Source organism: Pseudomonas phytophila (assembly GCF_025643095.1).
Lineage (GTDB): Bacteria > Pseudomonadota > Gammaproteobacteria > Pseudomonadales > Pseudomonadaceae > Aquipseudomonas > Aquipseudomonas quasicaspiana.
The window spans coordinates 5,152,435-5,209,803 of the sequence record NZ_CP081201.1; the positions used below are offsets into that span (position 1 = coordinate 5,152,435).

The 57,369-nt window shown below is 57.0% G+C and carries 54 protein-coding genes and 1 pseudogene (2 of these 55 cut by a window edge); 38 read left to right on the forward strand and 17 right to left on the reverse strand.

Annotated features, from left to right (window positions below):
• Positions 1-458, reverse strand: partial view of a serine hydrolase domain-containing protein gene (locus K3169_RS23310; protein WP_263268223.1) — the start only. 691 nt of this gene lie to the left of the window's left edge; only the first 458 of its 1,149 coding nucleotides appear in the window; the start codon lies at positions 456-458; the stop codon falls past the left edge of the window.
• A gap of 1,229 nt (positions 459-1,687) precedes the next feature.
• On the reverse strand, positions 1,688-3,832 hold the full coding sequence (dinG, locus tag K3169_RS23315) for an ATP-dependent DNA helicase DinG (RefSeq protein ID WP_027902721.1): 2,145 nt from the start codon (positions 3,830-3,832) through the stop codon (positions 1,688-1,690).
• Positions 3,833-3,962: 130 nt separating this feature from the next.
• Between dinG and K3169_RS23320 the strand changes: the two genes are divergently transcribed.
• Positions 3,963-4,427, forward strand: a complete 465-nt coding sequence (locus K3169_RS23320; RefSeq protein ID WP_027902720.1) for a CopD family protein — start codon at positions 3,963-3,965, stop codon at positions 4,425-4,427.
• Between the two features lie 175 nt (positions 4,428-4,602).
• On the opposite strand, the gene K3169_RS23325 is transcribed toward K3169_RS23320, so the two are convergent.
• From K3169_RS23325 to K3169_RS23335, 3 genes are all read right to left on the reverse strand, one after another.
• Positions 4,603-5,361, reverse strand: coding sequence for a hypothetical protein (locus tag K3169_RS23325; protein WP_027902719.1), 759 nt, complete (start codon positions 5,359-5,361; stop codon positions 4,603-4,605).
• Positions 5,354-5,629 carry a DUF1145 domain-containing protein gene (locus tag K3169_RS23330; protein ID WP_027902718.1) on the reverse strand — a complete coding sequence of 92 codons (276 nt, stop codon included), beginning with the start codon at positions 5,627-5,629 and terminating at the stop codon, positions 5,354-5,356. Before K3169_RS23330 ends, K3169_RS23325 begins: the two co-directional genes overlap by 8 nt.
• A 186-nt stretch (positions 5,630-5,815) precedes the next feature.
• Positions 5,816-6,517, reverse strand: coding sequence for an OmpA family protein (locus K3169_RS23335; protein ID WP_027902717.1), 702 nt, complete (start codon positions 6,515-6,517; stop codon positions 5,816-5,818).
• Positions 6,518-6,783: 266 nt separating this feature from the next.
• On the opposite strand from K3169_RS23335, the gene K3169_RS23340 reads away from it, so the two are divergent.
• Positions 6,784-7,281 carry a DUF6231 family protein gene (locus K3169_RS23340; RefSeq protein WP_027898020.1) on the forward strand — a complete coding sequence of 166 codons (498 nt, stop codon included), beginning with the start codon at positions 6,784-6,786 and terminating at the stop codon, positions 7,279-7,281.
• A gap of 3 nt (positions 7,282-7,284) precedes the next feature.
• The gene (locus K3169_RS23345; protein WP_027898019.1) at positions 7,285-7,758 is read left to right on the forward strand and encodes a YchJ family protein; all 474 of its coding nucleotides are present in this window, start codon (positions 7,285-7,287) and stop codon (positions 7,756-7,758) included.
• A gap of 13 nt (positions 7,759-7,771) precedes the next feature.
• Here K3169_RS23345 and K3169_RS23350 read toward each other — a convergent pair whose 3' ends face one another.
• Positions 7,772-8,284 (reverse strand): hypothetical protein, encoded by a 513-nt coding sequence (locus K3169_RS23350; RefSeq protein ID WP_099270369.1) that lies wholly within the window; start codon positions 8,282-8,284, stop codon positions 7,772-7,774.
• A 101-nt stretch (positions 8,285-8,385) separates the two neighbouring features.
• Between K3169_RS23350 and K3169_RS23355 the strand changes: the two genes are divergently transcribed.
• From K3169_RS23355 to pdeM, 13 genes are all read left to right on the forward strand, one after another.
• Complete coding sequence (locus K3169_RS23355; protein WP_027898017.1) at positions 8,386-8,874, forward strand: LEA type 2 family protein; 489 nt, start codon at positions 8,386-8,388, stop codon at positions 8,872-8,874.
• A 4-nt stretch (positions 8,875-8,878) separates the two neighbouring features.
• The gene (locus tag K3169_RS23360; protein ID WP_095101248.1) at positions 8,879-9,088 is read left to right on the forward strand and encodes an SEC-C metal-binding domain-containing protein; all 210 of its coding nucleotides are present in this window, start codon (positions 8,879-8,881) and stop codon (positions 9,086-9,088) included.
• Between the two features lie 106 nt (positions 9,089-9,194).
• On the forward strand, positions 9,195-9,836 hold the full coding sequence (locus K3169_RS23365; RefSeq protein ID WP_263268233.1) for a glutathione binding-like protein: 642 nt from the start codon (positions 9,195-9,197) through the stop codon (positions 9,834-9,836).
• Between the two features lie 403 nt (positions 9,837-10,239).
• Positions 10,240-12,705, forward strand: a complete 2,466-nt coding sequence (locus K3169_RS23370; RefSeq protein WP_263268234.1) for a penicillin acylase family protein — start codon at positions 10,240-10,242, stop codon at positions 12,703-12,705.
• Between the two features lie 171 nt (positions 12,706-12,876).
• Entirely contained in the window at positions 12,877-13,947 is a 1,071-nt protein-coding gene (locus K3169_RS23375; RefSeq protein ID WP_263268235.1) for a ligase-associated DNA damage response exonuclease, read from the forward strand.
• Entirely contained in the window at positions 13,944-15,659 is a 1,716-nt protein-coding gene (locus K3169_RS23380; RefSeq protein WP_263268237.1) for an ATP-dependent DNA ligase, read from the forward strand. The genes K3169_RS23375 and K3169_RS23380 overlap by 4 nt, the downstream gene beginning before the upstream one ends.
• A 315-nt stretch (positions 15,660-15,974) precedes the next feature.
• On the forward strand, positions 15,975-16,757 hold the full coding sequence (locus tag K3169_RS23385; protein WP_263268238.1) for a transporter substrate-binding domain-containing protein: 783 nt from the start codon (positions 15,975-15,977) through the stop codon (positions 16,755-16,757).
• Positions 16,758-16,842: 85 nt separating this feature from the next.
• Positions 16,843-17,571 carry an ABC transporter permease gene (locus tag K3169_RS23390; RefSeq protein ID WP_027898454.1) on the forward strand — a complete coding sequence of 243 codons (729 nt, stop codon included), beginning with the start codon at positions 16,843-16,845 and terminating at the stop codon, positions 17,569-17,571.
• Positions 17,568-18,278: an ABC transporter permease gene (locus K3169_RS23395; protein ID WP_099270373.1), complete on the forward strand. Its 711-nt coding sequence runs from the start codon at positions 17,568-17,570 to the stop codon at positions 18,276-18,278. The genes K3169_RS23390 and K3169_RS23395 overlap by 4 nt, the downstream gene beginning before the upstream one ends.
• Before the next feature lie 9 nt (positions 18,279-18,287).
• Entirely contained in the window at positions 18,288-19,406 is a 1,119-nt protein-coding gene (locus tag K3169_RS23400) for a succinylglutamate desuccinylase/aspartoacylase family protein (RefSeq protein WP_263268240.1), read from the forward strand.
• Positions 19,407-19,419: 13 nt separating this feature from the next.
• Positions 19,420-20,184: an ABC transporter ATP-binding protein gene (locus K3169_RS23405; protein WP_099270375.1), complete on the forward strand. Its 765-nt coding sequence runs from the start codon at positions 19,420-19,422 to the stop codon at positions 20,182-20,184.
• A gap of 187 nt (positions 20,185-20,371) precedes the next feature.
• The gene (locus tag K3169_RS23410) at positions 20,372-22,861 is read left to right on the forward strand and encodes a ligase-associated DNA damage response DEXH box helicase (RefSeq protein ID WP_263268241.1); all 2,490 of its coding nucleotides are present in this window, start codon (positions 20,372-20,374) and stop codon (positions 22,859-22,861) included.
• The gene (pdeM, locus tag K3169_RS23415; protein ID WP_263268242.1) at positions 22,858-23,514 is read left to right on the forward strand and encodes a ligase-associated DNA damage response endonuclease PdeM; all 657 of its coding nucleotides are present in this window, start codon (positions 22,858-22,860) and stop codon (positions 23,512-23,514) included. The genes K3169_RS23410 and pdeM overlap by 4 nt, the downstream gene beginning before the upstream one ends.
• A 112-nt stretch (positions 23,515-23,626) precedes the next feature.
• Here pdeM and K3169_RS23420 read toward each other — a convergent pair whose 3' ends face one another.
• Entirely contained in the window at positions 23,627-23,842 is a 216-nt protein-coding gene (locus K3169_RS23420; RefSeq protein WP_027898448.1) for a hypothetical protein, read from the reverse strand.
• A gap of 118 nt (positions 23,843-23,960) precedes the next feature.
• The gene (gene dcd, locus K3169_RS23425) at positions 23,961-24,527 is read right to left on the reverse strand and encodes a dCTP deaminase (protein ID WP_027898447.1); all 567 of its coding nucleotides are present in this window, start codon (positions 24,525-24,527) and stop codon (positions 23,961-23,963) included.
• 310 nt (positions 24,528-24,837) lie between these two features.
• Here dcd and K3169_RS23430 point away from each other — a divergent pair, with 310 nt between their 5' ends.
• Positions 24,838-25,047 (forward strand): cold-shock protein, encoded by a 210-nt coding sequence (locus K3169_RS23430; RefSeq protein ID WP_002554837.1) that lies wholly within the window; start codon positions 24,838-24,840, stop codon positions 25,045-25,047.
• Positions 25,048-25,187: 140 nt separating this feature from the next.
• Here K3169_RS23430 and apbC read toward each other — a convergent pair whose 3' ends face one another.
• Positions 25,188-26,282 carry an iron-sulfur cluster carrier protein ApbC gene (gene apbC / locus K3169_RS23435; RefSeq protein WP_263268243.1) on the reverse strand — a complete coding sequence of 365 codons (1,095 nt, stop codon included), beginning with the start codon at positions 26,280-26,282 and terminating at the stop codon, positions 25,188-25,190.
• 292 nt (positions 26,283-26,574) lie between these two features.
• Here apbC and metG point away from each other — a divergent pair, with 292 nt between their 5' ends.
• The 4 genes from metG (at position 26,575) to K3169_RS23455 (ending at position 30,914) form a co-directional block, all read left to right on the forward strand.
• A complete protein-coding gene (gene metG, locus K3169_RS23440) occupies positions 26,575-28,623 on the forward strand; it encodes a methionine--tRNA ligase (RefSeq protein ID WP_122807231.1) in 2,049 nt (682 codons plus the stop codon).
• A gap of 312 nt (positions 28,624-28,935) precedes the next feature.
• A complete protein-coding gene (gene rsxB / locus K3169_RS23445; protein ID WP_231675445.1) occupies positions 28,936-29,991 on the forward strand; it encodes an electron transport complex subunit RsxB in 1,056 nt (351 codons plus the stop codon).
• Positions 29,988-30,626 (forward strand): endonuclease III, encoded by a 639-nt coding sequence (gene nth / locus K3169_RS23450; RefSeq protein ID WP_027898443.1) that lies wholly within the window; start codon positions 29,988-29,990, stop codon positions 30,624-30,626. Before rsxB ends, nth begins: the two co-directional genes overlap by 4 nt.
• A gap of 105 nt (positions 30,627-30,731) precedes the next feature.
• The gene (locus tag K3169_RS23455; protein ID WP_027898442.1) at positions 30,732-30,914 is read left to right on the forward strand and encodes a PA3496 family putative envelope integrity protein; all 183 of its coding nucleotides are present in this window, start codon (positions 30,732-30,734) and stop codon (positions 30,912-30,914) included.
• 121 nt (positions 30,915-31,035) lie between these two features.
• Here K3169_RS23455 and K3169_RS23460 read toward each other — a convergent pair whose 3' ends face one another.
• Positions 31,036-31,662, reverse strand: coding sequence for a response regulator transcription factor (locus tag K3169_RS23460; RefSeq protein ID WP_025261490.1), 627 nt, complete (start codon positions 31,660-31,662; stop codon positions 31,036-31,038).
• Between the two features lie 1,247 nt (positions 31,663-32,909).
• Between K3169_RS23460 and K3169_RS23465 the strand changes: the two genes are divergently transcribed.
• Together K3169_RS23465 and K3169_RS23470 are read left to right on the forward strand one after the other, a co-directional pair.
• Positions 32,910-33,437 (forward strand): hypothetical protein, encoded by a 528-nt coding sequence (locus tag K3169_RS23465; RefSeq protein ID WP_080237908.1) that lies wholly within the window; start codon positions 32,910-32,912, stop codon positions 33,435-33,437.
• A 129-nt stretch (positions 33,438-33,566) separates the two neighbouring features.
• The gene (locus K3169_RS23470) at positions 33,567-33,794 is read left to right on the forward strand and encodes a hypothetical protein (protein ID WP_122394860.1); all 228 of its coding nucleotides are present in this window, start codon (positions 33,567-33,569) and stop codon (positions 33,792-33,794) included.
• 378 nt (positions 33,795-34,172) lie between these two features.
• Here the strand turns inward: K3169_RS23470 and K3169_RS23475 are convergent, their stop codons facing one another.
• Together K3169_RS23475 and K3169_RS23480 are read right to left on the reverse strand one after the other, a co-directional pair.
• A complete protein-coding gene (locus tag K3169_RS23475; RefSeq protein WP_027898440.1) occupies positions 34,173-35,390 on the reverse strand; it encodes an argininosuccinate synthase in 1,218 nt (405 codons plus the stop codon).
• A gap of 132 nt (positions 35,391-35,522) precedes the next feature.
• Complete coding sequence (locus K3169_RS23480) at positions 35,523-36,428, reverse strand: flagellar protein MotY (RefSeq protein ID WP_027898439.1); 906 nt, start codon at positions 36,426-36,428, stop codon at positions 35,523-35,525.
• Positions 36,429-36,574: 146 nt separating this feature from the next.
• Between K3169_RS23480 and pyrC the strand changes: the two genes are divergently transcribed.
• From pyrC to bfr, 4 genes are all read left to right on the forward strand, one after another.
• The gene (pyrC, locus tag K3169_RS23485) at positions 36,575-37,621 is read left to right on the forward strand and encodes a dihydroorotase (RefSeq protein WP_027898438.1); all 1,047 of its coding nucleotides are present in this window, start codon (positions 36,575-36,577) and stop codon (positions 37,619-37,621) included.
• Positions 37,618-38,289 (forward strand): ribonuclease T, encoded by a 672-nt coding sequence (gene rnt, locus K3169_RS23490; RefSeq protein WP_255881104.1) that lies wholly within the window; start codon positions 37,618-37,620, stop codon positions 38,287-38,289. The genes pyrC and rnt overlap by 4 nt, the downstream gene beginning before the upstream one ends.
• 288 nt (positions 38,290-38,577) lie before the next feature.
• Complete coding sequence (locus K3169_RS23495) at positions 38,578-38,796, forward strand: bacterioferritin-associated ferredoxin (RefSeq protein ID WP_032627525.1); 219 nt, start codon at positions 38,578-38,580, stop codon at positions 38,794-38,796.
• A 200-nt stretch (positions 38,797-38,996) separates the two neighbouring features.
• A complete protein-coding gene (gene bfr / locus K3169_RS23500; protein WP_027900754.1) occupies positions 38,997-39,470 on the forward strand; it encodes a bacterioferritin in 474 nt (157 codons plus the stop codon).
• Between the two features lie 379 nt (positions 39,471-39,849).
• On the opposite strand, the gene grxD is transcribed toward bfr, so the two are convergent.
• The 3 genes from grxD to K3169_RS23515 form a co-directional block, all read right to left on the reverse strand.
• Positions 39,850-40,191, reverse strand: a complete 342-nt coding sequence (gene grxD / locus K3169_RS23505; RefSeq protein ID WP_087269113.1) for a Grx4 family monothiol glutaredoxin — start codon at positions 40,189-40,191, stop codon at positions 39,850-39,852.
• Positions 40,192-40,290: 99 nt separating this feature from the next.
• The gene (locus K3169_RS23510; RefSeq protein ID WP_263268249.1) at positions 40,291-42,399 is read right to left on the reverse strand and encodes a molybdopterin oxidoreductase family protein; all 2,109 of its coding nucleotides are present in this window, start codon (positions 42,397-42,399) and stop codon (positions 40,291-40,293) included.
• Between the two features lie 135 nt (positions 42,400-42,534).
• Positions 42,535-42,825: a hypothetical protein gene (locus K3169_RS23515; protein ID WP_027900758.1), complete on the reverse strand. Its 291-nt coding sequence runs from the start codon at positions 42,823-42,825 to the stop codon at positions 42,535-42,537.
• A 447-nt stretch (positions 42,826-43,272) separates the two neighbouring features.
• Between K3169_RS23515 and argF the strand changes: the two genes are divergently transcribed.
• Positions 43,273-44,193 carry an ornithine carbamoyltransferase gene (gene argF, locus K3169_RS23520; protein ID WP_027900759.1) on the forward strand — a complete coding sequence of 307 codons (921 nt, stop codon included), beginning with the start codon at positions 43,273-43,275 and terminating at the stop codon, positions 44,191-44,193.
• The gene (locus K3169_RS23525) at positions 44,190-45,263 is read left to right on the forward strand and encodes an ABC transporter ATP-binding protein (RefSeq protein WP_231675441.1); all 1,074 of its coding nucleotides are present in this window, start codon (positions 44,190-44,192) and stop codon (positions 45,261-45,263) included. Before argF ends, K3169_RS23525 begins: the two co-directional genes overlap by 4 nt.
• Here K3169_RS23525 and K3169_RS23530 read toward each other — a convergent pair.
• A complete protein-coding gene (locus K3169_RS23530; RefSeq protein WP_263268253.1) occupies positions 45,260-46,048 on the reverse strand; it encodes a PhzF family phenazine biosynthesis protein in 789 nt (262 codons plus the stop codon). The genes K3169_RS23525 and K3169_RS23530 overlap by 4 nt on opposite strands.
• Positions 46,049-46,286: 238 nt before the next feature.
• Positions 46,287-46,757 (reverse strand): Cys-tRNA(Pro) deacylase, encoded by a 471-nt coding sequence (ybaK, locus tag K3169_RS23535; RefSeq protein ID WP_099270590.1) that lies wholly within the window; start codon positions 46,755-46,757, stop codon positions 46,287-46,289.
• A 356-nt stretch (positions 46,758-47,113) separates the two neighbouring features.
• Here ybaK and K3169_RS23540 point away from each other — a divergent pair, with 356 nt between their 5' ends.
• From K3169_RS23540 to K3169_RS23580, 9 genes and pseudogenes are all read left to right on the forward strand, one after another.
• Entirely contained in the window at positions 47,114-47,980 is an 867-nt protein-coding gene (locus K3169_RS23540) for an MIP/aquaporin family protein (RefSeq protein WP_099270388.1), read from the forward strand.
• A gap of 49 nt (positions 47,981-48,029) precedes the next feature.
• Entirely contained in the window at positions 48,030-49,535 is a 1,506-nt protein-coding gene (gene glpK / locus K3169_RS23545; RefSeq protein ID WP_027900764.1) for a glycerol kinase GlpK, read from the forward strand.
• Positions 49,536-49,651: 116 nt separating this feature from the next.
• Positions 49,652-50,407 carry a DeoR/GlpR family transcriptional regulator gene (locus K3169_RS23550; protein WP_027900765.1) on the forward strand — a complete coding sequence of 252 codons (756 nt, stop codon included), beginning with the start codon at positions 49,652-49,654 and terminating at the stop codon, positions 50,405-50,407.
• Positions 50,408-50,727: 320 nt separating this feature from the next.
• Positions 50,728-52,263: pseudogene (gene glpD, locus K3169_RS23555) on the forward strand (glycerol-3-phosphate dehydrogenase); the annotation flags it as partial.
• A gap of 450 nt (positions 52,264-52,713) precedes the next feature.
• On the forward strand, positions 52,714-53,628 hold the full coding sequence (locus K3169_RS23560) for a glutamate/aspartate ABC transporter substrate-binding protein (protein WP_099270390.1): 915 nt from the start codon (positions 52,714-52,716) through the stop codon (positions 53,626-53,628).
• A gap of 98 nt (positions 53,629-53,726) precedes the next feature.
• A complete protein-coding gene (locus K3169_RS23565) occupies positions 53,727-54,473 on the forward strand; it encodes an amino acid ABC transporter permease (RefSeq protein ID WP_122703942.1) in 747 nt (248 codons plus the stop codon).
• On the forward strand, positions 54,473-55,144 hold the full coding sequence (locus K3169_RS23570; protein WP_164581605.1) for an amino acid ABC transporter permease: 672 nt from the start codon (positions 54,473-54,475) through the stop codon (positions 55,142-55,144). The genes K3169_RS23565 and K3169_RS23570 overlap by 1 nt, the downstream gene beginning before the upstream one ends.
• Entirely contained in the window at positions 55,141-55,875 is a 735-nt protein-coding gene (locus K3169_RS23575) for an amino acid ABC transporter ATP-binding protein (protein WP_099270392.1), read from the forward strand. Before K3169_RS23570 ends, K3169_RS23575 begins: the two co-directional genes overlap by 4 nt.
• A 65-nt stretch (positions 55,876-55,940) precedes the next feature.
• A protein-coding gene (locus tag K3169_RS23580; protein ID WP_263268258.1) for a sensor histidine kinase crosses the window boundary here: on the forward strand, positions 55,941-57,369 show its 5' portion. Its footprint extends 458 nt past the window's final position; only the first 1,429 of its 1,887 coding nucleotides appear in the window; it begins with the start codon at positions 55,941-55,943; its stop codon lies beyond the right edge, outside the window.

The window sequence follows — 57,369 nt, forward strand, 5'->3', positions numbered from 1 at the left end:
CCTTGACCGGGCGTCCACCAAGGCTCTTCTGCGGCCAGCGCTTCGGTCATCGCGGCCCAGTCATAAAGTGCTTCAGCGGGGAGCATTTCGCGCAGAGCAGGAAGACCGGCCTGATGACACAACAATTGGCGCAGGGTAACTGCGCCCTTGCCTGCCTCTGCGAATTCAGGCCACAGGCGGGAAACAGGCTCGTCGAGCTTCAGCTTGCCTTCACCGACCAGTTGCAGGGCAGTGACGGCGGCGAAGGTTTTGGTGCAGGAAAACAGGTTGGCGATGGTATCGGTGTGCCAGGCCTCGGCCCCGTCCTTGTCGGCCGTGCCAGCCCAGACGTCAATGACGGTTTCACCGCCAATTTGAATGCACAGCGCTGCGCCGCGCTCCTGGGTATCGTCGAAGAGCGCCGCAAACGCTTCGCGCACTGCCTCGAACTTAAGCTCGAAATGACCCTGAATCTGCACCCGCTGGCTCCTGAATTGGCTGATGAAAAAGTGGCGTGCATTGTTTCAGCGATTGAGGTGTTTGTGAACAGACGCGGATCACCACCCAAGGACTTGATGGCCCCCTGACCGGTAGGAGCGAACTTGTTCGCGAAGCGTTGGCACAAACGACAAACAAGCATCGCCTGCCAAACCGCCTCGCGAACAAGTTCGCTCCTACCAGGGGTTGCGCCCTTCAGGAGTGATCAAAAAATCGCGAACAGACGCGGATCACCACCCAAGGACTTGATGGCCCTGACCGGTAGGAGCGAACTTGTTCGCGAAGCGTTGGCACAAACGACAAACAAGCATCGCCTGCCAAACCGCCTCGCGAACAAGTTCGCTCCTACCAGGGGTTGCGCCCTTCAGGAGTGATCAAAAAATCGCGAACAGACGCGGATCACCACCCAAGGACTTGATGGCCCTGACCGGTAGGAGCGAACTTGTTCGCGAAGCGTTGGCACAAACGACAAACAGGCAGCGCCTGCCAAACAGCCTCGCGAACAAGTTCGCTCCTACCAGGGGTTGCGCCCTTCAGGAGTGATCAAAAAGTCGCGAGCAGACGCGGGTCACCACCCAAGGACTTGATGGCCCTGACCGGTAGGAGCGAACTTGTTCGCGAAGCGTTGGCACAAACGACAAACAAGCATCGCCTGCCAAACCGCCTCGCGAACAAGTTCGCTCCTACCAGGGGTTGCGCCCTTCAGGAGTGATCAAAAAAGTCGCGAGCAGACGCGGGTCACCACCCAAGGACTTGATGGCCCCTGACCGGTAGGAGCGAACTTGTTCGCGAAGCGTTGGCACAAACGACAAACAGGCAGCGCCTGCCAAACAGCATCGCGAACAAGTTCGCTCCTACCAGGGGTTGCGCCCTTCAGGAGTGATCAAAAAATCGCGAACAGACGCGGTTCACCACCCAAGGACTTGATGGCCCTGACCGGTAGGAGCGAACTTGTTCGCGAAGCGTTGGCACAAACGACAAACAAGCATCGCCTGCCAAACAGCATCGCGAACAAGTTCGCTCCTACCAGGGGTTGCGCCCTTCAGGAGTGATCAAAAAGTCGCGAGCAGACGCGGGTCACCACCCAAGGACTTGATGGCCCTGACCGGTAGGAGCGAACTTGTTCGCGAAGCGTTGGCACAAACGACAAACAGGCAGCGCCTGCCAAACAGCATCGCGAACAAGTTCGCTCCTACCGGGTTTGCATCCTTCAGGAAATTTCGCGCCTGAACGGCGGCAGCGCATTCAGGATCGCCTTGCCGTAACGCTGGGTTACCACTCGCCGATCCAGCAGCGTGATGGTTCCGCGGTCCTCCTCGGTACGCAGCAAGCGACCGCAAGCCTGCACCAGCCGCAATGAAGCATCCGGCACGGCAATTTCCATGAACGGGTTGCCACCCCGCGCCTCGATCCACTCGGCCAGAGCCGCCTCGACAGGATCGTCCGGCACGGCAAAAGGAATCTTGGCAATCACCACGTGCTCGCAATACGCGCCCGGCAAATCGACACCTTCGGCGAAGCTTGCCAGCCCGAACAGCACGCTGGAGTCACCACCATCGACCCGGGCCTTGTGTTTGTTGAGCGTCTCCTGCTTGGACAGGTTGCCTTGGATGAACACCTGCTTGCGCCAGTCGCGCTCCAGCCCATCGAAAACGTCCTGCATCTGTTTACGCGATGAGAACAGCACCAGGGTGCCCCGCGAGCCTTCGACCAGCCCCGGCAACTCGCGAATGATCGCAGCGGTGTGCGCCACAGAATCACGTGGGTCGGCTTTCAGATCCGGCACGCGCAACACCCCGGCGTCGGCGTGATGAAACGGACTGGGCACGACCGCCGTCACAGCCACCTTGGGCAGACCGGCACGCATTCGGAAGCGGTCGAACTTGCCCAGGGCAGTCAGCGTCGCGGAGGTCACCAACGCGCCATAAGCAACGTTCCACAGATTGCGACGGAGCATCTCGGCCGCCAGGATCGGGCTGGCGTTGACTTCGATATCAAACAACGCACCGCTGTCGGCCAGGGTCAGCCAGCGCGCCATGGGCGGGCTGTCTTCCGGGTCTTCAGCGGTGAAGGCCGTCCATAATTCCCAGTTGCCATGGGCCCGGGCCAGCAGGCTACCAAACAGCGGATACCATTCTTCGGCCTGATGGCTGGCAATGCCGATATTCACTTCACCATCCATGCCTTCCTTGAGCAGGTCGGCCAGACGGGTGAACAGGTCATCAAGACGGGCAAAGCCTTTCTTCAACTCGATGCCCATTTCACGAATGTGTTCCGGCACCACGCCACCAATAAAACGGTGGCGCGGGCGCTCTCGCCCTTGCATGTCCTCACCGGCGCGGAAATCAGCCAGTTGCTCGCAAGCGCTGAACATGAATTGCTGCTGCGCTTTGATCTCCCGGGCCAGCTCCGGCACCTGCTCGATCAACTTGCCCAGATCGCCCGGCAGCGGATTTTGCGCCAGCAGCTTGGCGAGGTTCTTGGCAGTCTGCTCCAGCCAGTCAGCCGTGGAACGAAGCCGCGTGTAATGTGCGAAATGGCCGATCGCTTTGTCAGGCAAGTGGTGCCCTTCGTCGAACACATACAAAGTGTCACGTGGGTCGGGCAATACCGCACCGCCCCCCAAGGCCAGATCCGCCAGCACCATGTCGTGGTTCGTCACGATCACGTCGACTTTTCCCATACCCTCGCGAGCTTTATAGAAGGCGCATTGTTGAAAGTTCGGACAATGGCGATTTGTGCACTGGCTGTGATCAGTGGTCAGACGCGCCCAATCCTGATCTTCCAGCGCCTGCGGCCAGCTGTCCCTGTCGCCGTCCCATTTATTCCCGGCGAGCTTTTCGATCATGCTCGTGAACAGTTTCTGACTGGCCTCATCGACCTCGATCTTGAAGCCTTCTTCTTCGAAAAGCTGTGCAGTGGCGTTGGTCGCGTCGCCTTCCTGCAACAACATGTCGAGCTTGGACAGGCACATGTAGCGGCCACGCCCCTTGGCCAGCGAGAACGTAAAGTTCAGGCCGCTGTTGCGCATCAGGTCGGGCAGGTCCTTGTGGACGATCTGCTCTTGCAGCGCGACGGTCGCGGTGGCGATCACCAGACGCTTGCCCGCCAGCTTGGCGGTGGGGATTGCCGCGATGGCATAAGCGACAGTCTTGCCAGTACCGGTGCCCGCTTCAACCGCCACGACCGCGGGGTCGCTGGTGCGTCGGCCCTCTTCATCGGTATCGATATCGCCCAGTACTTTGGCGACCTCGGCGATCATCAAACGCTGGCCATAGCGCGGCTTGAGGCTCTTGGCTTCGAGGAAACGCGAGTAGGCGCCCTGAATCTGGGATTTGAGTTCGTTGCTGATCATGGGTTTTGTTGGCTCGGGCGCTACAGGCATCGGTAAAAATTAAAGCGTAAAACGCTGGATATATCTTCAGTAGTTCCAGCAGGCGGCTATCATACCCCGCAAATTCCATCCGCGCAGAACGGAGTACCTGATGACACCCTTTTCCCTCGTCTACACCCTGCATGTTTTGGCCGCGCTGGTCTGGGTTGGCGGCATGTTTTTCGCCTGGATGGTCCTGCGACCAGCGGTCGTCAGCGCATTACAGGGTCCGGCCCGCCTGAAATTGTGGCTGGAAGTGTTTCCGCGATTTTTTGTCTGGGTCTGGGCAGTCGTGGTGGTCTTGCCCATTACCGGGGTCGGCATGATCCAGCTGCAGTTCGTCAGCTTCGAGACCGCGCCGCGCTATGTGCAGGTGATGATGGGGTTATACGTGGTGATGACCGCGCTGTTCATCCGCATTCAGTCACTGCAACTGCCCGAACTGCGGCGTGCGGTTGAAGCCGAACAATGGGCTGAGGGTGCAGCGGCGCTGGGCCGGATTCGACGGTTGGTGGGTATCAACTTGCTGGTCGGCCTCGCGGTCGTGGCGATTGCAGCGGCCCGGCCTGGCTTCTGAATAAACTCCGGAACCTGTAGGAGCGCGCTTGCCCGCGATTCGGTCTGTCAGTCGGTGGATATATCGCCTGTGCTGACGCAATCGCGGGCAAGCGCGCTCCTACGGGTAACGAAGCATTCCAGATCAGATAGCTGTAGTTGGCTCCAACAAGGTCTAGCGGTTGTCGCGCGGGACGTTACAACCGCTGCAACGTCAACGCACCAGCAGGTCCAGCCGCACCCGGCTGACCCGCGTCACCGGCGCGTCCGGCCTTGCCGCCATCCGCCCGATACACGAAGCAACCTTTGGATGCGCCACCTTTACCCGGCTTGCCGCCGGCACCGGCCAAACCACCGGCTCCGCCCTGAACGTCCACCTTGATGCGCTCAACCGGAAAGTCCCGCGGCAGTTCAAGACGCACCTGCGCACCGGCCGCGCCGTCGTGGCCATTGCCGCCGTTATCGCCGTTGTAACCGCGTCCAGCGCTGCCCACTACACACCCCGGCGCTTGACCATTTGCTCCATCCAGGCCGACATATCCCGGCGAACCGGCACCGCCCCGGGCATCGACGAATAGTTCTTCGCCCTGCAAATGCTCGACGCGCAAGTTCAGGTTACGACCCGGTAATGGAGGCTTTTCATAAGTACCCGGTGCGCCGCGAGCAGTAATCTGGCTGCCCGTGCCCAGCTCACCCTGGCGGACCACCAGATTGAGCGCCTGGCTGCTGGGTACAATGGCGATGCGCGCTTCGTGGCCCAACACCAGTTGATCGACTTTCACCTCAGTCAGCCCGGACGGAATCAGCAAGGTGCCGTAATCCGCCACTTCCAGGCGCTCAAGTTGCAACACGCTGGTCTGGCTTGGCAGACGCATCAGTGAATGCGATTCGACAGTGATGGTCTGAGCCATGGCCCAAGGGCTGCAAAAGGCAGCCAGCAAACAAAGCTTACGCATGAGCGGCCTCCTGGGCTTTTTTCGGGAGAGACTTAATGTGGAAGATGCCAAACAGAAGAATACGCAGCCGGTCGCGCCAGGGACGTGGACGTCCGCGCAAGCTGCCATTGAACAGCAACAGCTCAGCGACATGAATCAGCGCCAGAAGGCCGCCCGCAAGCTTGATCAGAGGATCAAACGGCGTCGGCAGCGCCACCATCAAACTGAACAAAACCACCAGCCAGAACGCTGCGGTCAACAGTTTCCCCAATCCCCAAAACACCTTCATTGCCAGAGCCTGTCCGTAATTGTCATGTCTGCAAACGCTTATCGTTGCGAGAAAATTCTGCGCGCACAGTAAACGCCTGCGAGGTGAAATATGCCAGCGCACGACCGAAATTTAATCTGACACGGGTATCGGCTGAATCGGCACTGGCCCGGCACGCATGCCGGGCCAGTGCTTGGAGGTGCTGCGTTAACGGTTGATCTGAATCTCGACACGACGGTTCAGGGAGCGACCACTGGCAGTCGAGTTGTCGGCAACCGGACGCGCTTCGCCGTCACCTTCAACAGAAACAAATGCACTGCGTGGAATCCCGGTACTTACCAGGTAGTCAGTCACCGACATGGCACGTTTCTGGGAGAGCTTCTGGTTGTAAGTGTCACTGCCGACACTGTCGGTGTGACCGCTGACACGCAGTTGTGCGCTGGGTGCTTCGCGTTTCAGACGGGTAGAGATGAGATCGAGCTTGGATTTGTCAGCAGCAGTCAGGCGCGCAGAGTCGAACTCGAACAGCACGTCATTGATGACAATGACCTCCTCCTTGACGACCACCACCTCTTCAACGACTACGGGTGGAGCTGGCGGCGCCAACGGGCAACCGGTCGCGTCTACGGCAACACCTTTTGGTGTATCCGGGCATTTGTCGACGCTGTTTTTCACGCCATCGCCGTCATCGTCGCCATCACCATGAACCCAGCAATACGCGCCAGCCATAATACCCACCGCGCCCCCCAGACCGGCTGATACGGCTGCGCTCTGAAATGCTCCCGCCGCCGCACCCGCCACGCCGCCGCCCAATGCGCAGAGTGGCCAGTCAGTCTTCTGCAGGCCCGCACAACCGGTTAAAACGCTGGTAACCAAAATCAGAGGTAATGCTGTCCGGATTATTCTCATTAGTTTTCTCCCAAGGTTCGGCCCAATCCGCCGCTCATGGAGTAAAGACAGCAAAGTGCCAGCCCGCCACTTTTAGCCTTGTTTTATTGGGGTTTCAGGCCTTCTGGAGCGATATACCTCTCGGTAGGAGCCAACTTGTTGGCGAGGCGGTGTATCAGTCCCACCGCCTCGCCAACAAGTTGGCTCCTACCGAGGCTATGTGAACTCCAGGGCTAGGCCCACGCCTCGCCACAGGCTAGTCTTGCAGGTCATAAAGAGGATTTCTGATGAGCGAAGGCTTTTCCACGCGCACACCGCAACAGGCTCTGGCCGCCCTGCTCGACCTGCAGGCTCCCAAACGTTTGCTGTTGATCGGCGCCGAAGCGTTCCCTGCGTTACAGGCATTTCAGGAAGCCCATCCCGACACTCGACTGGCCCACGCCAAACCGGGCGTTCTGCCGCCCGAACTGGCCGCGCAACGCTTTGACCTGGCCTTGGTGGTCGATTGCCTCGAACACATTACCAAGCGCGAGGGGCTGGAACTGCTCGGCGGCATCCGCAACCTGAACGCCAGCCGCATTGCCGTACTGGCTGACCTGCAAGCCTGCGGCTGGAAAGACACAGACTTCTATTCACTGGCGCTGCAGGCCAGTGAACGCTTCACCCGCGATGAACAGGTGCTGACGCTGTACACCTACGATCTACGCGAATACAAACAAGTACCCGATTGGCTCAACGCACGGTTCTGGGCCAATCCGGAAAACTTCGGCAAATACTGGTGGTGAGCTATGAATAGCGCGATTTGCCCCTGCGGAAGTGGGGATCTGCTGGCAGCCTGTTGCGGACCGTTCCACGCTGGCCAGCCTACGCCTTGCGCGGAAAAACTGATGCGTTCACGTTACAGCGCCTACGTGCTTGGCCTGATTGATTACCTGGTCGACACCACGCTGCCGGTGCAGAAAGCCGGGCTGGATCGCGAGTCGATCAGTCAGTGGAGCCTGCAAAGCACCTGGCTGGGTCTGGAAGTGGAAAGCTCGGAAGTATTCGGCGGTAAACCTGAACATGCTTTCGTCACCTTCACCGCCCGCTGGCATGACGGCAGCGGTGAACACAGCCACCGGGAACGTTCTTCTTTTGTACAGAATCAGGGCCGCTGGTATTTCATCGATCCCAACGCAGGGCTCAAGGCCGGGCGTAACGATGCATGCCCATGCGGCAGTGAACAGAAGTACAAAAAGTGCTGCGCCAGCTACGTGAGTTAAAAGGCTTTGCGCTTCACACGAGCTTCAAGTGTGAAGTGTCCGGAACAGGCCCGGCGTGCGTGTTCGGTAGCTGACCCAGCTCGCTTCCAGTCGGTGCGAGACTGAACTGCGAAAAATCCACGGATGGCGCAGGCGTTGCAGGCTTTTGATCCTGCAGGTCGCTGCCCACCTCGCACACTTCAAGATCAGGAGCATCGACGCCGACAAAGGCCGCCATGTACACATCTCTGGGAGTAACTTCTAGTCGGCCGGGCTGTGCAGATGGCCTGGCAACGGCATCTGTCTCAGCCTTTAGCGTTTGCATTTCCAGAACTTCGACCAGCGCCCCGGCACGCTCCAGGGTCGAGCGATACTTTTCGGCAGCCTCACTGTCGAGATTGTTTTTCAGCACCAGTCGACGCCCACTGAACAGCAACTCCAGCCGTTGTGCGTCGCTTTGAAACAACTTGCCGAGGTTGGCCTGGACCTTGTCCAATTGGGCACCAGGGACCAATTGGCCACTGAATATAATTTCATACAGATTCATTGGTCATACTCTGGGTGCACGTGCGAGAAGTATGCCGCAGCTTCATCAAAAAGGAATGGGCAGTCGCTTTGTCAAACAATGGCTTCACATGGAGCATCCACATGTTTTCACAGGCGCATGTCATACGAGTCCTGGGCGTTGGCCTGTTGCTGTCGCTGCTGAACGGTTGTTCATCCGTACGCGTCAGCGACTATCAGGAGCCTGAGGTACACCTGCTCAAAGTGGAGGTGGTCAAGGCCAGGCTACTGCAGCAGGACTTCAAGTTGCGCTTTCGCGTCGACAACCCGAATGATCGCAGCATGCTGGTGCGCAGCCTGCGCTACAAAATCATGCTCAATGACGTTGTGCTGGCAGAAGGCGAGTCAACCGACTGGTTCGTGGTCGATGCCCAGAGCCGCCGGAATTTCGTGGTGCCGATCCGGACCAACCTCTGGAAGGACTTGAAGCAGATCGCGAAAATGCTGAAAAAAACCGACCAGCCGATCCATTACCGGCTCGAAGGCAAACTCAAGACCGGCTTTTTGTTTCGGCATAACGTGCGTATTGGACGCAACGGCGAGATAATGCCCGGCAATTTTATTCCGGAGTAACCCGATGAACCAGCAAGCCCATGTGCATGGCCCCGATTGCAACCACGATCACGACGACCATGCCCATCACGACCACCAACATGGCCATGTCCATGGTCCGAACTGCGGCCATGCTCATCAGGAGCCGGTGCGTAACGCTTTGAAGGACGTTGGTCGCAACGATCCTTGCCCATGCGGCAGCGACAAGAAATTCAAGAAGTGCCACGGCGCGTAAGCTGACGTGAAACTCGAACGGCCTGCATTGCAGGCCGTTTTCATTTGTGTGGCCGGGCCCTGAGGGAGTAAAACTTGCAGTCCGCGCCATCCAACAGGAGTTTTTGATGATCGACCTGCATTACTGGACCACACCCAACGGCCACAAAGTGTCGATGTTCCTTGAGGAAGCCGGTCTGCCGTACAAGGTCTTCCCGGTCAATATCGGCCAGAACGATCAGTTCAAACCCGAATTCCTGAAAATCTCCCCGAATAACCGTATCCCGGCCATCGTCGATCACGAGCCTGCCGATGGCGGTGAACCGATCAGCCTGTTTGAGTCCGGTGCGATCCTGCTGTATCTGGCAGAAAAGACCGGTCAGTTCATCCCGAAAGACCTGCGCGGAAGGCAAGAAGCGTTGCAGTGGCTGTTCTGGCAAATGGGCGGACTGGGGCCGATGGCGGGTCAGAATCATCACTTCAGGCGCGCCGCCGAAGAAAAGATTCCCTACGCGATCAAGCGCTATGCCGATGAAACCGCGCGGTTGTATGGCGTGCTGGACAGGCGCCTGGCCGATCGCGAGTTCGTCGCAGGCAGTGAATACAGCATCGCCGACATGGCGATCTACCCGTGGATCGCACGGCATACCTGGCAAGAGCTGAACCTGAACGACTTCCCGCACATCAAGCGCTGGTTCGATGCAATCAGTGAGCGCGAGGCGACCCAGCGGGCGTATGCGCTGGTTGATCAGGTGAATCCACAGATCTGAGCCTCGCGAACAAGTTTGCTCTCATCAAAAACAGCAAAATACTGGATTGAAATGCGTTTTCTGTAGGAGCTGCCGAAGGCTGCAAAGCACTTCTCCTGTTACACCGCGATCGCAGCTTTCGGCAGCTCCAGGTCCTATGTTTGCTTCGGCGTCAGCGACGCGGGCGGCTCCTACCGAGCAGAGCCGTCACGCGGTCCAGGTAGGAGGCAACTTGTTGGCAAGACGGTCAACCTGACACTGCCTCGTCCCCCGAGACTCCAAGTCCCGGTTGCTCACACAGCTGCAAATAGCCTCACGAGCTTTGAAAAATCCTGAAATAAACTCCCTCCCCCCGCTTGCGCAGTGCCTGCTCGCTCTCTAACGTAGCGCCTTTTATACGTTAAGCCCCCGCAGGAGTTTCGCCATGGCCTCACCAGCCCGTTCCAACGTTGTAAACCGGTTCGGTGCTGCCGCCGCTACGGTGGGTTTGTTGAGTCTTGCTGGCTGCCAATTGGGCGGGGGCCAAGGCGACTCACTGCTGCCTGCTTCCGGTACCGTTGCGGTCAAAGGCCTGGCTCAGAACGTATCTCTACGGCGAACCAACCTCGGTATGCCGCTGATTGAAAGCAGCACCTTTCACGATGCGCTGTTCACCCTGGGTTACGTGCACGCCAGCGACCGCATCACGCAAATGCTGAGCATGCGCCTGCTGGCCCAGGGTCGGCTGTCGGAAATGGCCGGGCCTGGCGCACTGGATATCGACCGCTTGATGCGCGCAGCGAATCTGAAAAAGAGCGCCAGCGAGCTGTACAACGCGTCCACCCCGCGCCTGCAACGCTTCTTTGAAGTGTATGCCCGTGGCGTCAACGCTTACCTGTTCCGCTACCGTGACAATCTGCCTGCGGATCTGGCCAGCTCTGGCTATCGCCCGGATTACTGGAAGCCCGAGGACTCGGCGCTGATCTTCAGCCTGCTTAACTTCAGCCAGTCGGCAAACCTTCAGGAAGAACTGTCCTCATTGCTGCTGGCGCAAAAAGTCGGCACCGACAAGCTGGCCTGGCTGGTCCCGACCTACCCGGACGAAGAACTGCCGTTCTCCGAAGCCGACAAGCTCAAAGGCCTGAACCTTGGCGGACAGGTGTCAGGCCTGAGCGATCTGAATAAAGTCGCCCAGCAACTGACCGACCTGAACATGCTGGGCATTGCTGCCTCCAGCAACTGGGCGATTGCGCCGCAACGCAGCCGTACCGGCAAAAGCTTGCTGGCCAACGACGTGCAATTGCCTGCCGGGCTGAATTCCGCGTGGAGCTTCGTGCAGATCCGCGCCCCGAAATATCAGGCCGCTGGCGCGACAATCGCCGGTCTGCCACTGATTCTGAGTGGCTTCAACGGCAAGCTCGGCTGGTCCATGGCCTCGGTGATGGGCGACAACCAGGACCTGTTTCTGGAAAAGCTGAAACGTGAGAACAATCGGCTGATGTACCTGGCCGATGGTAAATGGTTGCCCGCAACGGCCCATGAAGAAACCTTCATTATCAAAGGCGGCCGTCCGATTCGTGAAACCGTTTTTGCGACCCGTCACGGCGCGTTGCTCAACAGCAACCCGAGCGAAGGTCAGTTGAACAACAGCCTGGGTCTGGCTCTGCAAACACCAGACTTCAAAGATGACAAGAGCCTGGACGCGTTCTTCGATCTGTCCCGCGCGCCGAACGTCGACAAGGCGTTCGATGCCAGCCGTGAAATCCGCGCCATCGCGCTGAACATGGTCTTTGCCGATGCGTCGAACGTCGCCTGGCAAGTCACCGGCCGCTATCCGAATCGCCGTGAAGGCCTGGGCTTGCTGCCTTCACCGGGCTGGGAAAGCCGTTACGACTGGGATGGCTTCGCTGACGCCATGCTGCACCCTTACGATCAGAATCCGCAGCAGGGCTGGATCGGCACCGCCAACCAGAGGACCTTCCCAAAGGGTTACGGCATGCAACTGTCCAACTCGTGGAAAGCCCCGGAGCGTGCAGAGCGTATTGCCGAACTGGCCAACAGTGGCAAGCAGGACACCCGCAGCGTCATTGCCATGCAATACGACCAGAGCACGACGTTTGCCGCCAAGCTGAGAAAAATGTTCGAAGCACCGGGCATGGTTAAACCACTGAAACAGGCCATCGACGCCTTGCCTGAAGCTGAGCGCAGCAAAGCACGGGAAGCGTTTACCCGACTGATGGCATTCGACGGCAAACTCACGCCAACCTCTGCTGATGCGGCGCTTTATGAGTTGTTCCTGCAGGAAAGCGCCAAGCAGATCTTCCTTGACGAGCTTGGCCCGGAAACCAGTCCGGCGTGGAAAGCGTTGGTGCAGAACGCCAGCCTGTCGTACTCGGCACAAGCCGATCATTTGCTGGGACGCGAAGACAGCCCATATTGGGACGACGCGAAAACCCCGCAGAAAGAAGACAAGCCCGCGATTCTGGCCCGCAGTCTGGCGGCAGCAATCACTGCCGGTGACAGCCTGATGGGCACTGATCGCAAAGCCTGGCAATGGGGCAAGCTGCATCGCTCGACCCTGCAAAGCAGCGACTTCGCCGCCAACAGTTTCAACCGTGGCCCAAGTGCAGCAGGGGGCGACCACAACACGCTGAACATCGCGGCGTATCCATGGGGTCAGCACTTCGACAGCCAGGCAGTGCCGAGCATGCGCATGATCATCGACTTCGGCCAGAGCGAACCGATGCTGAGCCTGATCAACATCGGCCAGTCCGGCAACCCGGCCAGTCCGTATTACACCAACAGTATCGAGCCCTGGTTGAAAGGCCAGTACCAGACAATCCCGCTGCAAACCCAGAACTACGAGCGGGCTTATGGCAGCAAGCGATTGACGCTGGTGCCTGGGAAATAGAATAAACACCTCTGTAGGAGCTGCCGAAGGCTGCGATTGCGATCTTCCTGACACATCGCGATCGCAGCCTTCGGCAGCTCCTACAGGGTTCCACCAATCAGCTTCAGGTTCTTCGAACTTCCTCCCCCGCCCCGCCCTCATAACTAACAAGCCCATCCAGTCGGTTATTCCATGGATCTTGTTATCGCGCGTCCCGAAGGTTTGTATTGCCCGCCCGGAGATTTCTACATCGACCCGTGGCGTCCCGTTGAGCGATCGGTCATTACTCACGCCCACGGCGATCATGCGCGAACCGGCAATGAGCACTATCTGGCCGCCGCCCCCGGCGAAGGCATTCTGCGTTCACGGCTAGGGCAGGACATCAACCTGCAAACCCTGGCATACGGCGAAACCTTGCTGCACCACGGCGTAAAACTGAGCCTGCATCCAGCGGGGCATGTACTGGGTTCCGCGCAGGTACGGCTGGAGTACAAAGGCGAAGTCTGGGTGGCGTCCGGCGATTACAAAGTCGAGCCGGATGGCACCTGCGAGCCGTTCGAGCCGGTGCGTTGCAATACCTTCATCACTGAATCGACGTTCGGCCTGCCGATTTATCGCTGGCAGCCGCAGTCGCAGATCTTCGCTGGCATCAACGACTGGTGGCGCGCCAATGCCGCCGTCGGCAAAGCCAGCGTGTTATTCGCCTATTCCTTCGGCAAGGCGCAACGCATCCTGCACGGTATCGACCCGGAGATTGGGCCGATCCTGGTTCATGGTGCGGTCGAGCCGTTGAACCGGGTTTACCGTGAAGCCGGGGTGCGAATCCCTGAAACCCAGTACGCCGGGGACTTCAAGAAAACCGATCCAGCCTTGCGACAGGCTCTGATACTCGCGCCCCCCTCCGCAGGCGGCAGCACCTGGATGAAGCGCTTTGGCGAGTTCAGTGATGCCTTCGCCAGCGGCTGGATGATGTTGCGCGGCACTCGTAGACGCCGCGGCGTGGACCGAGGTTTTGTGCTCTCCGATCACGCCGACTGGCCGGGCCTGCTATGGGCAATCGAGCAGACGGGGGCCGAGCGAGTCATGGTGACCCACGGTTCAGTGGCCGTGCTGGTGCGTTACCTGCGCGAGTCCGGGCTCGATGCGCAGGGCTTCGTCACCGAATATGGCGATGAGGAAGACTCTGGCGCCGCAGAAACAAAACTAGAAGAAACAAAACCAGAAGACACCAAATCTGAAAAATCAACCGAGGCTTCGGCATGAAGGCCTTCGCCGAGCTTTATTCCCGACTCGACGCCACGACCTCAAGCAACGCCAAGCTGGCCGCCATGCGCGACTACTTCGCGAAAGTGCCGCCGCAGGATGCGGCGTGGGCAGTGTATTTCCTGTCGGGCGGACGCCCACGCCAGCTGGTGCCTACCAAACTGTTGCGCGAACAGGCCATGACCTTGGGCAAGCTGCCGGAGTGGCTGTTCGAAGAAAGCTATCAGGCCGTCGGTGATCTGGCGGAAACCCTGGCGCTGCTGTTACCAGAGGCTGAACACGACTCCGACGAAGGCCTCGCCGTCTGGATGGAGGACAAGCTGCTGCCCCTGCGTGGCCTGCCTCCGGAGGAACTGGCCGAGCGCCTGCCTACATTCTGGAGCCAGTTGGACCGGGTCAGTCTGATGGTCTGCATCAAGCTGATCACTGGCAGCTTCCGGGTAGGCGTCTCAAAACTGTTGGTCACTCGCGCCCTCGCCGCCATGGCTGATATCGACAGCAAACGCGTGGCGCAACGACTGGTGGGTTACACGGATCTGTCGCACCGGCCCAGCGCCGAGGGCTTTCTCAAGCTGATCGCAGCAGAATCGGATGATGAGCACGCCCAGCGTGGCGGTCAGCCTTATCCGTTTTTCCTCGCCCATGCCCTGCAGCAGCCGGTGGATCAGTTCGAAAGTCTGTTGGGGCCAGCGGAAAACTGGCAAGTGGAGTGGAAGTGGGACGGTATTCGCGCACAACTGGTCAAGCGCGAAGGTCGCTTGTGGATCTGGTCTCGCGGTGAAGAACTGGTCACGGACCGTTTCCCTGAGTTGCACAGCCTGGTGCAAAGCCTGCCGGACGGGACCGTCATTGACGGTGAAATAGTCGTTTGGAAGACGCCAGAAACATCAGCCGCTGCTAAAGCGGAGTTCGTCCTAAGCGCCGATTCTCCACCAGATACCACGCAGGCTCAGCCATCGGTCCAGCCCTTCGCGCTCCTGCAGCAACGCATCGGCCGTAAAACGCTGGGCAAGAAAATCCTCGAGGAAGTGCCCGTCGTGGTGCTCGCCTACGACCTGCTGGAATGGCAGGAGCATGACTGGCGCAGCCGCCCGCAACATGAGCGGCGCGCACAACTGGAAAAAGTAATCGAAACCAGCAAAAGTCCGGTGTTATTGCCCTCCCCGGTCATCAATGGCAAAGACTGGCTGGACTTGAGCGTACAGCGTGAAGCCTCTCGCAGCCTGGGCGTTGAAGGCATGATGCTCAAGTCCCGGGACTCTTTATATGGCGTGGGCCGTACCAAGGACATGGGCGTCTGGTGGAAATGGAAAGTCGATCCGTTCAGCGTCGATGCCGTATTGATCTATGCGCAACGCGGCCATGGCAGGCGCGCCAGCCTGTACAGCGACTACACCTTCGCGGTGTGGGACGGCCCGCCTGAATCCAGCCAGCGCACACTGGTGCCCTTCGCCAAAGCCTATTCGGGCCTGACCGACGAAGAAATGCGCAAGGTCGACGCCATTGTGCGCAAGACCACCGTGGAAAAATTCGGGCCGGTCAGCAGTGTGACCCCAAGTCTGGTATTCGAGCTGGGCTTCGAAGGCATCGCCCTGTCAAAGCGTCACAAGAGCGGGATTGCAGTGCGTTTCCCGCGCATGTTGCGCTGGCGGCAGGATAAATCAGTCGCCGAAGCCGATAGTTTGTCGACGTTGCAGGACTTGCTGGGGTAGGATGCCGCCCTTTTTTGGGGCTGCTGAATTTTCGCGCACCTTGTTAGGGCGAAACACCAACCTCTGTAGGAGTGAGCTTGCTCGCGATAGGGTTGCCGGTTAATGCCCAATGCTGCTGGCAAGACGCTATCGCGAGCAAGCTCACTCCTACAGGGAGCGCCCTCGAAGTCAGCAGTCAACATTGCGACAACTCCGTACATTTAAAACGCACGTTCGTATCTTTGGTTCGGAAATTGCTATCTTCTGTGGTCTGGCACCCGCCGGTAGCAAGCCTCGCGTGTTCCCAACGCTCAATTTGGTTTTAAGGACTGAACGATGAAAAAAGCATGGCTGACCCTTTCTGCATTGGCTGTTTGTCTCGCTGCAGGCAATGCAATGGCCAAGGAATACAAGGAACTGCGTTTTGGCGTTGATCCTTCTTATGCACCTTTCGAATCAAAAGCCGCTGACGGCAGCCTGGTAGGCTTCGACATCGACCTGGGCAACGCTATCTGCGCCGAGCTGAAAGTTAAATGCAAATGGGTTGAAAGCGATTTCGACGGCATGATTCCTGGCCTGAAAGCACGTAAATTCGACGGCGTTATCTCGTCGATGACTGTGACTCCGGCCCGTGAGAAGGTTATCGACTTCTCCAACGAACTGTTCTCCGGCCCGACTTCTCTGGTGTTCAAAAAAGGTGCAGGCCTGACGGCTGACCCGGCCAGCCTGAAAGGCAAAACCGTTGGCTATGAGCAAGGCACCATTCAGGAAGCCTATGCCAAAGCCGTACTGGACAAGGCGAGTGTAAAAACCCAGGCCTATGCCAACCAGGATCAGGTTTACGCCGATCTGGTTTCCGGTCGTCTTGATGCGTCCATTCAGGACATGCTGCAAGCTGAACTGGGCTTCCTGAAGTCGCCACAAGGTGCTGATTACGAAGTCAGCAAGCCAATCGACAGCGAATTGCTGCCTTCCAAAACCGCGATCGGTATCGCGAAAGGTAACAAAGAGCTCAAGGCTCTGCTGGATAAAGGTATCAAAGCGTTACACGACGACGGCAAATATGCCGAGATCCAGAAGAAGCACTTCGGCGATCTGAATCTGTATAGCGGTAAATAACACCCCGACGCCCATGGATTTCGGCGATGATCCACCGCCGATTTCCATGGGCGTTTTGTTTTATTGACCGTCAAAGGCTTTACCCATGTTCGATACACTGCTGCAAACTCTCGGACTCTCCTCCTTCAGCCTCAAAGGCTTCGGCCCTCTGCTGCTCGAAGGAACATGGATGACCGTTAAATTATCGCTGCTGTCGCTGTTCGTGAGCATCGTGCTCGGACTGATCGGCGCCAGTGCAAAACTGTCGGGCGCCGCCATTGTGCGGATGCCGGCGCAGCTCTACACCACACTGATCCGTGGCGTTCCCGACCTCGTGTTGATGTTGCTGATCTTCTACAGCCTGCAAACCTGGCTGAGTCAGCTGACCGACGCAATGGAATGGGACTACATCGAAATTGATCCTTTCAGCGCAGGCGTGATTACGCTTGGCTTCATTTACGGCGCGTATTTCACCGAAACCTTCCGTGGCGCGATCCTTTCGGTGCCGCGTGGACAGGTCGAGGCCGCTACCGCCTACGGCCTGAGTCGCGCCCAGCGTTTTCGCTACGTGGTATTCCCGCAGATGATGCGCTTCGCCCTGCCGGGTATCGGCAATAACTGGCAAGTGCTGCTCAAGGCCACTGCGCTGGTGTCGATCATCGGTCTGGCCGATCTGGTCAAGGCCGCCCAGGACGCCGGCAAAAGCACCTACCAACTGTTTTACTTTCTGGTCCTCGCTGCATTGATTTACCTGCTGATCACCAGCGCTTCGAACTTTGCCCTGCGTTGGGCTGAAAGGCGGTATTCCGCAGGCAGCCGGGAGGCTCAACGATGATCGAACTGCTTCAGGAATACTGGCGCCCCTTCCTTTATAGTGACGGCGTGCACATCACCGGCCTCGCCATGACCATGTGGCTGCTCAGCGCCTCCATCGCCATCGGCTTTCTGGTCTCGATCCCGCTGTCCATCGCTCGTGTTTCCAGCAACTTCTGGGTTCGTTGGCCGGTGCAGTTCTACACCTACCTGTTTCGCGGCACGCCTCTCTATATACAGCTGCTGATTTGCTACACCGGTATCTACAGCCTCGAAGCCGTGCGCGCGCAGCCGATTCTCGATTCGTTCTTCCGCGACGCGATGAATTGCACGATCCTGGCGTTCGCCCTTAATACTTGCGCGTACACCACCGAGATTTTCGCCGGCTCGATCCGCAGCATGAACCACGGCGAAGTCGAAGCCGCCAAAGCCTACGGGCTGACCGGCTGGAAGCTTTACGCCTACGTGATCATGCCATCGGCCCTGCGTCGCTCGCTGCCGTTCTACAGCAACGAAGTGATTCTGATGCTGCACTCGACCACGGTAGCCTTCACCGCCACTGTGCCGGACATTCTCAAAGTCGCGCGGGATGCGAACTCGGCAACCTTCATGACGTTCCAGTCGTTCGGTATCGCCGCCATTATTTACCTGTGCGTCACGTTCATTCTGGTCGGTCTGTTCCGTCTTGCAGAACGCCGCTGGCTGGCCTTTCTCGGCCCGACTCACTAGGACCTGCCCATGCGTCATGACACCCACGATCTGCTCGCGCCGGTGCCGGGCACTGCGCGGCAGATCCACAGTTTTCACTACGGTCCGCAAAACGGCGTCTGCAAGGTTTATATCCAGGCCTCGCTGCACGCCGACGAGCTGCCGGGCATGCTGGTCGCCTGGTACCTGAAGCAGAGACTGAGCGAGCTTGAAAATGCCGGTTTACTGCTCGGTGAAATCGTTGTCGTGCCGGTGGCCAATCCTATCGGTCTGGAACAGGTGCTGATGGACGTCCCGCTGGGCCGTTATGAGCTGGAAAGCGGGCAGAACTTCAACCGCTGGTTCATCGATCTCGGCGTACAGGTGGGCGATGAGGTTGAAACACAGCTCACGACTGATCCGCAGCACAACACCCGGTTGATCCGTCGTAGCCTGCGCGCAGCGCTTGAAGCGCAGATCGCATCGACCCAACTGCAATCGCAACGTTTGACCTTGCAGCGCCTGGCCTGCGATGCCGACATGGTGCTGGACCTGCATTGCGACTTCGAATCCGTAGAGCACCTGTACACCACGCCTGAAGCCTGGCCACAGGTGGAAATGCTCTCGCGCTACCTCGGCGCTCAGGCCAGCCTGTTGGCGACTGACTCCGGTGGCCAGTCGTTCGATGAGTGCTTCACGCTGGTCTGGTGGCAATTGCAGCAGCGCTTCGGTGATCGCTTCGCGATTCCCATGGGCAGCTTTTCGGTCACGCTGGAATTGCGTGGTCAGGGCGATGTCAATCACCCGTTGGCCGGTCGTGACTGCCAGGCGCTGATCAACTACCTGATCCATTACGGTGCGATTGGCGGTGACATCTCGGCCGCTCCTGAATTGCTTTACCCGGCCACACCACTGGCGGCGGTTGAACCGGTGGCCACGCCCGTCGGCGGGCTACTGGTGTTTTGCGCCCAACCCGGTGAATACGTCGAGGCGGGCCAGTTGATCGCAGAAATCATCGACCCGATCAGTGACACCGTCACGCCGATCCACACGCTCAATCCCGGCCTGCTCTATGCGCGTTCGTTACGCCGCATGGCCACCGCCGGCATGGTCATCGCTCACGTCGCAGGCACCGAAGCCTACCGTAGCGGCTACCTACTTTCTCCTTGAGGACTTGCTTGTCATGTACAAACTGACCATCGATGGCCTGCATAAAAGCTACGGCGATAACAAAGTACTCAAAGGTGTTTCGCTCAAAGCCAGCAGCGGCGATGTCATCTGCCTGATCGGCGCCAGCGGCTCCGGCAAAAGCACGTTCCTGCGCTGCATCAATTTCCTTGAACAACCGAACGACGGTGCCATGAGCCTGGACGGCAAGCAGGTTCGCATGGTCAGCGACAAGGGCCACATGCGCGTTGCCGACCCGGATGAGCTACAAAGCATCCGCACCCGGCTGGCCATGGTGTTCCAGCATTTCAACCTGTGGGCGCACATGACCGTTCTGGAAAACATCACCATGGCACCCCGCCGGGTGCTGGGCGTTTCCAAAGAAGAAGCCGAAGCCCGCGCCCGCAAATATCTGGACAAGGTCGGCCTGCCGGAACGCGTTGCCGACCAATACCCCGCCTTCCTGTCCGGTGGTCAGCAGCAGCGCGTAGCCATTGCCCGAGCGTTGGCGATGGAACCGGAAATCATGCTGTTCGACGAACCTACCTCGGCGCTCGACCCGGAACTGGTCGGCGAAGTGCTGAAGGTGATTCAGGGGCTGGCTGAAGAAGGCCGGACCATGATCATGGTGACCCACGAAATGAGCTTCGCCCGTAAAGTAGCCAACCAGATCGTGTTCCTGCACCAAGGCCAGATCGAAGAGTCCGGTCACCCTGATGAGGTGTTGGGCAACCCGAAAAGCGAGCGGCTGCAGCAGTTCTTGAGCGGGAATTTGAAGTAAGAAAGCGGCTTGCAAGCCATCCCTGTGGGAGCGAATTCATTCGCGAAGAGGCCGGTACATCCGACGCATATCTGCGGTCTGCAATGCCGTCTTCGCGAATGAATTCGCTCCCACAGGGTATTGCACCAAACTAATACACGCGCTCCGCTGTCTCTGAAATACCCCCTTTCAGAGCACACAGCGGCGCATGAGCAGACCCACCGATTTCGCTCAGCGATGGTTTTCGGAACGCAGCTGGAAGCCCTTTCCCTTTCAAAAAGAGGTCTGGTCGGCCGTTAAGCAGGGGCACTCAGGCCTGCTGCACGCCAGCACCGGCTCGGGTAAGACCTACGCCGTATGGTTCGCCGCGCTCAATCGTTTCGCACAAGCCGTCAAACCGCCAGCCGACGACAAACCCCGCAAGCGCAAACCGCCCGCCACACCGCTCAGCGTGTTGTGGATAACGCCCATGCGCGCACTGGCAGCCGACACTGCCAGAGCGCTCGAAGCTCCCTTGGCAGATCTGGACATCCCCTGGAGTGTCGGCCTGCGAACGGGCGATACCAGCAGCAGCGAACGCGCCAAACAGGGCCGCCGCCTGCCCACCGCGCTGATCACCACGCCCGAAAGCCTCACCTTGTTACAGACCCGAGCTGACGCTCAAAGCACGTTCTCGACCCTGAAAATGGTGGTCGTGGACGAGTGGCACGAACTGATCGGCAACAAGCGCGGCGTGCAGTTGCAACTGGCGCTGGCCCGCTTGCGCCAATGGAATCCGGACCTGATCGTGTGGGGCGTTTCCGCGACGCTTGGCAATCAACAGCACGCGCAGGAAGTGCTGGTCGGCGAAGGCGGCATCAGCGTACAAGGCAAGATCACCAAAGAGCTTCGAGTGGACACCCTGCTGCCACCTTCCATCGAGCGCTTCCCGTGGGCCGGGCATATGGGCTTGCGTATGCTGCCGCAAGTACTGGCGGAAGTGGACAGCAGCGCCAGCTGCCTGGTGTTCACCAACACACGTGCGCAATCAGAGGTCTGGTATCAGGCTCTGCTGGAAGCTCGTCCGGACTGGGCCGGACTGATCGCCCTGCACCACGGCTCACTGGCGCGGGAAGTGCGTGACTGGGTCGAGCGCGCCCTGAAGGAAGGCCACCTCAAAGCAGTGGTGTGCACCTCCAGCCTCGATCTGGGCGTGGATTTTCTTCCCGTCGAGCGTGTGCTGCAAATCGGCTCACCCAAAGGTGTCGCGCGCCTCATGCAACGTGCCGGACGCTCGGGCCATGCACCGGGCCGCCCATCACGCGTGACGCTGGTGCCAACCCATAGCCTGGAGCTGGTTGAGGCCGCTGCGGCTCATGACGCGGTGGCAGCACGGATGATCGAGCCCAGAGAATCACCACACAAACCTCTCGACGTACTGGTTCAGCATCTGGTCAGCATGGCGCTGGGAGGCGGCTTCGATCCTGAAACCCTGTTAAGTGAAGTACGCACGGCCTGGGCATATCGAGAACTGACCGATGACGAATGGCAATGGGCACTGGCCTTCGTCCGTCATGGCGGCCATTCGCTGACCGCCTATCCGGATTACCGACGCGTGGAGCCCGACGAAAATGGCGTCTGGCGGGTGCCGGACGCTCGCCTCGCCAGACGTCACCGCATGAGCATCGGCACCATCGTCAGCGACGCCAGCATCAACGTGAAGTACTGGAAAAAAGGCGGCGGCGGTGGCTCGCTGGGTAGCGTCGAAGAAGGATTCATTGCGCGCCTGAAGCCTGGTGATGGCTTTCTGTTTAGCGGCCGATTGCTGGAGTTGGTACGCGTCGAAAACATGACCGCCTATGTGAAAAAAGCGACCGGCAAAAAAGCCGCTGTTCCTCGCTGGAACGGTGGGCGCATGCCGCTCTCCAGCGAGTTGGCCGCTGCCGTGGTAACAAAGTTCGACGCAGCGGCTCATGGAGAATTCATCAGCCCGGAAATGCAGGCCGTCAAACCCTTGCTGGAAGTCCAGCGGCAGTGGTCCGCCCTGCCTCAGGAAAACACGCTGTTGGCAGAAATCATGAAATCCCGGGAGGGCTGGCACCTGTTTCTCTACCCTTTTGCCGGTCGCCATGTGCATCTGGGGCTGGCGAGCCTGTTGGCCTGGCGATTGAGCCGCCATACACCACTGACGTTTTCCATCGCGGTCAACGATTATGGTTTTGAGCTGCTCAGCGCCACCGAGGTGGATTGGCAGGCAGAACTACGCCCTGAGCTGTTCAGTGAAGAGCATCTGATGAACGACATCATGGCCAGCCTGAACGCGGGCGAACTGGCCCTGAGACGCTTCAGAGAAATCGCCCGCATTGCCGGACTGGTATTCTCCGGCTATCCCGGTGCGCCGAAGAGCAACCGGCAACTACAGGCGTCCAGTGGGCTGTTCTTTGAGGTTTTCAAACAATACGACGCGGGCAATCTGCTGCTGACACAGGCTCAGGAAGAGGTTCTGCGTCAGGAGCTCGATGTCGCGAGACTGGAGCACACCTTGCAACGCATCAACCAACGCATGCTGGACGTCCATCTGATCAAACGCGCTACGCCGATGGCCTTTCCCCTGCTGGTAGAGCGTATGCGCGAAAGCCTAAGCTCGGAAAAGCTCGCAGACCGGATTGCCCGAATGGTGCGCGACCTGGAAAAAGCAGCAGGACCTGACGTCACATGAATCCTCACGTCCCGGTACAACTGGCAGGTGCCGAGCTTTGGTTACTGGCTGAAAAAGCCATTTACTATCCCGAATATCGAGCTTTGCTGATCGCCGATGTGCATTTTGGCAAAGCGGCTGCCTTTCGCGCCCTTGGGCAGCCGGTCCCGCAAGGCACGACCCAAAGCAACTTGCAGCGCCTTGATGACCTGCTGCGGAGCTATCCCTGTGACCGGCTGATATTCCTCGGCGACTTCCTGCATGCGCGGCAATCCCGCACCACGTCCACGCTGGAGGCACTCGGCAATTGGCGATCTCGGCATCCGACGCTGGCAATCACGCTGATCCGTGGCAACCATGATAAGCACGCGGGAGATCCTCCTGCGGACCTGATGATCGAGACCGTGCCGGAACCGCTACTGTTGGGGCCCTTCGCGCTGCAGCATGAACCTCATCCGCACCCGACCCATCACGTGCTGGCAGGACATGTTCATCCGGTTTATCACTTGCAGGGGCGTGGACGTCAGCGCCTGCGGCTGGCGTGCTTCTATCTCAATGAGCGCACGAGCCTGTTGCCCGCGTTCGGAGCATTTACCGGCGGGTACAAGGTAGAGCGTGAGCAGGACAGCAGAATTTACGTGGTGGGAGATGGAGCGGTATGGGCGACTGGCTGAAACGATTCAAGTCTGCACATTTAATCCGGATGCGCGCATGATCCAGAGTGATTTGAAATTCATCAGCAGCACTGCTGGCCAATACATGCGCCAGCAGTGGCAGGGGAATTATTCAGGCAACCGGAGCCGGTGGTGGCTCGTCTGGCAGAGTCGGTTCGCCCGGTTCCGTCGGCTGAGGATAGTCGTTCGGGGTATCCGGGCCTGGTTGCCCTGGTACGCCGCCGACCATGTTGAACTGCGGATAGGCGAGTAACGACAAGGCAAGCAGACCCACATGATTCTCTCGCGGGTCCGCCCCCTGGGCGCTGGCGTTCGACTGTCTCTTCATAAGGTACTCCTGAGCGTTATCCCCTGCTCACGCAGTGTGAGAAGAAGCGATTCAGTCAATAGAGTGCCGATTTGAGGACTAATTCAATTTCGCCAGGCTTAACGGTCACAAATATCAGTTAAGCGCGAGGCAAGGTAACGCCGCGCTGCCCTTGATATTTGCCGCCACGATCCTTGTAAGACACTTCACACTCTTCGTCGGACTCGAGGAACAGCATCTGCGCCACACCCTCGTTGGCGTAGATTTTCGCAGGCAATGTAGTGGTGTTGGAGAACTCCAGGGTCACATGACCTTCCCATTCCGGCTCAAGCGGCGTCACGTTCACGATGATGCCGCAACGCGCATAAGTGCTTTTACCCAGACAGATGGTCAGCACGTTACGTGGAATACGGAAGTATTCGACGGTGCGCGCCAGAGCAAAAGAGTTAGGCGGGATGATGCAAACATCGCTTTTCACGTCGACAAAGCTGCCTTCATCGAAGTTTTTCGGGTCAACGATTGCAGAATTGATGTTGGTGAAAATCTTGAATTCATCTGCACAGCGCACATCGTAGCCATAGCTGGAAACGCCATAAGAGATGAGACGACTGGCGCCTTCGCCACGCATCTGGCGCTCGACGAAGGGCTCGATCATGCCCTGCTCCTGCGCCATGCGGCGAATCCACTTGTCCGATTTGATGCTCATGGCGATGTCCTGATAGCTGGGTGAAAAAACATGTCCGGCATCTTACCGGGCCACGGCTTTGGGTTCAAAGCTTGTAGCAGCCTGCAAGCCAATGCTTTTTCCCATGAATGGAAATAATCCTCAATTGACGGTTGGCATGCTCAAAAAAAAGCGTTAAGGTGGCGTCACTGTGTTGCTTGTGTCACTGAGAATCTCTACACGATGTTGAATTTCGATCCAACCATCTCCAAGAATTTTTCCTGCTCTTTGCACTCAGTCTCGGCCAGGGCACTTCCTGAGTCGCAGTTAACTTTGTCCAAGGAGATACACCATGTCTAATCGCCAAACTGGTACCGTTAAGTGGTTCAACGATGAAAAAGGCTTCGGCTTCATCACTCCACAATCCGGTGACGACCTGTTCGTGCACTTCAAAGCTATCCAATCTGACGGCTTCAAAAGCCTGAAAGAAGGCCAACAGGTCTCTTTCATCGCTACCCGCGGTCAGAAAGGCATGCAAGCTGAAGAAGTTCAAGTTATCTAACTTGTACTTATTCGCTTAAAGAACCCCGCTTCGGCGGGGTTTTTTTATGCCTGTAGAAAATACTTACGGCATTGCCACCGAACCTGTGGGAGCGTAATGACCCCTTCGCGAATGAATTCGCTCCCACAGGTCTGCAGCTTTTAATCGTCGCTAACAGAAATACTCGGCATCGCCGGGCTAGCTGCTTCCTGCAGCACGATCCGGGCACCCACGTGCCGCGCCAGCTCCTGATACACCATCGCAATCTGACTTTCGGGCTCAGCCATCACGGTCGGCTTACCACCATCGGCCTGCTCGCGAATCAGCATCGACAATGGCAACGAAGCCAGCAGTTCGACGTCGTACTGCGAGGCCAACTTCTCGCCACCGCCCTCACCGAACAAATGCTCCGCGTGACCGCAGTTCGAGCAAATGTGTACGGCCATGTTTTCCACGACACCCAGCACTGGAATGTTGACCTTGCGGAACATCTCGACGCCTTTTTTCGCATCGAGCAGCGCCAGATCCTGAGGCGTCGTGACGATCACCGCACCTGCGACCGGGACTTTCTGCGCCAGCGTCAGCTGGATATCACCCGTACCCGGCGGCATATCGATGACCAGGTAATCCAGATCATTCCATGCCGTTTGCGTAATCAACTGCAGCAGTGCACCGGAAACCATCGGGCCGCGCCAGACCATCGGCGTGTTGTCATCGGTCAGAAAGGCCATGGACATCACCTCGACACCATGGGCCTCGATGGGCACGAACCATTTCTGATCCTTGATTTTAGGCCGTGTGCCTTCAGCGATGCCGAACATCACGCCCTGACTCGGACCGTAGATGTCAGCATCCAGAATACCGACCCGCGCGCCTTCGCGAGACAACGCCAATGCCAGATTGGCCGCCGTGGTGGATTTGCCCACGCCGCCTTTGCCGGATGCTACGGCAACAATATTCTTCACATTCGCCAGACCGGGAATCTGCCCTTGAGCCTTGTGCGGCTCGATGACACAGGTGATGTCCACTTTGGCCGAGGTCACCCCCTCCAGACCCTCAATGGCGATTTGCAGCATCTGCGCCCAGCCACTCTTGAACAGACCGGCCGCGTAACCCAGCTCGAGCTGCACACTGACGCACTCGCCGCGGATCTCAATGGCACGCACACACCCGGCGGTCACGGGGTCCTGATTCAAATAAGGATCGGTATATTGGCGAAGAACGGCTTCCACCGCTGCGCGATTAACAGCGCTCATGGGCTACTCCCGAATAAAGACAGACTAAAACAGGCGGCTATCCTAACGCTTCTGCGTGCCACCGGCATGGTTTCGCTGGAATCATCATTCCCGTAGGAGCGCGCTTGCCCGCGATAGCGTGAGACCGGGCGGTAATATTTCGACTGAAATACCGCAATCGCGGGGAAGCGCGCTCCTACAGGCAATGCCCAACGATTAACCACGCACATTCCTACAGTCAGCACAGGATGAAAAAAATCACTCAGACCTTTATAGTGGCCGACCTCCGTTTCACTTCAAGTAGCCGAGCCCCATGTCCGAGCCACGCAAGATCCTCGTTACCAGCGCCCTGCCCTATGCCAATGGTTCGATCCATCTTGGCCATATGCTTGAGTACATCCAGACCGATATGTGGGTGCGCTTCCAGAAGCACCGCGGCAACCAATGCATCTATGTCTGCGCGGACGACGCTCACGGTTCGGCAATCATGCTGCGCGCGGAAAAGGAAGGCATCACCCCGGAACAACTGATCGACAACGTCAAGGCGGAACACAGCGCCGACTTCAGTGATTTCCTGGTGGACTTCGACAATTTCCACTCGACGCACTCGGATGAAAACCGCGAGCTGTCGAGCATGATCTACACCCGTCTGCGCGATGCCGGGCATATCGCTACCCGCTCGATCACCCAGTATTTCGACCCGGAAAAGAAAATGTTCCTGGCCGACCGCTTCATCAAGGGCACCTGCCCGAAATGCGGCACTGAAGATCAGTACGGCGACAACTGCGAAAAGTGCGGTGCGACCTACGCGCCAACCGACCTGAAAGACCCGAAATCGGCGATTTCCGGCGCTACGCCTGTCCTGAAAGACTCGAAGCATTTCTTCTTTGACCTGCCAGCTTTTGACGCCATGCTCAAAAGCTGGACACGCAGCGGCACCCTGCAGGATGCCGTGGCAAACAAGATCGCCGAATGGCTGGATGCCGGCCTGCAGCAGTGGGATATCTCCCGCGATGCGCCTTACTTCGGCTTCGAAATCCCTGACGAGCCGGGCAAATATTTTTACGTGTGGCTGGACGCTCCTGTCGGCTACATGGCCAGCTTCAAGAACCTGTGTGCACGCCGTCCTGATCTGGATTTCGATGCTTTCTGGACCAAGGATTCGACGACCGAGCTGTATCACTTCATCGGCAAGGACATCGTCAACTTCCACGCCCTGTTCTGGCCAGCAATGCTCGAAGGTGCAGGCCTGCGCAAGCCAACCGGTATCAATGTGCACGGCTACCTGACCGTCAACGGTCAAAAGATGTCGAAATCACGCGGTACGTTTATCAAGGCACGCACCTACCTGGATCAGCTGTCACCGGAATACCTGCGCTATTACTACGCAGCCAAACTGGGCAAGGGTGTGGACGACCTCGACCTGAACCTCGACGACTTCGTGCAGAAGGTCAACTCGGACCTGATCGGCAAGGTCGTGAACATTGCCAGTCGTTGCGCGGGCTTCATTCACAAAGGCAATGCCGGTGTGATGGTGGCTGAAAATGCGGCTCCGGAACTGACCGACGCGTTTCTGGCTGCAGCACCTGGTATCGCAGAAGCCTATGAAGCACGCGACTTCGCCAGAGCAATGCGGGAAATCATGGGGCTGGCGGACCGCGCCAACGCCTATATCGCTGACAAGGCTCCCTGGTCGCTGGCCAAACAGGAAGGTAAACAGGATGAAGTACAGGCGGTCTGCGCACTGGGCATCAACCTGTTCCGGCAACTGGTGATTTTCCTCAAACCGGTATTGCCACTGCTGGCTGCCGACGCCGAGAAATTCCTCAACGTTGCGCCACTGACCTGGGATGATCACAAGACGCTGCTGAGCAATCATCAGCTCAACCCGTTCCAGGCCCTGATGAGCCGCATCGACCCGGCCAAGGTTGAAGCCATGACCGCAGCTTCGAAAGAAGACCTGACGGCCAGCGCAACCGATACCGGTGCTGCGCCCGAGGGGAATGGCGAACTCGCCAAGGACCCACTGTCTGCCGAGATCGATTTCGATACCTTTGCAGCTGTGGACCTGCGAGTCGCCCTGATCCTCAAGGCCGAGCATGTTGAAGGGGCAGACAAACTGCTGCGTCTGACTCTGGATATCGGTGATGAACAGCGCAACGTGTTCTCGGGCATCAAAAGTGCCTACCCGAACCCGTCCGAGCTAGAGGGCCGCCTGACCATGATGATCGCCAACCTCAAGCCGCGAAAAATGCGTTTCGGTATTTCGGAAGGCATGGTGATGGCCGCAGGCCCGGGTGGCGAAGAAATCTACTTGCTCAGCCCTGATAGCGGTGCCAAACCAGGTCAACGCATCAAGTAAAGTTGCGAACTGGCCCGATAGCAGCGCCCCGCGCTACTATCGGGTTTTTTGCTTTATCACAGACGCTTGGTCGAACCATATCTCCTTGTGGGAGCGAATTCATTCGCGAAGGCGTCATTCCTGAAGATACAGATACATCGAATGGACCGGCCCCTTCGCGAATGAATTCGCTCCCACAGATTTGTGCTTGCAGGCCAACATAGAATCTCCCACAGAATCTCTGTTCGGCGCACAAACACCTTCAGGACATGCGAACGCCGATCATATCCACCCTTTGCAACACCCATCACACGCTCGCAACCCGGCAAAACCATGAACCTCATTCAAAGCATCGACGCCCTGCTCCCCCAGACCCAATGCGGAAAATGCGGACATCCCGGCTGCAAGCCCTATGCAGAAGGAATAGCCCAAGGCGAAGCAATCAACAAATGTCCGCCGGGTGGCGATGAGACCGTTGCTGCCCTGGCGCAGTTACTCAGCGTTCCAGCGCTGCGCGTCGATCCGGAGCGGGGTTCTGCGCCAGCACAGGTCGCGTTTATTCGGGAGGCCGAATGTATTGGCTGCACCAAGTGCATTCAGGCCTGCCCGGTCGACGCTATCGTCGGCGCGGCAAAGTTCATGCACACCGTGATCGTCGATGAGTGTACCGGCTGCGACCTGTGTATCGCCCCCTGCCCGGTGGATTGTATCGACCTGCTGCCGCTGCCTTCTAACGTCACTCCTATCGTCAGCGGGTATGCCGCGACTATGACTGAGCAACAGAATCGTAGCCAAAAGCGAAACCATGCACGACGTCGCTTCGAGTCCCGCAACGCGCGACTGCGACGCGAAGAAGAGCGTCGGCACGCTGAGCGAGTTGCGCGCGCGCAAAGGGCCGCAGCAGCACCTGCCCCCCCTCGCTCAACCGCGCAATCACCAACTGAGCGCACAGGCGCGCAAAGCGTTGCCGTCGACGACGATGCATTGAAAAAAGCACGCATCAACGTGACGATGAGCAGGGCCCAGCTCAATAAGTCCCTGAAGGCATTCGGTCACCCGCCCATCGCCGAGCAGGCAGCACGTCTGGTTCAATTGCAGCAGGAATACGAAACGGCCGAACAAGCCCTTGAGAGCCTTCAGTCCGCGCAACCCGGCCCAGTCGCAACACCGACTCCGCGGATGGACAACAGCAGCGTCAAACGTGCAAAAATTCAGCTGGCCATGGCCCGCGCGGCATTGAAAAAAGCGCAAGCAACCGAGGCCTCGTCAGAACAGATCGCGAGCCTGACAACTGAGCTTCAACATGCCGAACGCGCCCTTGAGGTCGCAGAGCAGAATCTGTCAGCCAATCCGCAAGCTATCGCCCCCAAGGAAAATCCCGGTTCATGAACGCTGCAAAACGCCTGGAAATCTTTCGTCGCCTTCACGAAGACAACCCGGATCCAAAGACCGAGCTGGCATACACCACGCCATTTGAACTGCTCATTTCTGTGATCCTTTCGGCGCAGGCGACCGATGTCAGCGTGAACAAGGCCACCGCCCGGCTTTATCCTGTCGCCAATACGCCACAGGCAATCTATGAGCTGGGTGTTGAAGGCTTGTCCGAGTACATAAAAACCATCGGCCTCTATAACAGCAAGGCGAAAAACGTTATAGAAACATGCCGAATGATTATGGAGTTGCACGGTGGAGAAGTGCCGCAGACACGCGAAGCACTTGAAGCCCTGCCCGGCGTGGGACGCAAGACAGCCAATGTGGTGCTCAATACTGCATTCCGCCAGATAGCCATGGCGGTAGACACCCACATATTTCGTGTCAGCAATCGTACCGGCATTGCTCCAGGAAAAAATGTGGTTGAGGTAGAAAAGCAACTGATGAAGTTTGTACCCAAGGATTATTTGCTGGACGCCCACCACTGGCTGATCCTGCTTGGCCGCTATGTGTGCCAGGCTCGCAAGCCACGTTGCGGCAGTTGCATGATCGAAGACCTGTGCGATTACAAGCACAAGACCTCGGACGATTGAGCGATAGGGCCTCAAACGACTGATCGATTGAAAAAATCTTTTTTACCCGCTCGCAGATACTCGCTATAAGGTGCGCCAACGACAGCACAAGTCTGGAGTCACCTTATGAGTACTGACAAAGAGCAATTGGACGTAGACGACGACTTCATTGCAGTTGAATCAGATGATGCAGAGCCCGCACCTGTTGAACCTGCCAAGACCAATCTCAGCAAACGGCGCACGATCGACAACATGCTTGAAGAAAGACGCCTGCAAAAGCAACTGGCTGATTACGATTACGATCTTTGATCGCTGCCCCCCGCTTCACCTGCCTATTCAAAGCCTCTCATGTGCGAGAGGCTTTAGCGCTCAGCGCCAAAAGCTGCAGCGCATATCATGATTTCCCTCTGGTAAAAATCACCAGATCTCCTCAGACCAGACCATTACGTTGGGCAAGCTCGATGAGATCGACCAACGAATGAGCATTGAGCTTAAGCAACAGTCGAGTCTTATAGGTACTGACTGTTTTGTTACTCAAAAACATTCCATCTGCAATTTCCTTATTGGTTTTACCTCGCGCCAATTGCTGCAGCACCATCATTTCCCGGCCAGACAGACGATCAACCATGTCAGCTTCGCTGGCGTTGCCCATGCTTGAGCGAACAGTATGCAGGGCCTGGTTGGGGAAATAACTGTAGCCCGATAATACGGCCTTGATGGCACTCAACAGCTCGGTGAGGTCCTGCTGCTTGCAGACATATCCGGCGGCCCCGGCCTGCATGCAGCGCATGGAGAAATGCCCAGGAGCCTGCGAGGTCAGGATCAGCACCTTGAACGGCAGCGTCATGGCAGACAGACGGGCGATGACTTCAAGGCCATCGAGTTTTGGAATGCCTATGTCGAGAATCACGATATCGGGCAAATGCTCACGAGCCAGTTGCAGGGCATCCACTCCATTATCCGTCTCCGCAATAACCTCATAGCCATGGCGCTCCATCAGCATACGAACAGCAAGGCGAATGACGGGATGATCGTCCACGATCAGCACTTTATTCATGGGCAGTCCAATTTTCGCTTTTCGAATTTTCAGAGTGAGCACAATAGCTTAGTCGTTTAGTGCTTTGCATGGCGCGCCCCCCTTGGGACTGACAGCCAAAGACCATTCCCACAATTAGCGCAGAATACTCCTACAAATATCAGTCTAAATGACGCTACATAAGAGGCCATCACAAGTCTGCCTGCGCTGAAAAAGAGAAATTAACTGATTTGTACAAAGTCAAGATAATGGGGCGTGGCTCAACTAATAGAATTATTATGTTCAGGTCAAGCATTTTTCAAATATCCCTTTGGACTAATAAACATGCATTACACCGACCTAGTGGATCTTCAAGCTATCGACATCCGTGACAACAGGTCGAGCACTCAGTCTAGGTAGCTTCAAGCCATCACCAGAAACGGTGCTTTCATATTCCCTTCACACGTCCTCAAATTTTCCGGACCTCACGAGCACAAACACACTGTTACATTTCTGAGACACTGGCCCTGTGCTTCGGCGGCGAGGTTCAATATGTCAGAACACCGCCACATTAAGCGTCACGGTTGTGCCAACAGAATATTTCAGGCCATCAGCCTCTGCGACGTTTAAAAAATACACACTTTGCAGCAGCAATTTTGTAAATATATATATTTTACGAAAATTCCTACTTAGATTTCGGAAACGACTGAGGATTCAAGCAAGAATGGCCTCCTTGCTCATTTAATTGTGCGGTATTCATGCACCGCACAAGCCATAAAATCGGACAACCTCTACCTCATAAGAAATTTCCAAAAATAATGCATGACTTTTCTGACGGAGACCGACCTCAGGCAGCCAACCGGCTGAAAGCTAATACTATATCCCCATGCAAATCCATATACCCTCACCAAAGAGGAAATGTACTACAACACTAACAGACGTTGAAAATCACCATGTAAGAAAATCAATTGCCTTATAAATCAATCCCTCTAGCGAAAGCTTTTTTACTTGCAAATTTTATTACCAGTCGTTACTTTTTCAAGAACCCTTCCACTAATCACAGATAAAACATGCAGGACTACATGAAACCCACTTAACAAATGATGCCAATTTGACCCATCAAAAAAGCGTTGCTTTAAATGGACTCTCCCTCACTAGAGAGCCGAAGGGATTCGGGCAGCACGAACATGCCCCATCCGAACAGCCTCCGCTGACCGCGCCCTGATATGGACCGACGATTCTTTTTTGAATGGGCCCTGTGTACAACCATGTTCAAAAAGGGATATATCATGAACAACAAAATCTCCGGTGCCTGCCCTCAAGAGGCAGACTCTCTGGATCTTGCGGCAGCTGTTGAACACTTTGTAGCCCAGGGCGGCGTTATTGACATCGTCTCGCAAGCTGCACATCAGGCAGCCACACTGGGTACCTCCAGTGCAAAACCAGCACCTGAAATTGCAGCCGTTGATAACCCTGAAAAGTTGCAAACCCTCAAAGCGCTAGTGGCGAAAGGCGCCGGAATTAACGCACTGCAATACTCGCTGAGAATGAACAAGAGAGATATCAAACAACTGGCCGCGGAGCACGGTGTAAAAATCGCATTCAGCCGCCCGGTCAGCGAAACCGGTAGAGCACATCGGTCTGAAACGTCAGATATTGACGATACTGTGGCGGGGCATGCAATGCATTACTCAAGCCTTGGATACTCCGCACCCGAGATTGCCAACATTCTGGGCTTGAGCGTTCGCCAGGTATGGAACATAGGAAAAGCGTATCGATTCGAATTCAAGATAAACGAGGGCGACCCCTCCCCTTAGAATGGTTTAAAAAAGAAAACTGAAAAAACAAAGAAAACTCATACACGGTTCAGGTAAGCGTGCACATCTTTTGAAGTTCACCGAACCTACACCCTCTTTCTCCATTAAGGTCTTATTTGAGAAAACACCATGAAACTACTACCACGCCTTATCAACCCGATCAGCATCATCGCGATGTTCGCTGCCTTGTGTGAAGCATCAGCGACAACGGTACTCCCTCATCTTGATGAAGAAAACCGTCAGATTTATATATGGTTTCTTATTGCGTTTCCCTCTGCACTGGTTGTGTTATTTTTCCTCACGCTCAATTTCAACAGCCGGGTTCTTTATCCTCCAGTCGATCCATCAGATAAATAGCCTGGTCGCTATCAAGGCTTTCGGAAAACCCAGTGTATGTCCGCCCCTCCTCGCCACCTTGTTAAAGCGCACAAAGACGCTCAGCGTGAAGACACGCTCATGCAGGCGTAACGATCTGGCAAACACGTTAGATATAGAATTTACAGGGAGAATAAAAATTCGGAAAAATCATGACGCCCTGAAACGTCACAACTGAACGCGGGCAGATTTATCCCCGCCCCTTAGGCACCACGGCAGCACATTGAACGGCAACTTTGGACGCCGCAAAGGTAACTGAACAGACTGCAAGAGCCGCCGCGCAGGCAGCATCTCGCAAGTCTCAGTCATTTTCAGATGCAGCACCCCAAAGGTGCTGCATCTTCATTTCAGGACACGTCGTTAAAACAGTTTACGGCCCTTGTTCGCTGCAATACGCATGCGCAGCGCATTGAGCTTGATGAAGCCTGCAGCATCTGCCTGGTTATAAGCGCCACCATCTTCTTCGAAGGTCGCGATATTGGCATCAAACAGGGACTCATCAGACTTGCGACCGGTCACGATCACGTTGCCTTTGTAGAGCTTGAGGCGCACCACGCCATTCACGTGAGCCTGCGACGCGTCAATCATCTGCTGCAACATCTGACGCTCAGGGCTCCACCAGTAACCGGTGTAGATCAGGCTCGCGTACTTGGGCATCAACTCATCTTTGAGATGAGCCACTTCGCGGTCCAGAGTGATCGACTCGATGGCACGGTGAGCGCGCAGCATGATAGTGCCGCCTGGCGTCTCGTAGCAGCCGCGGGATTTCATACCCACGTAACGGTTCTCGACGATGTCCAGACGACCGATACCGTGCTCGCCACCGATACGGTTGAGCGTTGCCAACACAGTGGCAGGCGTCATCTCAACGCCGTCCAGCGCGACGATGTCGCCGTTGCGGTAAGTCAGCTCCAGATATTGTGGGGTGTCCGGAGCCTTCTCCGGGGACACGGTCCAACGCCACATGTCTTCTTCGTGCTCGGTCCAGGTGTCTTCCAGCACGCCGCCTTCATAGGAGATGTGCAGCAGGTTGGCATCCATGGAGTATGGAGACTTCTTCTTGCCGTGACGCTCGATCGGGATCGCGTGCTTCTCGGCGTAGTCCATCAGCTTCTCGCGGGACAACAGGTCCCACTCGCGCCATGGGGCAATGACTTTCACGCCAGGCTTCAGTGCGTATGCACCCAGTTCGAAACGAACCTGGTCGTTACCTTTACCGGTAGCGCCGTGGGAAATGGCGTCAGCGCCGGTTTCGTTGGCGATTTCGATCAGGCGCTTCGCAATCAGCGGACGAGCGATAGAGGTACCGAGCAGGTACTCGCCTTCGTAGACGGTGTTGGCGCGGAACATCGGGAACACGAAATCACGCACGAACTCTTCGCGCAGGTCATCGATGTAGATTTCTTTGACGCCCATGGCTTTTGCCTTGGCGCGTGCGGGTTCGACTTCTTCGCCCTGACCCAGGTCAGCGGTAAAGGTCACTACTTCGCAGTTATACGTATCTTGCAGCCACTTGAGGATTACCGAAGTATCCAGGCCACCGGAATACGCGAGAACTACCTTGTTTACGTCCGCCATGCCATCACTCCACCGGGTTGTACGGAAAACCGGTGATTCTACCGCTCAAACGGCGTGATTTACAGTAGCGCGACAGCTTCTGACGATGAAGCGACAGATTATGTCGATCTGGCGACGAGTGGCGAGTCGTCGTCAGATTTTCGCGGGAGCCGTGTTCAACGCAACAGGAGCGGGTCTTTCATCCGGCGCAATACGCTCCAGATGGATGTTTACGCGACGGTTGCGCGCACGGTTGGCGTTGTTGGTATTAGGCACCAGCGGATAGCGTTCGCCGTGGAAACGCAGAGTAATCTGCTCTTCGGGAATGCCTTGAGCCTTCAGAAAATCCATGACAGCCAGGGCGCGACGCCGGGACAAGTCACGATTGGTCAGGCGATTGCCACTGTTATCTGAATGTCCGTCCAGTTCGACGTGATTAACCGTCGGATCGGCTTTGAGATAGGCCACGATGGTTTGCAAGCGAGCCTTGGCTTGCGCATCAAGATCGATGCCTCCGCCCGGGAAACCGACTTCGCCCTGCTTGACCTGGTCGTAGTTCATCGGCAGCAGTTTGGTGACGCACTGCTGATAATCGCTGAAGGCTTTATTGAATTTGACCGGTAGCAGGCGCACTTCGGTGGTACCAGCAGCATCACGGGAGTAATGGCGGATGACCGGACTGCGACCTTCCATCAGACCGCTGATCAGCCGACTGGCCTGTACCTGCGAACTGCTGAACGGAAATTCACCATTATTGACTTTGACTGAACCCAGATTGATATCGCCGCGCCCCGGCTGCCATGGCGCAGCCGCGGCCAAAAGGGTCGCCGAGCCGCCGCCCGCCATGCCGCCGGCCGACTTGATCCGGAATGTGGCCTGCTCACCTGCACGACGCACGAACTCACCCGCACCGAAATCGGTGATGGGCTGGCTGAGGCGACACTCGAACTGATCGCCTTCCACTTTCCACTCAATACTTTCCAGACGGGTCTGGAAAGTCATTGCCATGGCCGGGAAGCTGGCGAACACGCTGAGCAGGGCTAGATATCGCTGGCGCACGGGAGGCTCCACTAAAAAATGACTGCATAACAAAAAGACTTCCTACAACGGGCTATCGGTAACTTCCTACAAAACTTGATAGCGGGTGCCTGAGAGAGTCTTTTCCGGTAGCATTCCCAGCGAGTTTGACCCGCCTGGAATCCCCAATGTCCGACCTCCTGACCCTTTTGCGTCCCGACGACTGGCACATACACCTCCGCGATGGAGCTGTTTTGCCCCACACCGTTGCTGACGTTGCGCGCACTTTTGGCCGCGCAATCATCATGCCTAACCTGGTACCGCCCGTTCGCAATGCTCAGGAGGCCGACGCTTATCGTCAGCGCATCCTGGCGGCTCGCCCTGCCGGCAGCCCGTTCGAACCGCTGATGGTGCTTTACCTGACCGACCTGACACAGCCGGAAGACATCCGCACGGCCAAAGCCACCGGCTTTATCCATGCTGCCAAGTTGTACCCGGCCGGAGCGACCACCAACTCCGATTCGGGTGTGACCAGCATCGACAAGATTTTCCCTGTTCTCGAAGCAATGGCCGAAGTCGGCATGCCGCTTCTGGTACACGGAGAAGTGACCCGTAGCGACATCGACGTCTTTGATCGCGAGAAAATCTTCATTGATGAACACCTGACGCGTGTCGTTGAACGCTTCCCGACACTCAAAGTGGTGTTTGAACACATCACCACCGCTGAGGCTGTGCAGTTCGTCAATCAGGCTTCGGCCAATGTCGGCGCCACGATTACTGCGCATCACTTGCTCTATAACCGCAACCACATGCTGGTGGGCGGGATTCGTCCGCACTTCTATTGCCTGCCGATTCTGAAGCGCAATACGCACCAGACCGCGCTGCTTGATGCAGCTACCGGTGGAAGCACGAAGTTCTTCCTCGGCACCGATTCGGCGCCGCATGCCCAGCATGCCAAGGAAAACGCTTGCGGCTGTGCAGGCTGCTACACCGCCTATGCAGCGATCGAGATGTACGCTGAGGCTTTCGAGCAACGTAATGCACTGGACAAACTGGAAGGGTTCGCCAGCCTCCACGGTCCGGCGTTCTACGGCCTGCCTGCGCCTCAGGACACTATTACGCTGGTCCGTGAAGAATGGACCGCGCCCACCAGTCTGCCGTTTGGCGAGCTGTCCGTAATACCGCTGCGCGCCGGTGAAAAACTGCGCTGGCGTCTGCTGGAGAAACACGCGTGAGTGAAGATCATTTCGACGACGAACAGGAAGGTCAGAGCGGCGGTTCGCGCCACCCCATGGCAGCCCGTTTTCGCGGCTACCTGCCTGTTGTCATCGATGTAGAGACCGGTGGCTTCAATTGCGCTACCGACGCCCTGCTGGAAATTGCGGCAGTGACCATCGGCATGGACGAAGACGGATTTGTGTTCCCGGAGCACACGCACTTCTTCCGCGTAGAACCGTTCGAGGGCGCCAACATCGAGGCCGCCGCCCTTGAGTTCACCGGTATCAAACTCGATCATCCATTGCGTATGGCCGTCAGTGAAGAAACCGCGCTGAATGACATCTTCCGTGGTGTTCGCAAGGCACTGAAGGCCAATGGATGCAAGCGTGCGGTGCTGGTCGGCCACAACGCCAGCTTCGACCTGGGCTTTCTGAACGCGGCGGTTGCGCGGCTCGACATGAAGCGTAACCCGTTCCACCCCTTCTCCAGCTTCGACACCGCGACGCTGGCCGGGCTTGCCTACGGCCAGACCGTTCTTGCCAAGGCCTGTCAGGCAGCCGGTATCGACTTCGACGGCCGTGAAGCGCACTCAGCGCGTTACGACACCGAGAAAACCGCCGAGCTGTTCTGCGGCATCGTCAATCGCTGGAAGCAGATGGGTGGCTGGGAAGATTTCGGCGACTGATTAACAACTGCAATTCTGTTGTGACTGAGCTGATGTTATCGCGGGCAAGCGCGCTCCTACAGTTGGATCGCGTTTCAGCTGTAGGAGCGCGCTTGCCCGCGAATGCTTTTAACAGGCCACAACAAATCCCACTGTCATCCCCCCTCACAGACCACTAATGCGACCCTCACCTGATGTAATTTCACCACTCGTCGGTACAGAGAGAAACCTTCTCAATGAGTTTTGACAAGCATTCTCATTAACATTAGTATCCCCGGCAACGAGAAATTACAGCGATGGTTCTCATTTATGTATGTCTGCCTCTGCCAAGGTGTTACCGACGGTCAAATCCGAGATGCAATATTCGAGGGTTGCTGCAGTTACAAAGACGTCCGTGAAACACTGGGTGTTGCCACCAAATGTGGCAAATGCGCCTGTTTAGCCAAAGAAGTGGTACGCGATACCCTTACCGAGCTGCAAACCAGCCAAGCGGCGTTAGCTTATCCAGCAGAATTTTCACCCGCCTGATTGACCTATTTCAAAGAACCGGACCTAGTGTCCGGTTTTTTTATGCCTGTAATTCAAACGCTTAGCATCAAGATGCGGAACACAAACATTCTTATTCCTATTTAATTTCACTTATTATTCAATAACTTAGGTTTGACAGACTAATACGCGCAGATCAAACTCGCGCTTTATATATACAAGCCATCGGCAGGACCTCAAAAATGAAAGGCGACATTACAGTCATCCAGCATCTCAACAGGATCCTCGGAAACGAGCTGGTCGCGATCAATCAGTACTTCCTGCATGCCCGCATGTATGAAGATTGGGGCCTGAACAAGCTGGGCAAGCACGAGTATCGCGAATCCATCGACGAGATGAAGCACGCTGACAAGCTCATCAAGCGCATCCTGTTCCTGGAAGGCCTGCCTAACCTGCAAGAGCTGGGCAAAATCCTGATCGGCGAACACACCAAGGAAATGCTTGAGTGCGACCTGAAGATCGAACACAAAGGCCTGGTTGATCTCAAAGCAGCCATTGCTCACTGCGAAGTCATCGGTGACTTTGGTAGCCGTGAAATGCTGGAAGACATACTCGAGTCCGAGGAAGAACATATCGACTGGCTGGAAACCCAACTGGGCCTGATCGAGAAGATCGGTATCGAGAACTACCTGCAATCGCAGATGGGCGAAGACTGATCCATCTGGTCTGCCGGTAACAAAAAAGCCCCGCTTTCGAGAGAAAGCGGGGCTTTTCTTTGTCGCTACGTTGGTGCCGTATGCAGACCAACCGGTAGGAGCGAACTTGTTCGCGAAGCGTCAGGTCAGCCAACACATCTGCAAACCGGTCAACCGCTTCGCCAACAAGATGGCTCCTACAGGTAAGCGGCCAAGGTGACGCTAACGAAAAAGCCCGCCTTCTCTCGAAAGCGGGCTTTTCTTTGTCGCTACGTTGGTGCCGTATGAACACCAACCGGTAGGCGCGAACTTGTTCGCGAGGCGTCAGGTCAGCCAACACATCTGCAAACCGGTCAACCGCTTCGCCAACAAGATGGCTCCTGCAGGTGAGCGACTCTTATCAGGCTTCGGTATTACCCGCAGCTGCCTTGGCTGCTGCGCCTTTCACCAGCTCTTGCAGCGAGCCGTCAGCCTGCATTTCCGTGATGATATCGCTACCGCCGACCAACTCACCGGCCACCCACAGTTGCGGGAACGTTGGCCAGTTGGCGTACTTTGGCAGGTTGGCGCGGATTTCAGGATTTTGCAGGATGTCGACATAAGCGAATTTTTCGCCACATGCCATCAACGCCTGGGAAGCCTTTGCCGAAAAGCCGCACTGCGGGGCATTCGGAGCACCTTTCATGTAGAGCAGAATGGTGTTGTTGGCAATCTGGTCTTTGATCGTTTCGATGATATCCATGGAGCACCTCGGCTTAACTTTTCCGACTCAGTTGTCGACACGGTGGCGCATTGTAACGGAAACCCGAGCGCTACGCTCAGCCTTACCTTACGCCGGCGATCATGCCGCAGCGACCTGAACGCTCACGCCATTGAGTACCGCATTGCCGGAAAGGCTATCAAGTTCTCGCTCATCGGTCAGGTCGTTGGCACTCTCCCCCGGCTGCTGCGCGGCAATGTCCATCTGCACACCGGGTTTGGCATGCCCCCAGCCATGAGGCAGGCTGACTACGCCCGGCATCATGTCCAGACTGGCTAAAACCTGCACCTCAATAACGCCCACCCGGGAACTCACGCGTACTTGCTGCCCGTCGCTCAAGCCACGAGTGACCAAGTCATCAGGGTGCATCAACAGATGATGACGAGGCTTGCCCTTAACCAACCGATGATAGTTATGCATCCACGAATTGTTGCTGCGTACATGGCGGCGGCCGATCAGTAACAACTCACCCGCTGCCGGAGCGTCGACCCGCGCAAACCGCTTGAGGTCCGACAGGACAACATCAGGCGCGGCCTGAATACGGCCATTGGCGGTCTTCAGACGCGGGCCGAGATTGGGCTTCAACGCGCCAAGGTCCAGACCATGAGGATGCTCCCGCAAGGTGTCCAGCGAAAGCTTGTAATCCGAACCATCACCGTAAAGACCCGCACGCAGACCGCGATCAATCATCAGCGCCGGAGGCATCGTCGGCTTCAACTCTCGCCCCGCCCTTGCGGCAAAGGCTTTCGCCAGCCCGACGAAGATTTCCCAGTCGTGCAGCGCCCCCTCGGGTTTGGCCAGAAGGGCCCGATTGAAGCGCGTAACGTTACGCACCGCAAACGTGTTGAACGTCGTGTCGTAGTGGTCATTTTCCAGTGCCGAGGTCGAAGGCAGAATCAGATCGGCATGGCGCGTGGTCTCGTTGATGTAAAGATCGATGCTGAGCATGAACTCCAGACCATCCAGCGCCTGATCAAGCTGGCGGCCATTGGGCGTCGATAACACCGGGTTGCCTGCGACTGTCACCAGGGCCTTGATCTGCCCCTCCCCCTCATTGAGCATTTCTTCCGCCAATGCCGCGACCGGCAGCTCACCGGCATATTCCGGCAACCCGGAAATCCTGCTTTGCCATTGATTGAAATGACCGCCGGACGTTGCGCCCACCAGATCCACCGCTGGCTCGGTACAGAGCACACCGCCCACCCGATCAAGATTGCCCGTCACCAGATTGATCAACTGCACCAGCCAATGACACACCGTGCCGAACACCTGAGTGGAAATGCCCATTCGCCCATAACACGCAGCTTTGTCAGCAGCGGCGAAGTCTCGCGCCAGCTGGCGAATCTGCCCGGCCGGTACCCCACATCGCAGACTCATGGCTTCGGCACTGAAATCAGCGATAGCGGCCCGCACCAGATCCAGCCCGTCCACTGGCAAATGGCTGTCGCGGGTGAGGCCTTCCTCGAACAACGTATTCAGCAGACCAAACAGTAAGGCTGCATCGCCACCCGGTCGCACAAAAATATGCTGATCGGCGATTGCAGCCGTTTCAGTGCGCCGAGGATCGACCACCACGACTTTTCCACCGCGAGCCTGGATAGCCTTCAAACGTTTTTCGACATCCGGCACGGTCATGATGCTGCCATTGGATGCCAGCGGGTTCCCGCCCAGAATCAGCATGAAACCGGTGTGATCGATATCGACGATGGGCAGCAGCAAGCCGTGGCCATACATCAGGAAACTGGTCAGGTGATGGGGAAGCTGGTCGACAGAGGTCGCCGAGTAGCGATTACGGGTTTTCAGCAAACCCAGAAAGTAATTGCTATGGGTCATCAACCCGTAGTTGTGTACGCTCGGATTGCCCTGATAGACCGCTACGGCGTTCTGCCCATAACGTTGCTGGATATCCAGCAACCGCTCGGCGACCAGATCAAATGCCGCCTGCCACTCGATGGGCCGCCACTGATCGCCCAAACGCTGCATGGGTTGGCGTAATCGGTCAGGGTCATTCTGAATATCTTGCAGCGCCACCGCCTTGGGGCAAATGTGGCCGCGACTGAACGAGTCCAGGGGATCGCCCTTGATCGAAGTGATCGACACCTGATTTTCAGCACTGGTGGTGGTCTCGATGCTCAAGCCACAGATGGCTTCGCAGAGATGGCAGGCACGGTGATGGAGGGTCTTGGTCATGGCCAGCCTCATATTTTTGTCAGGACGACCTGAAGAGATCGCTCAAACGAAACTATGGGGCGTGGCTTGCGACTGCGCCAGAGACGTTCGTCTCATGAATCGACAGGCATCAGGCGGGCCGATGACTAAAAACGATCAACCGCCGATAGGGGTGATTTTGCGCTGCAGCTGGATTTCGTGGACCGTTTCGATCTGCTCTTGAGCCAGATGAACGCCGGTCAACTCGCCGATCAGACGCCAGTGTTCATCAAGCCCGGAACTGATTGTCGCCATCCGGTCGATCATGTGTCGTCCGGCAGCCCGAGTGACTTCATCATTGCTGCGCAGCAGCTCGAAAGACATGGACGTCATCGAAGCTGTGAGGTGCGTAAGGGTACGAGCCGTGAGCCCGAGTAATTCCGTCAACTGTTTTTCTTTAGATTCCATTCCCCACCCCCTGATACGCGATGCGCAGTTATAACCTACGGCGATTATTTATGGAACGGGCTAACAGTGCGCCGCGTGAAGCAGATCGCATAAGCCAACGATATGACCGTCCGAAAGTAAAACTGTTGCAGAAATCGCACCAATTGCAATGTCACATCGCGGCAGTGTACAAATACCTGCCTCGGTTGCCAGAAATGGCCAGTTGCCGCCAGCCAGAGCATTATCTGGTTCGAGAGCGCCATCAAGTTCTAAATGCAAAAAATGCCTGTGTTGCGAATAAAAAACATTCGGACATGAGCATCCTATTGGTAAGAGGCGACATTTTTTTATACCATCGCGCCTTCCCTATTCGTCGCCCCGTGCGGCTTCCGCCGCAGGTCTCGCCCGTTTTCCCGATAAAACCCGGCTTTGAGCATCTGCGGTCTGTTGCAAAAAAGGTAGTTAATAATGAACGCCAGGCACTTTCTCTCGATGATGGATTACAAGCCAGAAGAACTCCTGCGCTTGATCCGTCGAGGCGTAGAGCTCAAAGACCTGCGAAACCGAAGCGTGCTTTTCGAACCGTTGAAAGGTCGGGTTCTGGGCATGATCTTCGAGAAATCTTCGACTCGTACCCGTGTTTCGTTCGAAGCCGGCATGATCCAGCTCGGCGGTCAGGCCATCTTTTTGTCCCCTCGTGACACCCAATTGGGCCGTGGCGAGCCGATTGCCGATTGCGCGAAAGTGCTTTCGAGCATGCTCGATGCCGTGATGATCCGTACCTTTGCCCATAGCAATCTGACCGAGTTCGCCGCCAACTCCCGCGTGCCTGTCATCAACGGCCTGTCCGATGACTTGCATCCCTGCCAGTTGCTGGCCGACATGCAGACCTTCCTTGAGCATCGCGGCTCGATCAAAGGCAAGACCGTTGCCTGGATCGGCGACGGCAACAACATGTGCAACAGCTATATAGAAGCCGCGATCCAGTTCGACTTCCAGTTGCGCGTGGCTTGTCCTGAAGGCTATGAGCCAAATCCGGAATTTCTGGCGCTGGCTGGTGATCGCGTGACTGTGCTGCGTGATCCGCGTGCAGCAGTGGCGGGTGCGCATCTGGTGAGCACCGATGTCTGGACTTCCATGGGCCAGGAAGAAGAAACCGCCAGGCGCATCGCCTTGTTCACCCCGTTCCAGGTCACCCGCGCCCTGCTCGATCTCGCTGACAAAGACGTGCTGTTCATGCATTGCCTGCCAGCGCATCGTGGCGAAGAAATCAGCGTCGACCTGCTTGACGATCCTCGCTCTGTGGCATGGGACCAGGCTGAAAATCGCCTGCATGCACAGAAGGCGCTGCTGGAGTTTCTGGTTGCGCCTGCCTGCCAGCCAGCATGAGTTCGCCACTGCTGCTGAACCTGCGCAATCTGGCCTGTGGATATCAGGAACAACGCGTGGTGCAGGATTTGAACCTGCACCTCAACGCAGGGGATATCGGCTGCTTGCTGGGCTCATCGGGCTGTGGCAAGACCACGACTTTACGCGCCATTGCCGGGTTCGAGCCGGTTCACGCCGGGGAAATTACTCTGGCTGGCGAAGTCATCTCCAGGCCAGGTTTTACCCTGCCTCCTGAGAAACGCCGGATCGGCATGGTGTTTCAGGATTACGCGCTTTTCCCGCACTTGAGCGTTGCCGAGAATGTCGCCTTTGGCATTCGCAAGCATCCACGCCTCAAGCAAGTGACCGACGAGCTATTGGAGCTGGTCAATCTGGGCGCCTTAGGCAAACGCCTGCCTCATGAATTGTCCGGCGGCCAACAGCAACGCGTTGCGCTGGCACGTGCGTTGGCGCCAGAGCCGCAACTGCTGCTGCTCGACGAACCGTTTTCCAATCTGGACGGCGAACTTCGCCGCCGCCTCAGTCACGAGGTTCGCGACATCCTCAAGGCCCGAGGCACCAGCGCAATACTGGTCACACACGATCAGGAAGAAGCCTTCGCTGTCAGCGATCATGTAGGCGTCTTCAAAGAAGGTCGTCTGGAACAATGGGACACGCCCTACAACCTGTACCACGAACCGCTGACGCCCTACGTCGCCAGCTTTATCGGTCAGGGGTATTTCATTCGCGGCGTCATGATTGACCCGCAATCCGTTCAGACCGAATTGGGTGTACTGCAAGGCAACCGCGCTTACTCAGGCACAAAAGGCAGCGCAGTGGACGTATTGCTGCGACCGGATGACATCGTCTTCGATGCCGATAGCACTCTTGCCGCCCGCGTCACCAGCAAAACGTTTCAGGGCGCAGCGACGCTTTACCGCCTGCAACTGCCTACCGGCAGCCAACTGGAAGCGGTTTTCCCTAGCCATGCGGATTATCAACCCGGTGAGCAGGTAGGCATTCGGGTATCGGCCGACCATCTGGTGCTGTTCCCGGCGGCAGGTAGTGTGGCGGTGCAGCAGGCGGTTTAGCCCAGACTCACCATCAACGTCCCGCTGGTCACCAGCGTGGCATGCCCGCCGATCTTCACCCGATCCCCTTCCAGCCGACAGAACAACGCCCCGCCACGTTCAGAACACTGGTAGGCATTGAGCACATCCTTGCCCAGTCGACCGGCCCAGTACGGAATCAATACACAGTGGGTCGAGCCGGTGACCGGGTCTTCAGGAATGCCAATTGCCGGAGCGAAATAGCGCGAAACGAAGTCAGCATGCTCACCCTTAGCGGTCACGATCACACCAGGCCAGGGTAACCGTGCCAGCGCCGCCATGTCAGGCGTGCATTCACGCACTGCCTGTTCGGACTCAAGCACCACCATCAACTCCGCCGAACCCAGCGCATCAACAATACTGGTGCCCAAGGCACGCTCAAGCTCAATTGTCACGCCGACCTCGTGAGGAATCATCGCCGGGAAGTCCAGCAGCAATAGCCCCTCCTCACGCGTGACGCTCAGAGCACCTGACTTGCTGAAAAAATCGAGCTGCTCCGAAGGCTCGCTGAAAATATTAAACAGCACATGAGCAGCAGCCAGCGTCGCATGCCCACACAAGGGGACTTCAGTCCTGGGCGTGAACCAGCGGATGTGCCAACCGAGCGCCTCGCGAACAACGAACGCGGTTTCCGCTAGATTGTGTTCAGCGGCAATGCGCTGCATCAACTCATCAGCCAGCCATGCATCGAGGCGATAAACCATCGCCGGATTGCCACTGAACGGACGATCACTGAAGGCGTCGACCTGATGAAACTCGAGATACATAAGTGATGCTCCAGTGCGATTGAAAGCCTTGGTTACTCTGGCCAAACAAAATGCAAACCAGTGAATTGGAATGCATTTCTGTAGGAGCTGCCGCAGGCTGCGAAGCGTTCATCCTGACACACCGCTATCGCAGCCTTCGGCAGCTCCTACAGATTCTGTGACTGCCGCGAACCTGGCGGCAGTTATTGAAATTCTTCCGTAGGTGAGTTGCGTGCAGCTACAAAGCAGAGAACTACTTTCAGCCGCGCCCCACCGGCGCAAACATCGCGCCGGTATGTTCAGCAAGTGCCTTCGGCGCCAGTTCTACTTCAAGACCGCGCCTCCCGGCACTGACGTAAATCGTCGCGAACTGCTCAGCGCTTTGATCAATAAAAGTACGCAACCGCTTCTTCTGACCCAGCGGGCTGATACCGCCCAAGAGATAGCCGGTGGAGCGCTGCGCAGCAGCCGGGTCAGCCATTTCGGTTTTCTTGGCCTTCGCAGCGGTTGCCAACGCCTTGAGGTCCAGGGTGCCAACAACCGGCACCACAGCGACCAGCAATTCACCTTTTTCGGTACTGGCCAGCAGCGTCTTGAATACCTGCGCCGGTTCGAGGCCCAACTTTTCCGCCGCCTCAAGGCCATAAGAGGCAGCTTTGGGGTCATGTTCGTAACTGTGTATTCGGTGTTCAGCACGAACTTTTTTCAACAGATCCAGTGCAGGTGTCATACAGCGCTCCAGGCCAAGGCGACCAATCCAGATCAATTATTCTAGGCGATCAAACGTCTGTACACCCCGCGATTACTGGGCAGGAGGTGAAATGCTCAAAAAATTCAAAGAAGGTGTACACAACCCCGATCAATGCGCGTAAAAAGCCCTGCGCCTGACAGTGCCCACAGGTTCGGTTCCACCCTAAACCACATTCGTTCCTGTTTATTTTTTTTCGTTTGCGAATATTCACTGGAACTTTAGTTCCATTTAAGGTCGAATCCAGAGGTCGAGGATGGGGTTTCCTCGAGCTCGTTAAAAGACGCGCACTGGTGGATTTTCACACAGAGCCGCACAAGAACAAAAAAGAGGTTTTCATGACAAATGCACTGCAAGAACCAACGCTGAAAGGTCAATGCGTGGCCGAATTCATGGGCACTGCCCTGATGATTTTTTTCGGTACCGGCTGTGTCGCAGCGCTCAAGGTTGCGGGTGCCACGTTCGGGCTTTGGGAAATCAGCATTATCTGGGGCCTGGCAGTTGCCATGGCTATCTATCTGAGCGCAGGTGTTTCCGGCGCGCACCTCAATCCGGCCGTCAGCATCGCGCTGAGTATTTTTGCCGGTTTTGAAAAACGAAAACTGCCATTCTATATAGCCGCGCAAATTGCAGGAGCCTTCTGCGGTGCCGGTCTGGTTTATCTGCTGTACACCAGCCTGTTCTTCGAATTCGAACAAACGCATCAGATGATTCGTGGTTCAGTTGCCAGCCTTGAACTCGCCTCAGCATTTTCCACTTACCCTAACCCGGCCATTTCCGTAGGTCAGGCTGCACTGGTGGAATGTGTAATCACGGCGATTCTGATGTGCGTCATCATGTCCCTGACTGACGACAACAACGGCCTGCCCCGCGGCGCACTCGCGCCTCTGCTGATCGGTTTGCTGGTTGCTCTGATTGGCGCCTCGACTGCTCCACTCACTGGCTTCGCGATGAATCCGGCCCGGGATTTTGGTCCTAAACTGATGACATTCCTCGCGGGCTGGGATGAAGTCGCGTTTACCGGTGGCCGTGACATACCGTATTTTCTGATTCCGATTTTCGCGCCGATTCTTGGTGCGTGCCTCGGTGCCGCTGGCTATCGTGCGCTGATTGCGCGCCATCTGCCACGCGCCGTTCCTGCTGTAGAGACTGTGGCTGTAAAAGACGCTGACGTTGTTCCAGGCAAAGCCCAGATTTCATCTTGAATCTCGCGCGTCTGCTTTTAACTTCACCCATTAGCACAAGGCAATCGACATGACTGACTCCCAGAACAAGAACTACATCATTGCCCTCGATCAGGGTACGACCAGCTCTCGTGCAATCATTTTTGACCGCGACGCCAATGTCGTCAGCACCGCGCAAAGCGAATTCGTTCAGCACTACCCTCAAGCGGGTTGGGTTGAACATGATCCTATGGAGATCTTCGCCACTCAAACCGCGTGCATGACCAAAGCACTGGCTCAGGCTGATCTGCACCACAATCAGATTGCCGCCATCGGTATCACCAACCAGCGTGAAACCACGGTTATCTGGGAAAAGGAAACCGGTCGCCCTATTTATAACGCCATCGTCTGGCAGTGCCGCCGCAGTACCGAAATCTGCCAGCAGCTCAAGCGCGACGGCATGGAAGAGTACATCAAGGACACCACTGGCCTGGTGATCGACCCGTACTTCTCGGGCACCAAGGTCAAGTGGATCCTCGACCACGTTGAAGGCAGCCGCGAACGCGCCCGCAAAGGCGAGCTGATGTTCGGCACCATCGATAGCTGGCTGATCTGGAAATTCACTGGCGGCAAAGTGCACGTCACCGACTACACCAACGCATCGCGCACCATGCTGTTCAACATCCATACCCTGGAATGGGATCAGCGCATGCTCGACGTGCTGGATATCCCGCGTGAGATGCTCCCGGAAGTGAAAAGCTCGTCCGAAGTTTACGGCCAGAGCAAAAGCGGTATTCCGATTGCCGGTATCGCGGGTGACCAGCAGGCTGCGCTGTTCGGCCAGATGTGCGTCGAGCCAGGCCAGGCCAAAAACACTTATGGCACTGGCTGCTTCCTGCTGATGAACACCGGCAAGAAAGCCGTGAAGTCCGCCCACGGCATGCTGACCACCATCGGTTGCGGTCCGCGTGGCGAAGTGGCTTATGCTCTGGAGGGCGCTGTGTTCAACGGCGGTTCGACGGTGCAATGGCTGCGTGACGAGCTGAAAATCATCACCGATGCCGTGGATACCGAGTACTTCGCAGGCAAGGTCAAGGACAGCAACGGCGTTTATCTGGTGCCGGCATTTACCGGTCTGGGTGCTCCGTACTGGGACCCGTATGCCCGTGGTGCATTGTTCGGCCTGACACGCGGTGTAAAAGTCGATCACATCATCCGCGCAGCGCTGGAGTCCATCGCCTACCAGACCCGCGACGTTCTGGACGCCATGCAGCAAGACTCGGGCGAACGCCTGAAATCCCTGCGGGTTGACGGTGGCGCAGTGGCCAACAACTTCCTCATGCAGTTCCAGGCCGACATTCTCGGCACTACGGTCGAGCGCCCGAAAATGCGCGAAACCACTGCACTGGGTGCCGCCTATCTGGCCGGTCTGGCCATTGGTTTCTGGAGCAGCCTGGACGAACTGAAGAACAAGGCGGTTATCGAGCGCGAATTCGAGCCGCAATGTGCCGAAGAAGAGAAGGAAAAGCTCTACGCCGGTTGGCAGAAGGCCGTAGCCCGCACCCGCGACTGGGAACCGCACGACAACAACGACTAACGGTTACGCTTGCGACGGAGTGGCAGGATCATAGCTTTCGAGTTTCCGGCTGACAGGCAGTACATGCCTGCGGCATCATGGACGCCATTTGGCAGCCTGAAGGACACTCAACAAAAATGAACCTGCCTCCCCGTCAACAGCAAATCCTCGAGCTGGTCCGTGAACGCGGCTATGTCAGCATCGAGGAAATGGCCACGCTATTCGTTGTAACCCCTCAGACTATCCGCCGCGATATCAATCAGCTTGCGGAATCGAACCTGTTGCGCCGCTACCACGGTGGCGCAGCTTATGACTCGAGCATTGAAAACACCGCTTACGCCATGCGTGCGGATCAGATGCGCGACGAGAAACAACGCATCGGCGAAGCCATTGCCGCGCAAATTCCCGATCACGCGTCGATATTCATCAACATCGGTACGACCACCGAGTCGATCGCCCGCGCCCTGCTCAATCACAACAACCTGAAAATCATCACCAACAATCTGCACGTCGCCTCGATGCTCAGCGCCAAAGAGGATTTCGATGTCCTGCTGGCGGGCGGCAACGTGCGTCGTGACGGCGGTGTGATGGGTCAGGCAAGCGTGGACTTCATCAACCAGTTCAAAGTCGATTTCGCGCTGGTGGGCATCAGCGGGATTGATGAAGACGGCAGTCTGCTGGATTTCGATTATCAGGAAGTACGCGTCTCCCAGGCGATCATTGCCAACGCCCGGCAAGTCATTCTGGCTGCCGATTCCAGCAAGTTCGGCCGCAACGCCATGGTTCGTTTGGGACCGATCACCCTGATCGACTGCCTGGTAACTGACCAAGCCCCGGCTCCCGCACTGGTGCAGTTGCTGGCGCAGAACAAGATTCGGCTGGAAGTGGTTTAGTTATCTAGCCGCTGCCGATCGATACCTGTGGGAGATTCTATGTTGGGCTGCAAACACAAATCTGTGGGAGCGAATTCATTCGCGAAGAGGCCCATCCATCCGATAGACATGTGTCGGCAGGAATGCAGCATTCGCGAATGAATTCGCTCCCACGGGATCTACGCTCACCTTCCATGTTCACTTTTGTTCCTTTCTCTCTTCCCGATCAGTATTTTCAATGATAACTGACTGGAAGCCCCTGCGTTATTGAGCTATGATTTTCGGAAATGAACATTAATGTTCGAATTCGTTATCCGAACAATAAACTCAGGAGGCCACCGATGCCCCATTCCAACCTGTCTACGCCGCCACTTTCCGAGGTCTATGACATCGCCGTCATCGGTGGTGGGATCAATGGTGTCGGGATCGCAGCGGATGCCTCCGGTCGCGGCCTGTCAGTTTTTCTGTGTGAAAAAGACGACCTGGCCAGCCATACCTCTTCTGCCAGCAGCAAATTGATCCACGGTGGCCTGCGCTACCTGGAACATTACGAATTCCGACTGGTGCGTGAAGCATTGGCAGAACGTGAGGTGCTGTTGGCCAAGGCACCACACATCGTCAAGCCGATGCGCTTTGTGCTGCCACACCGCCCACACTTGCGCCCTGCGTGGATGATTCGCGCCGGTCTGTTCCTTTATGACCACCTGGGCAAGCGCGAGAAGCTGCCAGGTTCGCGCAGTTTGCGTTTCGGCAGCGACAGTCCGCTGAAGTCGAACATCACCCATGGTTTCGAATACTCCGACTGCTGGGTCGACGACGCCCGCCTCGTAGTGCTCAACGCCATGGCTGCCCGTGAGCAAGGCGCGCATATTCACACCCAGACGCGCTGCCTGAATGCACGCCGCACGAACGGTCTCTGGCACCTGCACATGGAGCGCGCCGACGGCACGCTGTTTTCGATCCGTGCCAAGGCGCTGGTCAATGCTGCTGGTCCATGGGTCGCCAAGTTCATTCGTGACGACCTGAAGCTGGATTCGCCGTACGGCATCCGCCTGATTCAGGGCAGTCACCTGATCGTGCCGAAACTGTATGAGGGCGAAAACGCGTTCATCCTTCAGAACGAAGACCAGCGCATCGTGTTCGCAATTCCTTATATGGAGCGCTTCACCATCGTCGGCACCACGGATCGCGAGTACCAAGGCGACCCGAACAAGGTCGAGATCACCGACGGCGAGATGGACTACATGCTTAAAGTGGCCAACGACCACTTCAAGAAGCAACTGAGCCGCGATGACGTTCTCAGCACATGGTCCGGCGTTCGTCCGCTGTGCAACGACGAGTCTGACAACCCTTCAGCCATCACCCGCGACTACACCCTGTCGCTGTCAGGTGGTGCTGATGAAGCACCAATCCTGTCGGTGTTCGGCGGCAAGCTGACCACCTATCGCAAGCTGGCAGAGTCGGCGATGGCGCAACTGGCTCCGTTCTTCAAGCAGATGAAGCCAAGCTGGACAGCCAAATCCAGTCTTCCCGGTGGCGAAGACATGACCACTCCGGCCGAACTGGCCAGCCAGTTGATCAGCCGTTTTGGCTGGCTACCAGGCGAAATCGCGCAACGCTGGTCTCGCACTTACGGGAGCCGCACCTGGCGCCTGCTGGAAGGCGTACAGAGCATTGCCGATCTGGGCGATCACCTGGGTGCGGGCTTGTACACCCGGGAAGTCGACTACCTGTGCAGCACCGAATGGGCAACGACTGCTGATGACATTCTGTGGCGCCGCAGCAAACTCGGCCTGTTCATGACCGCTGAGGAGCGCGAAGGCGTTCAGCAGTATCTGGACACCGTAGCGCGTAACAAAGGTGCTTTCGCAGCGGCTTTGATAGGTGCTGCCGCTGCTCCTTTGCTTGTCACTGACACAGCGCTCGTGCACAGCAAATAAAGGCCTCAGTGGGAGCGAATTCATTCGCGAATGCGGTGTGTCAGACCCGGATGTTTTGTGGACTGCCCCCTTCGCGAATGAATTCGCTCCCACGGGTTCTGCATTTCTACCGCCAGTGCCCCATTCGGATTTCCGAACACCTCTCCCCCATTAGTTCGGCATCCCGGACGCCGGCCTCTCCCCCCGCCTGGATCACAACCGGATTTATCCTCTTATAAATCAGCCAGTTAACCTTTATAAACCAGCTTGGCACGCCTCCTGCTCTGTAATAAGCAGTCGATTGCTTCGACCGTAGCCTGTCTTCTGTCGGCCGCCGTTGAAGCATGGACCGAAGAGGCGGCCGCCAGGTAGCAGGCCCCATAAAAAAAATAATTCGAGGTATAACCGATGCGCATCGTTCCCCATCTTCTGGGCGCAGCAATCGCTGCTGCTCTGATCAGCTCTCCAGTTTCTGCCGCCGAATTGACCGGCACCCTGAAGAAAATCAAAGAGTCCGGCACCATCACCCTCGGTCACCGCGACGCTTCGATCCCTTTCTCCTACATCGCTGATGCTTCCGGCGTGCCGGTGGGTTACTCCCACGACATCCAGCTGAAAATCGTTGAAGCCATCAAGAAAGACTTGGACATGCCGGACCTGAAGGTCAAGTACAACCTGGTCACTTCGCAAACCCGTATCCCGCTGGTGCAGAACGGCACCGTCGACGTTGAATGTGGCTCGACCACCAACAACGTTGAGCGCCAGCAACAGGTCGACTTCTCGGTCGGCATCTTCGAAATCGGTACCCGTCTGTTGTCCAAAGCGACCTCGGAATACAAGGATTTCGATAACCTGAAAGGCAAGAACGTAGTGACCACCGCAGGCACCACGTCCGAGCGCATCCTCAAGTCCATGAACGCTGACAAGCAAATGGGCATGAACGTGATCTCGGCCAAAGACCACGGCGAATCCTTCCAGATGCTGGAATCGGGTCGTGCAGTGGCATTCATGATGGACGACGCCTTGCTGGCTGGTGAAATGGCCAAGGCCAAGAAGCCGACTGACTGGGCTGTAACCGGTACCCCTCAGTCGTACGAAATCTACGGCTGCATGGTGCGTAAAGGCGACGAGCCGTTCAAGAAAGCTGTCGATGACGCCATCGTTGCGACCTACAAATCGGGCGAGATCAACAAGATCTACGAAAAGTGGTTCCAGGCTCCAATCCCGCCAAAAGGCCTGAACCTGAACTTCCCGATGAGCGACGAGCTGAAAAAACTGATCGCCGAACCGACCGACAAAGCGGCAGACGACAAAAAGGCTTAATCGCCCGTTACCTGCTCGTCAATAAAACAGCCTGAGACCGCACCGTGCGGTTTCAGGATGCCGTGCATGCATCTGGATCGATCAGAGGGGAGACCCTGATGAATTACAACTGGGACTGGAGCGTTTTCTTCAGGTCCACTGGCGTCGGCAGCGAAACCTATCTGGACTGGTACATCTCAGGTCTGGGCTGGACTATCGCTATCGCTGTCGTTGCCTGGATCATCGCTTTGCTGCTGGGCTCTGTGCTCGGTGTCATGCGTACCGTACCGAACCGTATAGTTGCTGGTATTGCCACGGTCTACGTGGAAATCTTCCGTAATGTGCCGCTGCTGGTGCAGCTGTTCATCTGGTACTTCCTGGTGCCGGACCTGCTGCCCGAAGGCATGCAGGAGTGGTACAAGCAAGACCTGAACCCGACGACTTCCGCGTTCCTCAGCGTGATCGTCTGCCTGGGTCTGTTTACTGCTGCACGGGTGTGTGAACAAGTGCGCACCGGTATCGAAGCGCTGCCTCGCGGCCAGGAATCTGCTGCTCGCGCCATGGGCTTCAGACTGCCGCAGATCTACTGGAACGTGCTGCTGCCACAGGCTTACCGGATCATCATTCCACCGCTCACCTCCGAATTCCTCAACGTGTTCAAGAACTCGTCGGTGGCGTCGTTGATCGGCCTGATGGAATTGCTCGCGCAGACTAAACAGACCGCCGAGTTTTCCGCCAACCTGTTCGAAGCCTTCACCCTGGCGACACTGATCTACTTCACCCTGAACATGAGCCTGATGTTGCTGATGCGCTTGGTCGAGAAGAAAGTCGCTGTGCCCGGACTGATCTCCCTGGGGGGCAAATAATGGATATGGACTTCTCAGGCGTGGTTCAAGCCATTCCCGGCATGTGGAACGGCATGGTCATGACCCTGCAACTGATGGTGATGGGTATCATCGGCGGTCTGGTGCTGGGCACCCTTCTGGCTTTGATGCGCTTGTCATCAAGCAAGCTGCTGGCCAACGTGGCCGGTGCTTACGTCAACTACTTCCGTTCCATTCCGCTGCTGCTGGTCATCACCTGGTTCTATCTGGCGGTGCCGTTTGTGCTGCGCTGGATCACCGGCGAAGACACGCCCATCGGTGCGTTCACCTCCTGCGTCATCGCATTCATGATGTTCGAAGCGGCCTACTTCTGCGAAATCGTTCGTGCCGGTGTGCAGTCGATTTCCAAGGGCCAGATGGGCGCAGCGCAAGCGCTGGGCATGACCTACGGGCAGATGATGCGGTTGATCATCCTGCCTCAGGCCTTTCGCAAGATGACCCCGCTGTTGCTGCAGCAAAGCATCATCCTGTTTCAGGACACCTCGCTGGTTTACACCGTAGGCCTGGTGGACTTCCTCAACGCCTCGCGGGCCAGTGGCGACATCATTGGCCGCGCCAATGAGTTCCTGATCATCGCCGGTCTGGTGTACTTCACGATCAGCTTTGCCGCCTCGTTGCTGGTGAAGCGTCTGCAAAAAAGGTTCGCCGTATGATTTCCATCAAAAACGTTAACAAGTGGTATGGCGACTTCCAGGTGCTGACTGATTGCAGCACCGAGGTCAAAAAAGGCGAAGTGGTCGTGGTCTGTGGCCCGTCGGGCTCCGGCAAATCGACGCTGATCAAATGCGTGAACGCCCTGGAACCGTTCCAGAAAGGCGACATCACCGTGGACGGCACTTCAATTGCCAACCCTAAAACCAACCTGCCGCAATTGCGCTCCCGGGTTGGCATGGTGTTCCAGCATTTCGAACTGTTCCCGCACCTGAGCATCGTTGAAAACCTGACCATTGCGCAGATCAAAGTGCTGGGGCGCAGCAAGGAAGAAGCGACTGAAAAAGGCCTGAAGCTGCTGGATCGTGTAGGTCTGTCGGCCCACGCCAACAAGCATCCGGGCCAATTGTCCGGCGGTCAGCAACAGCGTGTAGCGATTGCCCGCGCACTGGCCATGGACCCGATCGTCATGCTGTTCGACGAACCGACCTCGGCGCTCGATCCGGAAATGGTCAACGAAGTGCTCGACGTAATGGTGCAGCTGGCTCAGGAAGGCATGACCATGATGTGCGTGACCCACGAAATGGGCTTCGCCCGTAAAGTGGCCAACCGCGTAATCTTCATGGATCAGGGACAAATCGTTGAAGACTGTGAGAAAGAAGAGTTTTTCGGTGATGTCAGCGCCCGTTCCGAACGTGCGCAGCAGTTCCTCGCTAAAATTCTTCAGCATTAAGTGAGACTCGACAGCTGCCCGGCGCTTTGAAGCGTCGGGCCGCTGTTCGGCTCAGGACGACTGTGATGAAATGCGACTCCAATCTTTATCGCGCCGCGCCGCCATCACTTGCCGTGAAACCCCGTCTGATTCGCCACCTGTTTCTGCCGCCGTTGATCATCGTGCTGATGTTCGGCCTGGGCTACGTCGCCTATTTGATCAGCGAACACTACGGCATCAAAACCCTCAGCGAGAGCGGCGAACGTCAGCTTGAGCTGCACGCCCGCACCCTCGAAAGTGAAATCAACAAATACACTTATTTGCCCAGCGTGCTGGAGCTGGAGTCCAGCGTCTCAGCCCTGCTCAACGACCCTACTCCCGAGCTGCGCAGCGAGGTCAACGATTACCTTGAAGGCCTGAATCGCCGCAGCCGTAGCCGGGCAATTTACGTACTCGATACCTCCGGCCGGGTACTTGCCACAAGTAACTGGCGCGATGCCGACAGTTATCTGGGTGAAGACCTGTCATTCCGGGCTTATTTTCAGGATGCGGTGCGGGGTCTGCCGGGACGCTTCTACGGCATCGGCAGCACCACCGGTGAGCCCGGTTATTACCTGGCGCACGGTCTGGAAGAGAAAGGCAAGATCGTCGGCGTGGCGGTGATCAAGGTGCAACTCGAAGCCCTGGAGCAGCGCTGGCAACGTGCACGACTGGAAGCCTTCGTCAGCGATGAGAACGGCATCATTATTCTTTCCAGCGACCCGGCCCGACGTCTGAAATCAGTACGCCCACTCACGCCGGAAATCAAAGAACGTCTGGCACGCAGCCTGCAATATTACTGGTGGCCGCTCAACGAGCTGGTGCCGCTGGAGCGCGAGCTGCTTTCGGAAGGTGTGGAGAAGCTGACCTTCCCGGCCAATGTCAGCGTCGATCTTGAACACAAACAGGTCAGCTATCTGGCCCAGACCCGCCAGTTGAGCGACACGCCCTGGCATCTGACGCTGCTGACGCCCCTTGAAGACCTGCGCCGTGAAGCAGGCAGTCAGGGCATGCTGGTCGCGGTCGCCTGTGCACTGGTTGCGTTTCTGCTGATCGCCTGGAATGAACGGCGCAAAGTGCTTTCAACCCGCCTCGCGGCGCGGGAAGCCCTGCAAGCGGCCAATGACGAACTGGAGCGCAAGATCGCCGAGCGCACCGAGCATTTGCGCGCCAGTAACGAACGCCTCAAGGGTCAGATCCGGGAACGTAGGCAAGCTGAAGACACCTTGCGCAAGGCACAGGACGAACTGGTTCAGGCGGGCAAACTGGCGGCTATCGGGCAGATGTCTACCAGCATTGCCCACGAACTGAATCAACCGCTGGCAGCACTGCGTACCTTGTCCGGCAACACCGTGCGCTTCCTCGAACGGGGCGCGCTGGATACCGCCAGCACCAACTTGCGCACCATCAACGATCTGGTCGACCGCATGGGCCGTATCACCGCCAGCCTGCGCGCGTTCGCCCGTCGTGGCGATG

Excerpts from the sequence above, each read along its gene's own strand:
- dinG (WP_027902721.1), bottom strand. The coding sequence starts at position 3,832 with ATGATCAGCAACGAACTCAAATCCCAGATTCAGGGCGCCTACTCGCGT.
- K3169_RS23320 (WP_027902720.1), top strand. The coding sequence starts at position 3,963 with ATGACACCCTTTTCCCTCGTCTACACCCTGCATGTTTTGGCCGCGCTG.
- K3169_RS23325 (WP_027902719.1), bottom strand. The coding sequence starts at position 5,361 with ATGCGTAAGCTTTGTTTGCTGGCTGCCTTTTGCAGCCCTTGGGCCATG.
- K3169_RS23330 (WP_027902718.1), bottom strand. The coding sequence starts at position 5,629 with ATGAAGGTGTTTTGGGGATTGGGGAAACTGTTGACCGCAGCGTTCTGG.
- K3169_RS23335 (WP_027902717.1), bottom strand. The coding sequence starts at position 6,517 with ATGAGAATAATCCGGACAGCATTACCTCTGATTTTGGTTACCAGCGTT.
- K3169_RS23340 (WP_027898020.1), top strand. The coding sequence starts at position 6,784 with ATGAGCGAAGGCTTTTCCACGCGCACACCGCAACAGGCTCTGGCCGCC.
- K3169_RS23345 (WP_027898019.1), top strand. The coding sequence starts at position 7,285 with ATGAATAGCGCGATTTGCCCCTGCGGAAGTGGGGATCTGCTGGCAGCC.
- K3169_RS23350 (WP_099270369.1), bottom strand. The coding sequence starts at position 8,284 with ATGAATCTGTATGAAATTATATTCAGTGGCCAATTGGTCCCTGGTGCC.
- K3169_RS23355 (WP_027898017.1), top strand. The coding sequence starts at position 8,386 with ATGTTTTCACAGGCGCATGTCATACGAGTCCTGGGCGTTGGCCTGTTG.
- K3169_RS23360 (WP_095101248.1), top strand. The coding sequence starts at position 8,879 with ATGAACCAGCAAGCCCATGTGCATGGCCCCGATTGCAACCACGATCAC.
- K3169_RS23365 (WP_263268233.1), top strand. The coding sequence starts at position 9,195 with ATGATCGACCTGCATTACTGGACCACACCCAACGGCCACAAAGTGTCG.
- K3169_RS23370 (WP_263268234.1), top strand. The coding sequence starts at position 10,240 with ATGGCCTCACCAGCCCGTTCCAACGTTGTAAACCGGTTCGGTGCTGCC.
- K3169_RS23375 (WP_263268235.1), top strand. The coding sequence starts at position 12,877 with ATGGATCTTGTTATCGCGCGTCCCGAAGGTTTGTATTGCCCGCCCGGA.
- K3169_RS23380 (WP_263268237.1), top strand. The coding sequence starts at position 13,944 with ATGAAGGCCTTCGCCGAGCTTTATTCCCGACTCGACGCCACGACCTCA.
- K3169_RS23385 (WP_263268238.1), top strand. The coding sequence starts at position 15,975 with ATGAAAAAAGCATGGCTGACCCTTTCTGCATTGGCTGTTTGTCTCGCT.
- K3169_RS23390 (WP_027898454.1), top strand. The coding sequence starts at position 16,843 with ATGTTCGATACACTGCTGCAAACTCTCGGACTCTCCTCCTTCAGCCTC.
- K3169_RS23395 (WP_099270373.1), top strand. The coding sequence starts at position 17,568 with ATGATCGAACTGCTTCAGGAATACTGGCGCCCCTTCCTTTATAGTGAC.
- K3169_RS23400 (WP_263268240.1), top strand. The coding sequence starts at position 18,288 with ATGCGTCATGACACCCACGATCTGCTCGCGCCGGTGCCGGGCACTGCG.
- K3169_RS23405 (WP_099270375.1), top strand. The coding sequence starts at position 19,420 with ATGTACAAACTGACCATCGATGGCCTGCATAAAAGCTACGGCGATAAC.
- K3169_RS23410 (WP_263268241.1), top strand. The coding sequence starts at position 20,372 with ATGAGCAGACCCACCGATTTCGCTCAGCGATGGTTTTCGGAACGCAGC.
- pdeM (WP_263268242.1), top strand. The coding sequence starts at position 22,858 with ATGAATCCTCACGTCCCGGTACAACTGGCAGGTGCCGAGCTTTGGTTA.
- K3169_RS23420 (WP_027898448.1), bottom strand. The coding sequence starts at position 23,842 with ATGAAGAGACAGTCGAACGCCAGCGCCCAGGGGGCGGACCCGCGAGAG.
- dcd (WP_027898447.1), bottom strand. The coding sequence starts at position 24,527 with ATGAGCATCAAATCGGACAAGTGGATTCGCCGCATGGCGCAGGAGCAG.
- K3169_RS23430 (WP_002554837.1), top strand. The coding sequence starts at position 24,838 with ATGTCTAATCGCCAAACTGGTACCGTTAAGTGGTTCAACGATGAAAAA.
- apbC (WP_263268243.1), bottom strand. The coding sequence starts at position 26,282 with ATGAGCGCTGTTAATCGCGCAGCGGTGGAAGCCGTTCTTCGCCAATAT.
- metG (WP_122807231.1), top strand. The coding sequence starts at position 26,575 with ATGTCCGAGCCACGCAAGATCCTCGTTACCAGCGCCCTGCCCTATGCC.
- rsxB (WP_231675445.1), top strand. The coding sequence starts at position 28,936 with ATGAACCTCATTCAAAGCATCGACGCCCTGCTCCCCCAGACCCAATGC.
- nth (WP_027898443.1), top strand. The coding sequence starts at position 29,988 with ATGAACGCTGCAAAACGCCTGGAAATCTTTCGTCGCCTTCACGAAGAC.
- K3169_RS23455 (WP_027898442.1), top strand. The coding sequence starts at position 30,732 with ATGAGTACTGACAAAGAGCAATTGGACGTAGACGACGACTTCATTGCA.
- K3169_RS23460 (WP_025261490.1), bottom strand. The coding sequence starts at position 31,662 with ATGAATAAAGTGCTGATCGTGGACGATCATCCCGTCATTCGCCTTGCT.
- K3169_RS23465 (WP_080237908.1), top strand. The coding sequence starts at position 32,910 with ATGAACAACAAAATCTCCGGTGCCTGCCCTCAAGAGGCAGACTCTCTG.
- K3169_RS23470 (WP_122394860.1), top strand. The coding sequence starts at position 33,567 with ATGAAACTACTACCACGCCTTATCAACCCGATCAGCATCATCGCGATG.
- K3169_RS23475 (WP_027898440.1), bottom strand. The coding sequence starts at position 35,390 with ATGGCGGACGTAAACAAGGTAGTTCTCGCGTATTCCGGTGGCCTGGAT.
- pyrC (WP_027898438.1), top strand. The coding sequence starts at position 36,575 with ATGTCCGACCTCCTGACCCTTTTGCGTCCCGACGACTGGCACATACAC.
- K3169_RS23495 (WP_032627525.1), top strand. The coding sequence starts at position 38,578 with ATGTATGTCTGCCTCTGCCAAGGTGTTACCGACGGTCAAATCCGAGAT.
- bfr (WP_027900754.1), top strand. The coding sequence starts at position 38,997 with ATGAAAGGCGACATTACAGTCATCCAGCATCTCAACAGGATCCTCGGA.
- grxD (WP_087269113.1), bottom strand. The coding sequence starts at position 40,191 with ATGGATATCATCGAAACGATCAAAGACCAGATTGCCAACAACACCATT.
- K3169_RS23510 (WP_263268249.1), bottom strand. The coding sequence starts at position 42,399 with ATGACCAAGACCCTCCATCACCGTGCCTGCCATCTCTGCGAAGCCATC.
- K3169_RS23515 (WP_027900758.1), bottom strand. The coding sequence starts at position 42,825 with ATGGAATCTAAAGAAAAACAGTTGACGGAATTACTCGGGCTCACGGCT.
- argF (WP_027900759.1), top strand. The coding sequence starts at position 43,273 with ATGAACGCCAGGCACTTTCTCTCGATGATGGATTACAAGCCAGAAGAA.
- K3169_RS23525 (WP_231675441.1), top strand. The coding sequence starts at position 44,190 with ATGAGTTCGCCACTGCTGCTGAACCTGCGCAATCTGGCCTGTGGATAT.
- K3169_RS23530 (WP_263268253.1), bottom strand. The coding sequence starts at position 46,048 with ATGTATCTCGAGTTTCATCAGGTCGACGCCTTCAGTGATCGTCCGTTC.
- ybaK (WP_099270590.1), bottom strand. The coding sequence starts at position 46,757 with ATGACACCTGCACTGGATCTGTTGAAAAAAGTTCGTGCTGAACACCGA.
- K3169_RS23540 (WP_099270388.1), top strand. The coding sequence starts at position 47,114 with ATGACAAATGCACTGCAAGAACCAACGCTGAAAGGTCAATGCGTGGCC.
- glpK (WP_027900764.1), top strand. The coding sequence starts at position 48,030 with ATGACTGACTCCCAGAACAAGAACTACATCATTGCCCTCGATCAGGGT.
- K3169_RS23550 (WP_027900765.1), top strand. The coding sequence starts at position 49,652 with ATGAACCTGCCTCCCCGTCAACAGCAAATCCTCGAGCTGGTCCGTGAA.
- K3169_RS23560 (WP_099270390.1), top strand. The coding sequence starts at position 52,714 with ATGCGCATCGTTCCCCATCTTCTGGGCGCAGCAATCGCTGCTGCTCTG.
- K3169_RS23565 (WP_122703942.1), top strand. The coding sequence starts at position 53,727 with ATGAATTACAACTGGGACTGGAGCGTTTTCTTCAGGTCCACTGGCGTC.
- K3169_RS23570 (WP_164581605.1), top strand. The coding sequence starts at position 54,473 with ATGGATATGGACTTCTCAGGCGTGGTTCAAGCCATTCCCGGCATGTGG.
- K3169_RS23575 (WP_099270392.1), top strand. The coding sequence starts at position 55,141 with ATGATTTCCATCAAAAACGTTAACAAGTGGTATGGCGACTTCCAGGTG.